The organism is Pseudomonas sp. CCI1.1, from assembly GCF_034348165.1.
In the GTDB taxonomy this organism is placed as follows: domain Bacteria; phylum Pseudomonadota; class Gammaproteobacteria; order Pseudomonadales; family Pseudomonadaceae; genus Aquipseudomonas; species Aquipseudomonas paracarnis.
Genome location: NZ_CP133780.1, coordinates 5,729,136 through 5,786,806, shown reverse-complemented (window position 1 = coordinate 5,786,806; position 57,671 = coordinate 5,729,136). Strand labels below are relative to the sequence as shown.

The following is a 57,671-nucleotide window of genomic DNA, read 5'->3' as shown; positions in this document are numbered from 1 at the left end:
GATCGGAAAGTTGTTCACCGCACGCTGTGTTTGTGCGCCATACAAAGCTTCTTGCGGCACATGCAGTTCGCCCATGCTGTCGCGTTCGATACGGGTGTTACTCATCATTAGATCCTTGCACCAAGTCAGAAACGGAAATCGAAGGCAGTAATTCGCAGCTCGCCAATTGCCAGGCAAAGGTCTGCCAGCGCTTGAGGCGGCAGGCACAGTGGGAGAGTTTTTCCAGGTCGCGCAGTGGTCGCCAGGCCTGGTCCAGGCACAGAGAGCGCCAATGCCAGGGCAAGGCGACATCAGCGGCGGTGTCGATCAACAAACGAAATGAGGTTTCAGCGATGGTCCACGGATGGGTTGCGGTGCAACACGCCAGGTACCGACCTTCGTTCAGGTAATGCTCAATCAGGCGGGGTTCATTGGGATCCAGGCCACAGCGAATCTGGCGGCTCATCCAACGCCAGCTTTCCAGATAGGGATCCTCATGCAAGACAGAACTCATGAGACACACTCATTCGGTAATGATATTTATTATTAAATGATATTGAGAATCAAAACAAGAGTAGCCCATTAATCCTGTCAAAAGAGGCGCAATAAAAAAGGCGCGCCATCTTTGCGATGGCGCGCCTTTCAGAACGTGCGGGAGGGATTAGCTGCCAGCGACCGTCATGCGTTCAATAAGCACCGAACCCGTGCGGATATTGCTGCGCAGTTCAAGGTCGTTACCCACGGCAACGATCTGCTTGAACATATCGCGCATATTGCCCGCGATGGTCACTTCCTGGACGGCGAACTGAATCTCGCCATTCTCCACCCAGAAGCCCGCCGCACCACGCGAGTAGTCACCGGTGACCATGTTCAGGCCATGGCCCATCAATTCAGTCACCAGCAACCCACGCCCCATCCGCCGCAACAACGCCGCCTGGTCTTCATCACCGTGGGTCACGAACAGGTTATGCACGCCGCCTGCGTTAGCGGTGCTTGGCAGGCCCAGCTTGCGACCGGCATAAGTGCCCAGCACATAGGACACCAGCTCACCTTGCTCGACAAACGGCTTGGCATAGGTCGCCAGGCCATCGCCGTCGAACGACGAACTGCCCATCGCGCGCATCAGATGCGGGCGCTCGTCGATGGTCAGCCACTCAGGGAACAGCTTCTGGCCGATGGCGCCTTCCAGGAACGAAGACTTGCGATACAGGTTGCCACCGGAAATCGCGCCGAGGAAGCTGCCGAATAAACCACCGGCCAGCTCTGCGGAAAACAGCACAGGCACTTCGCAGGTCGGCACCGGGCGCGCGCCCAGGCGGCTCGCAGCCCGTTGCGCCGCACGCAGGCCAATGCTTGCAGGGTCTGCCAGTAAATCGCCTTGGCGGTTTACGTCATACCAGTAATCACGCTGCATCTGCCCGTTGGCTTCGGCGATCATCACGCAACTGAGGCTGTGACGCGTGGACGCATAGCCACCGATAAAGCCATGGCTGTTGCCGTAGACGCGGCAACCCTGATGGGTACTCAAGGTGGTGCCGTCCGCATTCTTGATGCGGGCATCGGCATCGAAGGCTGCCGCTTCGCAGGTCAGCGCCAGCTCGATGGCTTGCTCAGGCGTGATATCCCAGGCGTGGAACAGGTCAAAATCCTGCACATCCTTGGCCATCAACGCCTTGTCGGCCAGGCCCGAGCTTTCATCCTCGGAGGTGTGCTTGGCAATCGCCAGTGCTGCGGCGACGGTCTCGCGAATCGCCTCAGGGCCACTGGCGGAAGTGCTGGCCGAGCCTTTGCGCTGGCCCGCATACAAGGTAATGCCAAACCCTTGGTCGCGATTGAATTCAACCGTTTCCACTTCCCGCTGGCGCACCGAAGTCGACAACCCTTGCTCCAGCGACACCGCCACTTCACAGGCGCTGGCCCCCTGGCGCTTGGCCTCGGCAAGGATCTGCTCGACTTGTTCCTGCAGGGCCGGTAACGCTTGTGGACCGACGCTTTGGGCTGCACTCATGGTTTTCTCCACTCAAATTCTGCTTTCGGTAATGGCCATCGAGCGACCGGGCCGGACAAGCGGCCCCCGACTGGTTATCATGGCGGCGTTTCTTTGCGGACTGCCACCATGGTTGATTCTTACGACGACTCCCTCGATGGGGAGAAAAGCAAAACCCAGGTCAAACGTGAGCTGCATGCTCTGGTTGACCTTGGCGAGCGCCTTACAACGCTCAAAAAGGATTTGGTCGCCAAACTGCCACTGACCGACGAAATGCGTCGGGCCCTGGCGGATGCGCCCAAGCACACCGCGAATATCGCGCGTAAACGGCACATCTCGTTTATCGGCAAACTGATGCGCGACCAAGACATTGACGCCATTCTGACTTTGCTCGATCAAACCGATGCCTCCACTCGCCAGTACAACGAACGCTTCCACAACCTGGAACGTTGGCGTGACCGCCTGATCTCGGGCGATGACGCGGTGCTGGAGAAATTCGTACTGGACTACCCGGACGCGGACCGCCAGCAATTGCGCTCCCTGATCCGTCAGGCCCAGCACGAGCTGGCGCATAACAAGGCGCCGGCCACCAGCCGTAAAATCTTCAAATACATCCGTGAGCTGGACGAGACTCAACGCGGCCTGCGCTGATCCTCTTCCCCGGGTGGCGGTCGTCGCCACCCGAAGCTTGCGTTCCTACGATCCCGTACCACCCACGGTGATCGCATCAATTTTCAAGGTTGGCTGGCCGACACCTACCGGCACCGACTGCCCATCCTTGCCGCACGTGCCCACCCCGCTGTCCAGCGACAGGTCGTTACCGACCATCGACACCTTGCTCATGGCTTCCGGGCCGTTACCAATCAGCGTCGCCCCTTTGACCGGCGCGGTAATCTTGCCGTCTTCGATCAGGTACGCCTCGCTGGTGGAGAACACGAACTTGCCGCTGGTGATGTCCACCTGGCCGCCGCCGAGGTTGGCGCAGTAGATACCGCGTTTTACCGAGGCAATGATTTCTGCCGGATCGCTTTGGCCACCGAGCATGTAGGTGTTGGTCATGCGCGGCATTGGTAGATGCGCATAGGATTCACGACGACCATTACCGGTGCGCGCCACGCCCATCAGGCGCGCGTTGAGCTTGTCTTGCATGTAGCCCTTGAGCACGCCGTTTTCGATCAGGGTGGTGCATTCGGTCGGCGTGCCTTCGTCATCGACACTCAGCGAACCACGGCGGCCGGCCAGGGTGCCGTCATCGACAATGGTGCACAGCTTGGACGCAACCATTTCGCCCATGCGCCCACTGTAGGCGGAACTGCCCTTGCGGTTGAAATCGCCTTCCAGGCCATGGCCCACGGCTTCGTGGAGCAACACGCCAGACCAACCCGAGCCCAGCACCACCGGCAAGGTGCCGGCGGGTGCCGGAATCGCTTCCAGGTTGACCAATGCCTGGCGCAGCGCCTCACGGGCATAGCCCATGGCACGGTCGTCAGCGAGGAAATAACGGTAGTCGGTGCGCCCGCCGCCGCCATGGCCACCGCGCTCGCGGCGCCCGTTCTGTTCGACGATCACACTCACATTGAAACGCACCAGCGGCCGTACATCCGCCGCCAGCCCACCGTCTGTGGACGCCACGAGGATGCGCTCCCACACGCCCGCCATGCTCACGGTCACTTGCTGGATACGCGGGTCCAAGGCGCGGGTGGCTGCGTCGATTCGCTTGAGCAGCTCGACCTTTTCCGCACGGCTGATCACTTCCAAGGGGTTATCCGGCGCATACAACTGCGCCACGTCCTGGGTACTGAACGCCTGCACCGTGCCATTCTGCCCGGCACGGGAAATCGAACGGGCGGCACGCGCCGCCAGGCCCAGGGCCTCCAGGGTGATCGCATTGCTGTAGGCAAAGCCGGTTTTCTCACCCGATTGCGCGCGAACGCCTACGCCCTGGTCAAGGTTGAAACTGCCTTCCTTGACGATCCCATCTTCCAGCGCCCAGGACTCGGAAATCTGCCCCTGGAAATACAGGTCAGCCGCATCGATACCCGGCCCGGCCAGATCGCCGAGCACGGTTTGCAGGCTTTCGATGGTCACGCCACCGGGTGCCAGGAGGTGATCACTGACTGAGGACAACAACTCGCTCATAGGTTTGGCCTTAAATTCATCGTTCTGAAGCAGGCCGCTGCGCGCCCTGCGAGAAAAAGCGCCGGTGATTGGCCACCGGCATGCGCGCCCGTATCGACGCCTGTTCACTGCTATCGCGTTCGGCCAGTAACACCGCCTCGCCTTGATCCTGTTGCGCCAGCACTCGGCCCCAAGGGTCGACAATCGCCGCGTGGCCAAAGGTTTCCCGTGGGCCTGGGTGCACACCGCCCTGGGCAGCTGCCAGCAGGTAGCACTGGGTTTCGATGGCACGTGCGCGAATCAGCACATCCCAATGCGCAGCCCCGGTCACTGCCGTGAAGGCCGAGGGCGCGGTAATCAGTTCAGCCCCCGCCGCACGTAACTCGCTGTACAGCTCGGGGAACCGCAGGTCGTAGCACACCGTTAACCCCACACGGCCCACCGGCGTATCCGCCACCACCACCTGGTTACCGAAAGCATAGTCGTCAGATTCGCGATAACGACCGCGAGCATCCGCTACGTCCACATCAAACAGGTGGAGTTTGTCGTAGCGAGCGACTATTTCACCCTGATCGTTGATCAGCAGCGAGCAAGCATTGGGTTTGGCGTGGGGCTGGTCCTTGGGTGGCAGCGGCAAGGTGCCGGCCACTATCCATAAGGTGAGGTCGCGGGCGGCCTGTTTCAACCAGGGCAGCACAGGGCCTTGCCCCAACGCCTCGGCGCGGCCAATGTCGGCCACATCGCGGCGCCCCATGGCGGCGAAATTCTCTGGCAGCACCGCGAGTTTCGCGCCATCGGCCGCCGCCTGCTCCAGCAGGCGACGCGCCTGGGCGAGGTTGGCCAGCACGTCACTCTGGCTGACCATTTGAATTACCGCAAAGGACATGGGCCGACACTCCATACAGGGCATGGGGCCATGCTACTCCACAGGCTCTCAGTTTGGCTTTTCAAATGGCTTGTCGAAGGTGATTTTTGGATCCTTCCAGGGGCCTTGCACCTTGTATTGCACACTGGCGAAGCGCGAAACCCGGTCACCGATCAGCTTGTCGATCAAAAACAGCGCACCACCAATGGCCGGCGCACCGACAATCAGCGCCGCAATCGGCAGGTTGTTGGTCACAGGCAAGGTGACCAGCAATTTGGCGTCGACGCGATCGGCAACCAGATCCAGGGTGCCGTTAAGCTCCAGATTGGTGGAAGGCCCGGTCATGGTGATGGGCTCGCGGGTCACGAACACGCCATTACTGGCGGCCAACAAGCCTTTGACCCTGTCGTAGCTCAAGCCCTTGCCGAACAAGTCGGAAAAGTCCAAACGCAAACGCCGGCCAATGGAGTTGAAGTTAAGCAGGCCAAACACTCGCAATGCCTGGGCCCCGCCCTCCACTTCAACGAACTGACCTTTACGGAACGCGGCATCCAGGCTGCCGGAAAACCGCTTGGGCCCGACCCAGGCCGGCGACCCCGGCCAGCGGCCATCCACGTCCAGATGGAAGTCTTCGCTGGTCACCGTAGGCGCAAAACCCCAGCCCTTGAGCACGTCGGCAATGTTGCGCCCATCGAGGCGGCCCTTGTACCAACTGCTGCTGGCGCCTGGCGCACCTTCCCAACCCCCAGCGCCCTTGAGCAGCATGCCCTTGAGGCCAAGGTCGAGGTTATTGAAGGCCAGGCCCTTGGCGGTCGGGCGGATTCTCAGCGACCAGGCCCCGATCAGGTCCGAGCCCTGGAACAGCTGGTCGACGGCAATATCCAGTGCCGGAATGCTTTTTGGGTCGATATCGGCCAGCGGGTCCGGCGCGTTTTCGTCCGCCTGCGCGGTCGGGTCTGGCGCAGGCAATTTCACATACTTGAGGTTGACCGCAATCGGCGCGCCTTTGGCGTCCGGCAGGTTCACCGCGCCCTTGGCTTGCTGGCTATCGAGTTGCAGGCCCCAGGCCGCTGGTTTGCGATCGAGCTGCAAGCTGACCTGGTCAAACTGGGTACCAAACCCGGTCAGCTTGCCCACTTTGAAGTCCGCACCGCTGAGCAGTTGCTTGGCGTTGCCACCTGGATCATTGCCCGCGTAGCGATCCACGAGTTTCTTCCAGGGATCGATATCCAGTTCCGACAGCACGCCACGAATGCGCAGGCCTTTGGCACCGGGCAACACGGCATCACCATCGCCGAGGAACAATTCGCCGCGGCCATCATTGAACTTGTCCGGCGGCGCAGCAAAGGTGAAGTTAGCCAGCTCGCCGTAATCAAACCAGTAACGGCGTTCAGCGCCCTGCAAAGTCATGCGGAAGGTGCTGTCACGTCCTTGGCTGGCCGGCATGCCGAACGGTGCCGGCAGGTCCACCGCGACACCCTTGAGGTTGGAATTGACCATCAACTGGCTGTCCGCGCCGTCGAGGATCACTTGCAACTGGTAGGGAATATCGCCGGAGACCGGCAACGGCTGGCTGATTTTCAACCAGTCCGTAAGGCGCTTGACGGTGACCTGGCCATTGGCAGTCACCCGCGTGCTGATATTGCCCGGTTTGCCTTCGGCAAAGATCTGCGCCGTGATGGGGCGGTCGAACGCCTGGGCCGAGATCTTCTGCCCGCTCAGGCCCTTGGCGCTGTCGAAGCGAAAATCACCCTTGAGCTGGGTCAGGTCCAGCGGCGGTTCCGCCAATTGCAGGCGCGCTTTGTCGGTCTTGAAGTCCACCACGATCTTGGGCTCAGTGCCTTTGGCCAGCGGTACGTCCAGGTCCAGGCTACCTTGCAGGTCGCCCTCGCCTTTCCAGCCAGCGAACGTAGACGCCGTGCCAATCGGCGCTTCTTGAAGGATCTTCAGGCCGTCGCCCAAACCGCCGGAAAACCCGCCTGTGAGCAGCAGATGGCTGTCGCCGCCCGCTGGGGCGTGGGGGATATTGACGTAGACATCCTTGACCTGGGTGTCGAGCAATTGGCCCTTGCTCGCCAGAATGCGTACGCCGCTCTCCTCGACAAACACTTCGCCATTGGCCTTGTTCACGTGCGGCCAGCCCGGCTGGAAGGCCAGTTCGGCATCATGCACCTTGAAGAACAGGCTGATATTGCGCGACGCGGGCAGTGCATTGTGGCTGAGCGAACCCTGGTACTGGAAGAAGCCTTCGTCCACCGCGCCCTTGAGGATCGCCGTGCGCAACCACTCATCCAGCGCCGGGCTCAACACGGCGGGCAGGTACTTGGGGGTGAAACGGCCATCGCCATCGACCATGCCGACCCGCAGGTCCATGTAGTCTTCCTGGCTGTGGTCGAAATGCAGGCGAATCAGGAAGTCCGCCGCCACCTTGCCTTCCTCGCCCAGTACCTTGATATATGGGGCGATCAGGGTGAAGCCTTGCTTGTCCAGCTTCCAGGTCAGGCGTGCATTGGCCTGGATGTACTGCCACGGCTTGGCGAAGATCGGATACAGATGCAAGGAAAAGTCCTTGCTGTCCATGCGCAACTCGCCCTGGCCCAGGTCGCCACTGATGCTGCCGGACACATTGCGTGCGGCTGGCGCGCCAAAGTAGGCATCGAAGCCGACACGTTCCAGGTTGGCGGCAAAACTGAGTTTTCGGTCGGTGGTGTCTTGCGGTCGGAAGTCCACCAGCACATTGCGTAACAGGCCAGTGGCTTTGAGGTGTTCGACGGCCTTGGCGAAACCGTCCGGCAGCGGCGCCAAGGCGTTGAGCAGCGGGGTAATGGGGGCCAGGTCGAGACGGTCGGCCTGCAATTTCCACACCTCCTGTTCTTTGTCGGTCGCCAGGTTTTGCTGCAATTGCAGGCGCGATTCCCAGCGGGTTTCGCCAATGTTCATCGCCAGGGAATCAAACAGCACCTTGAGGCCAGTGTCACTGCGTTGCAGGTAGGCGGTCAGGGCCAGGTTTTCAAGGTGCACCGGCTTACGGTCGGCGTAGCTGCCCTTCACTTGGGGCGAATTGAGGCGTACCGCCGCGCTTTGCACCGTGCCTTTGGCCCAACTGAGCCAAAACTCACCGCCGGCCTTCAATTGCGTCAGCTTCCATTGCTGGGTCAGCCTGGCGGGAATCCACTTGGCCCAGTCGCTTTGCGGCAAACTCAGGTAGGCATCGACCTCAGCGTCTTTCCACTGACTGGCGCGAATGCGGCTGCGCAGGCTGACCGCCAACGGTTGGCCATCGGGCAATGTCAGGCGAGCATCCAGACGCTGCTGGCTCATGCCGGTATGCAGGCTCAGGCCCACATAGGTCACGGTCACTGGTGCCTGGTCGAAGGGTTGCAGGGTCACCTGGCTGTCCAGCACCGACACGCGCTTGACCATTTGCATGCGCGTCAGCAGTTGTTGCGGGTCCAACGGCTGGTCGTCCTGCACCGGCAAGCCTTGCAGGGTCCAGCGGCCGTCCTGGTCCTCCTTGACACTCAGTTGCAAGCCACTGACTTGCAGATGGGCGATACGCACTTCGCGGGCCATCAGGCTGGCCCACATATCCGGCACCACTTCCACCTGGTCCAGGCGCAAGGCACTGCTGCCCTCGCCGACCATGACGTCGTGGGCCAGCAATACCGGGGCAAACCCGCTCCAACGGCCTTCAAGACTACCGATATGCAGCGGCGTATCCAGCGCAGCCTGGGCCTTGGCCTCGACTTCGGCGCGGTATTCGGCCACCAGCGGGGTGAGTTCGCGCCCCAGGCTCACATACACCGCCGCCAATACCAGCGACAACGCACACAGGCCCAGGCCCCAACGGGTCAAAGCGGCAAAAAAGCGTATCAGACGCTCCATGTCAGGCGACCCTCAAAAAACAGTTAGCGGACGGCAGATCAAGGTCTGCCGGTCTCGAAGAAAGTGCACAGTTGGGGATCAGAGCAACACCACGTCGTATTGTTCCTGGGAATACATGGTTTCGACCTGGAAGCGAATCGTGCGACCGATAAAACTTTCCAGTTCGGCGACGTTACCGGACTCTTCGTCCAGCAGGCGATCCACCACTTTCTGATTGGCAAGTACTCTATAACCTTCGGCCTGATAGGCGCGTGCCTCCCGCAGGATCTCGCGGAAAATCTCGTAGCAAACCGTTTCCGGGGTCTTCAGTTTGCCGCGCCCCTGGCAACTGCTGCACGGCTCGCACAGTACCTGTTCCAGGCTTTCGCGCGTGCGCTTGCGGGTCATCTGCACCAGGCCCAACTCGGTGATGCCGATGATGTTGGTCTTGGCGTGATCGCGCTCCAGTTGCTTCTCAAGCGTACGCAGCACCTGGCGCTGGTGCTCTTCATCTTCCATGTCGATGAAGTCGATGATGATGATGCCGCCCAGGTTGCGCAGGCGCAGTTGGCGGGCAATAGCGGTAGCCGCCTCGAGATTGGTCTTGAAGATGGTCTCTTCAAGGTTGCGATGGCCCACGAATGCGCCGGTATTGACGTCGATGGTGGTCATGGCTTCTGCCGGGTCTACCACCAGGTAGCCGCCGGACTTGAGTGGCACCTTGCGTTCCAGGGCTTTCTGGATTTCGTCTTCGACGCCATACAGGTCGAATATCGGCCGCTCGCCGGGGTAGTGTTCCAGGCGATCGGCGATTTCTGGCATCAACTCAGCGACAAATTGCGTGGTGCGCTGGAAGGTTTCCCGCGAGTCGATGCGAATTTTCTCGATCTTCGGGCTGACCAGGTCGCGCAGCGTGCGCAGCGCCAGGCCAAGGTCTTCATAGATGACGCTGGGCGCGCCGATGGTCTTGATCTGCGCGTCGATCTGATCCCACAGGCGCCGCAGGTAGCGAATATCCATGAGGATCTCGTCAGCGCCAGCGCCTTCTGCGGCGGTGCGCAGGATAAACCCACCCGCTTCCTTGATGCCCTCGGCGGCGACGCAGTCGCTGACCACCTTCTTCAGGCGCTCGCGCTCGGCTTCATCTTCGATCTTCAGGGAAATGCCCACATGGGCAGTGCGCGGCATGTACACCAGGTAGCGCGAGGGAATCGACAACTGGGTGGTCAAGCGGGCGCCCTTGGAACCGATAGGGTCCTTGGTGACTTGCACCACCAGGCTCTGGCCCTCGTGCACCAGAGCGCTGATGCTTTCCACCGCAGGGCCCTCGCGCAGGGAAATTTCCGAGGCATGGATAAACGCTGCACGGTCCAGGCCGATGTCGACGAAGGCCGCCTGCATGCCCGGCAATACACGCACCACCTTGCCTTTGTAGATATTGCCGACGATCCCGCGCTTTTGGGTGCGTTCGACATGCACTTCTTGCAGAACACCGTTCTCTACCACCGCCACGCGCGATTCCATCGGCGTGATATTGATCAGAATCTCTTCACTCATGGCTGGGTCTCGTTCAGGCGTTTTCACAATAGTGACCGGTCGCTTAAGGCTTGGCGCTGGAATACGGCGTTCAGCACACGGTAAGGTTTTGCCAACAGGGTATGCCGAATTGCGCCAGGAGTTGCGCGGTTTCGCACACAGGCAGGCCCACCACCGCGGAATAACTGCCATTGAGCCCGGCAACGAACACCGAACCCAACCCCTGGATAGCATAGCCGCCGGCCTTGTCCTGCGGTTCACCACTGTGCCAGTAGGCGGTAGCCTCCTGAACAGACACCTCGCGAAAACGTACACGACTGCTTACACATCGGGTTTCGCAACGCTGGCCGTCAGTCAGGGCAATGGCGGTGAGCACTTCATGTTCTCGACCGGAAAGTGCCATCAGCATCGCCAGCGCATCGGCCTGGTCAACGGGCTTGCCCAGGATCTGGCCATCCACGATCACAGCCGTATCGGCCCCCAATACACAGGCGCCCAGGGTTTGGCCAAGCGCAATAAAACCCGCCGTCGCCTTGCCGCGCGCAAGGCGCTCGACATAGGCAACGGCAGGCTCGTTGGCAAGAGGGGTTTCATCAATAGCGGCGCTGACCACGGTGAAGGGCACACCGATCTGGGTCAACAGCTCACGTCGCCGCGGGGAGCCCGAGGCCAGGTAAAGCGAATTCATTGCAGCCTCTCCCTGTTGAGTTCGATAACCAGGCAGAGCCTCGCAACCATTCAATTGATTTTATAGCGCCGACGCAGCCCGCGCAGGCCAAAACTGATCCAGGGCCACAACAATGCACTGACCAGCGCCGGCAAGACCAACGCCAGCGTAGGCTGACGGTTGCCGGTCAAGGCGCTCAGCCACAGTTGCACCAACTGCGCCAGGCCGAAGATCACCAGGATCACCAGGCACTGCTGCCACATCGGGAACATGCGCAGGCGCTGTTGCAACGACAGCACCAGGAAGGTAATCAGTGTCAGGATCAACGCGTTCTGGCCCAGCAAGGTGCCATACAGCACATCTTCGGCCAACCCCAGGCACATGGCCGTGACCATGCCCACCTTGTGCGGCAGGTTCAATGACCAGAACGCCAGCAACAAGGCCAGCCAGAGCGGGCGCAGGATTTCCATGAACTGCGGCAGCGGCGAAACGCTGAGCAGCAAGCCGATGGCGAAGGTCAGCCAGACGATCCAGCCATTGCGTGAATGAGTACCCGCCATTAGTCCCCCCTCTGCGGTGTGGTGGCCGGAGCGGCGGTCGGTTTAGCTGGGCGCGCGTTATGCGCGGCAGGTTTGGCCGGCGTTGCCACAGGTGCTGCCGGTGCAGGTGACGTGGCTGGCGCGGGTGCAGGCGGACCAACAAAAGCAGGTTTTGGCACCGTGGCCGGCACGATAGGCGCGGTGCCATTCTGCTGGTCCTCCGCTTCCTGGGCCTGGGCAGCGTCGTTAGCGCGCTCTTCCGGGGTGCGGTTGTCGCTGAACACCAGCAGCAGGTAACGGCTGCGGTTCAGCGCGGCAGTCGGTACCGCCCGAACGATAGCGAACGGCTGGCCGGAATCGTGGATCACCTCTTTGACCGTCGCCACCGGATAACCCGCCGGGAAGCGCTGGCCCAGGCCAGAGCTGACCAACAGGTCGCCTTCCTTGATGTCAGCGGTGTCGGCCACATGGCGCAGTTCCAGGCGTTCCGGGTTACCGGTGCCGCTGGCAATCGCGCGCAAACCGTTACGGTTGACCTGTACCGGAATGCTATGGGTCGTGTCCGTCAGCAACAGCACCCGCGAGGTGTAGGGCATCAACTCCACCACCTGGCCCATCAGGCCACGGGCGTCGAGCACCGGCTGACCAAGCACCACACCGTCGCGCTCACCCTTGTTGATGATGATGCGGTGGGTAAAGGGGTTGGGGTCCATGCCGATTAGTTCGGCCACCTCGACCTTTTCGTTGACCAGTGCGGAAGAATTGAGCAACTCGCGCAGCCGAACGTTCTGCTCGGTGAGGGCCGCCAGCTTTTGCATGCGCCCCTGCAACAGCAGGTTTTCAGTCTTGAGTTTTTCGTTCTCGGCGACCAGTTCGGTGCGGCTGCCAAATTGGCTGGACACGCCCTGGAAGAGACGTTGCGGCAGGTCGGTGATCCAGTAGGTCTGCATCAACACCAGCGACATCTGGCTGCGCACCGGCTTGAGCAGTGCAAAGCGGGCATCGACCACCATCAGCGCGACCGAAAGCACGGTCAGCACCAATAAGCGCACACCCAATGAGGGGCCTTTGGCGAAAAGCGGTTTAATAAGCCGCTCCTCCCAGGCAAATGTTCTCTTTATTCATACGGCATCAAACCGGCCTGGATGCAGATTGAAGAAGATAAACGCCAACAGGCAGCACTGCAAAGTGCTGCCTGCCGACGAAGCATGAACCATCCAGGCAATCTTATTCGCTGGAGAGCAGGTCCATGGTGTGTTTATCCATCATTTCCAGCGCACGACCACCGCCACGGGCAACGCAGGTCAACGGGTCTTCGGCGACGATCACCGGCAGGCCGGTTTCCTGGGCCAGCAACTTGTCGAGGTCGCGCAACAAGGCGCCACCACCGGTCAGTACCAGGCCACGCTCGGCGATATCGGAAGCCAGCTCCGGCGGCGATTGCTCCAAGGCACTTTTCACAGCCTGAACGATGGTGGCCAGGGACTCTTGCAGAGCCTCCAGCACTTCATTGGAGTTCAGGGTGAAGGCACGTGGAACGCCTTCGGCCAGGTTGCGACCGCGCACATCGACTTCGCGCACTTCGCCGCCTGGGTAAGCGGTGCCGATTTCCTGCTTGATGCGCTCGGCGGTGGATTCGCCGATCAGGCTGCCGTAGTTACGACGCACATAAGTGATGATCGCTTCGTCGAAGCGGTCGCCGCCCACGCGCACGGATTCGGCATACACCACACCGTTCAGGGAAATCAGGGCGATTTCGGTAGTACCACCACCGATATCCACCACCATCGAACCGCGCGCTTCTTCCACCGGCAGGCCGGCACCGATCGCAGCCGCCATCGGCTCTTCGATCAGGAATACTTCACGGGCACCGGCGCCAAGGGCCGATTCACGGATGGCGCGACGCTCCACCTGGGTGGACTTGCACGGAACGCAGATCAGCACGCGAGGGCTGGGCTGCAGAAAACTGTTTTCGTGAACTTTGTTGATGAAGTACTGCAGCATCTTTTCGCAGACGCTGAAATCGGCGATCACGCCATCCTTCATCGGACGAATGGCAGCAATATTGCCTGGTGTACGGCCGAGCATGCGCTTGGCCTCGGTGCCAACGGCAACGACACTTTTCTGATTACCATGGGTCCGAATGGCCACAACCGATGGCTCATTCAGAACGATTCCGCGCTCGCGCACGTAAATAAGGGTGTTGGCAGTGCCCAGGTCAATGGAGAGATCGCTGGAAAACATGCCACGCAGTTTCTTGAACATGGGGAAAGGACCCTAGGCAACGCGTGGGTAAAAAAGTGCGGCAAACTCTAACAACGACAGGGATTTTGGGCAAGGCGCCAATGTGCTAAATTGGCCGACTTTCTGTGCACCAACCCCCACAATCGCGGCCTTATGACCGTAGAAATGCGGTAGTGTTCCGACAATCTAACACACGGACGCCCTCCGTTCTGTTTTCCACAGGAGAATCCCATGGCGCTTGAACGCTCCGACGTGGAAAAAATCGCACATTTGGCCTCGCTTGGCCTTAATGATGCCGATCTTCCACAGACCACCGCAGCCCTGAACAGCATTCTCGGGCTGGTCGACCAAATGCAGGCCGTGAATACCGACGGCATCGAGCCCCTGGCTCACCCACTGGAAGCCAGCCAGCGCCTGCGCGCAGACGTCGTGACCGAACGCAATAATCGCGAGGCCTACCAGTCCATCGCGCCAGCGGTCGAAAACGGCCTGTACCTGGTTCCGAAAGTCATCGACTAAAGGGAAAGAGCCTTTCATGCATCACATGACTCTGGCCGAGATCGCCCGCGGTCTCGCCGACAAATCGTTTTCTTCCGAAGAGCTGACCCAGACCTTGCTGGCGCGTATCGCCGCGCTCGATCCGAAGGTCAACAGCTTCATCAGCCTCACCGAGGAGCTGGCCCTGAGCCAGGCCAAGGCCGCCGACGCCCGTCGCGCCAACGGTGAGAATGGTGCGCTGCTCGGCGCACCGATCGCCCACAAGGACCTGTTCTGCACCCAGGGCATTCGCACCAGCTGCGGCTCGAAGATGCTCGACAACTTCAAGGCGCCCTACGACGCCACTGTGGTCGCCAAGCTGGCCGCCGCCGGCGCCGTGACCCTTGGCAAGACCAACATGGACGAATTCGCCATGGGTTCGGCCAACGAGTCCAGCTACTACGGCGCGGTGAAAAACCCGTGGAACCTGGAACACGTCCCGGGTGGTTCGTCCGGTGGTTCGGCGGCGGCCGTGGCCGCGCGCTTCCTGCCGGCCGCTACCGCCACCGATACCGGCGGTTCGATCCGCCAGCCAGCCGCCTTCACCAACCTCACCGGCCTGAAGCCGACCTACGGTCGCGTTTCCCGCTGGGGCATGATCGCCTACGCCTCAAGTCTCGATCAGGGCGGCCCTCTGGCACGCACGGCTGAAGACTGCGCAATATTGTTACAAGGCATGGCAGGCTTCGATAAACAGGACTCCACCAGCATCGACGAGCCAGTGCCGGACTACAGCGCCAGCCTGAACACCTCGATCAAGGGCCTGCGCATCGGCGTGCCGAAGGAATACTTCAGCGCCGGCCTCGACCCGCGTATCGCCGAACTGGTGCAAAACAGCATCAAAGAGCTCGAAAAGCTTGGCGCCGTGATCAAGGAAATCAGCCTGCCGAACAACCAGCACGCGATTCCCGCCTACTACGTGATCGCGCCAGCAGAGGCCTCTTCCAACCTGTCGCGTTTCGACGGCGTGCGCTTCGGCTATCGCTGCGAGAACCCGAAAGACCTCACCGACCTGTACAAACGCTCCCGCGGCGAAGGCTTCGGCAGTGAAGTGCAGCGCCGGATCATGGTCGGTGCTTATGCCCTGTCCGCCGGCTACTACGACGCGTACTACCTCAAGGCGCAAAAAATCCGTCGCCTGATCAAGAACGACTTCATGGCCGCCTTTGAAGAAGTCGATGTGATCCTCGGCCCGACCGCGCCAAACCTGGCGTGGAAGATCGGCGCCAAGACCGGCGACCCGATCGCCGAGTACCTGGAAGACCTCTACACCATCACCGCCAACCTCGCGGGCTTGCCGGGCTTGTCCATGCCCGCAGGTTTCGTCGATGGCCTGCCGGTGGGCGTGCAATTGCTCGCCCCGTATTTCCAGGAAGGCCGCCTGCTCAATGTGGCGCACCAGTACCAGTTGAATACCGACTGGCACACCCGCACCCCTACCGGCTTCTGAGGAGAACACTATGCAATGGGAAGTTGTGATCGGGCTGGAGATTCATACCCAGCTCGCCACCCAATCGAAGATTTTCTCCGGTAGCGCCACCACGTTCGGCTCCGAACCCAATACCCAGGCCAGCCTGGTCGACCTGGGCATGCCCGGCGTATTGCCGGTGCTGAACCAGGAAGCGGTGCGCATGGCCGTGATGTTCGGCCTGGCGATTGACGCCGAGATCGGCCAGCACAACGTGTTTGCGCGCAAGAACTACTTCTACCCGGACCTGCCCAAGGGCTACCAGATCAGCCAGATGGAACTGCCGATTGTCGGCAAGGGCCACCTGGACATTCCCCTGGAAGACGGCACCATCAAGCGCGTCGGCGTCACCCGTGCGCACCTGGAAGAAGACGCCGGCAAAAGCCTGCACGAAGAATTCCCGGGCGCTACCGGTATCGACCTGAACCGTGCTGGCACGCCGCTGCTGGAGATCGTGTCCGAGCCGGACATGCGCAGCGCCAAGGAAGCCGTGGCCTACGTCAAGACCATCCACGCGCTGGTGCGCTACCTGGGCATCTGCGACGGCAACATGGCCGAAGGCTCGCTGCGTTGCGACTGCAACGTGTCGATCCGCCCCAAGGGCCAGGTCGAGTTCGGCACCCGCTGCGAGATCAAGAACGTCAACTCGTTCCGCTTCATCGAGAAGGCGATCAACAGCGAAGTACGTCGCCAGATCGAGCTGATCGAAGACGGCGGCAAGGTGATCCAGCAAACGCGCCTGTACGATCCGAACAAAGACGAAACCCGCGCCATGCGCAGCAAAGAGGAAGCCAACGACTACCGTTACTTCCCCGACCCGGACCTGTTGCCGGTGGTGCTGGAGGATTCCTTCCTCAATGACATCCGCGCCACCCTGCCGGAACTGCCGCAGCAAAAACGCGAGCGCTTCCAGGAGCAGTTCGGCCTGTCGGTCTACGATGCCAGCGTCCTGGCCTCCAGCCGTGAACAAGCCAACTACTTTGAAAAAGTCGTGAGCATTGCCGGCGACGCCAAGCTGGCGGCCAACTGGGTGATGGTCGAGCTGGGCAGCCTGTTGAACAAACAGGGCCTGGAAATCGACGAAGCGCCGGTCACCGCCGAACAACTGGGTGGCATGCTGCTGCGCATCAAGGACAACACCATCTCCGGCAAAATTGCCAAGACCGTGTTCGAAGCGATGGCTGCCGGTGAAGGCAATGCCGACGAGATCATCGAGAAGCGTGGCCTCAAGCAAGTCACCGACAGCGGCGCCATCTCGGCCGTGCTCGATGAGATGCTCGCGGCCAATGCCGAGCAGGTCGAGCAATACCGTGCGGCAGACGAAGCCAAGCGCGGCAAGATGTTCGGCTTCTTTGTCGGCCAGGCGATGAAAGCCTCCAAGGGCAAAGCCAACCCGCAACAGGTGAACGAACTGCTCAAAAGCAAGCTCGAAGGCTGATTGCAGTGAAATGGTCGGAGTGGAGTTTCACCTACACCCCGACCTTTTGTGGGAGCTGGCTTGCCTGCGATTCAGGCACCTCGGTGTTTCAGTTACACCGAGCCGATGCTATCGCAGGCAAGCCAGCTCCCACATTTACATCTGGGACTTCCTGACAATGAAGCGTCTACTCGGCCTCCTGGCCCTGTCCTCCCTGCTGGCCGGTTGCGCCAGCGGCCTCATCGACCCCAACGGCTACGACGAAACCGGCACCGCGTCTTATTACGGCGCCAAGCACCATGGCAAGAAAACCGCCAGCGGTGAACCTTTCAACCAGAACGCCTTGACCGCCGCCCATCGGCGCCTGCCCTTCGGCACCCAGGTCAAGGTGACCAACCTCGACAACAACCGTTCTGTCGTGGTGCGTATCACTGATCGCGGCCCGCATACCCGTGGGCGCCTGATCGACCTTTCACGCAAGGCTGCCGAGCAGTTGCGCATGCTGCGCAGCGGTACCGCACGGGTACGCGTGCAAGCCCTGAACAACTGATCGAGGCAGCCTTGAGCATTTTCGGATTGAACGCCCTCTCACCCTGGAGCCTGCTCGAACTGGTGGGCGGCCTGATCTTGCTGATCATCGGCGCTGAAATCCTGGTACGCGCCGCGGTACGCCTGGCGGCGAGCCTCAAGGTGCGGCCACTGATCATCGGCTTGAGCATCGTCGCCTTCGGCAGCAGTGCGCCACAGATGACCGTCAGTCTTCAGGCCACGCTGGCCGGCAACACGGACATTGCCGTAGGCAGCGTCATCGGCAGCAGCATCTTCAATATCCTTGTGACCCTGGGTTTGTCCGCACTGATCATTCCGCTGCGGGTCTCGCGGCAGCTGGTGCGCGTGGATATCCCGGTGATGATCGTCGCCGGCCTGCTGGTGTTTATCCTCGCCGCCAATGAAATGCTGACGCCCTTCGATGGCGCCGTGCTGCTGGTGGCGCTGGTGGCCTACCTAGGCGTATTGCACTACCAGACACGTCATTCCCGGCGCCCGCGCACTCTGGACACCGTGGCGAAGGCGCCATGGCTGAGCAGTGTGCTGCTGATGCTCGGCGGTTTGCTGGTGCTGGTGCTGGCCGGGCATTTGTTGCTCGGCGCAGCGGTGGAGGTGGCGGGCGATCTCGGATTGTCGGAGCGCGTCATCGGCCTCACGTTGATCGGCGTCGGCACCTCGCTGCCGTGCCTTGCCACGTCGCTGATCGCCGCGTTGCGTGGCGAACGGGAGATTGCCGTAGGCAACGTGATCGGCAGCAACCTGTTCAACCTGCTCGGCGTGCTGGGTTTTACCGCACTGGTGGCGCCGACACCGCTTTCGGTATCACCCAACGCCCTGGACTTCGATTTACCGGTGATGCTCGGCGCCATCATCCTGTGCCTGCCGGTGTTCTATACCGGCTATCGGGTAACACGTATCGAAGGGCTGGTGCTGCTGGGGCTGTACCTGGCGTACGGGCTGCATGTCATGGCCTTCACCACGGGCATGCCGCTGGCCAACAAGCTTGAACAATTGATGCTGTATTACGTCCTGCCAGCGTTAGTGGTTTTGCTGTTGTTCACCTCACTGCGCGCCTGGCACCGCCAACACAAGAGGGAATCGCAATGACCGATCAGAAAAAACCCGGGGTTGAAGTACGTCGCCAGGTCATGGGCGATGCGTTCGTCGACCGCGCCCTGGGTAATGCCACGGCGTTCACCCAACCGCTGCAGGACTTCGTCAATGAGCACGCGTGGGGCAGCGTCTGGAACCGCGAAGGGTTACCGCTCAAGACCCGCAGCCTGATCACCCTCGCCGCCCTCACCGCCCTCAAGTGCCCGCAGGAACTCAAGGGCCATGTGCGCGGTGCGCTGAATAATGGCTGTACGGTGGAGGAGATCCGCGAAGCGCTGCTGCATTGCGCGGTGTATGCAGGGGTGCCGGCGGCGATTGATGCGTTTCGGGCGGCGCAAGAAGTGATTGAGGCGTATCAGGCGGATCAGCAGTGACTGCCAGATAGTTATCGCAGGCAAGCCAGCTCCCACACTTGAGAGTATTCACACATCCACATGTGGGAGCTGGCTTGTCGGGTCGCCGCATCGCTGCGATGGGGCCTCAAGCTGCCCGCCTATTTCAGATCCAACCACCCGCCTGCAACACAAAAATCCCGATATTCGTGGTCACCGCCGCCATCAACGTGGTGATCACGATAATCGCGGCCGCCAACTCATGATTACCCTCCGCCGCCCTGGCCATTACAAAGCTCGCGGCGGCCGTGGGCGCGCCGAAATACAGAAACAGAATCCCCAACTCCGGCCCCCGGAACCCCAGCAACCAAGCGCCCAACGTGGCGATCACTGGTAGCCAGATCATCTTCATCAGGCTCGCGCTCAACGCCATGTTGCCGCTCTTGCGCAGCGCGGCCATGGACAAGGTGCCGCCGATGCAAATCAACGCCAACGGCAGCGTGGTGTCCGACAGGTACTGCAAGGACTTCTCCAACCAGCCGGGCACGCCGATCTGGAAGTACGCGAACGGCGTGGCGACGATCACGCTGATAATCAGCGGGTTGGCCAATACACTTTTGAAGATGCTCCACGGGTCGGACTTGATCACTGGGCTATAGACCGCCAGCACAATGGTCGACAGCGTGTTGTAAAAGAGGATCACCAGCGCGGCGAGGATCGCGCCCAGCGATATACCGTAGTCGCCGTACATACTGGCCGCCAGCGCCAGGCCGATGACCCCGTTATTGCCACGAAACGCGCCTTGGGCGTAGATGCCTCGGTCTTCGCGCTTGCAACGAAAGATTGCCCAGCCCCAGGCCATGGCAAAGCTCACCAGGGTGGCGACGCAAAAGTAGATCAGCAACCCAGGCTTGAGCGCCGAGTGCAGGTCGGCATGCAGAATGCCAAGGAACAGCAGCGCCGGCATGGCGACGTTGAACACCAGGGACGATGCGGTGTGGATAAAGTTGTCATTGATCCAGTTGATGCGCTTTAGAAACACGCCCAGGAACAGCATGGCAAACACCGGCGCGGTGATGGTGAGGGTGGTGAGGAAGATTGCCAGCATGCCGGGGAGAACCTTGGTGGGCGTCGTTAGTTGGCTAATGATAAGCCAGTCCGAGCGGGTTCGTGTGGGCAACGCCATTCAAATGTGGGAGCTGGCTTGCCTGCGATGGCGATATGTCAGCCGATGCACTCATAATTGATGCACCGCTATCGCAGGCAAGCCAGCTCCCACAGGTTAGCGCCTGGTCTCAGGTAATCGGCGCCGGGTTGAACAGCGTGATGTCGTTATGCAGCTTGTGCCGCTCTGCCCAGGTCTGCTTCTTGCCGCTGGCCACATCCAGATAGAAGTGGAACAGCTCCCAGCCCAACTCCTCGATACTCGCCCGCCCCGTGGCAATGCGCCCGGCGTCGATATCGATCAGGTCCGGCCAACGCTGGGCCAGCTCGGTGCGGGTGGAGACCTTCACCACCGGCGCCATCGCCAGCCCGTACGGCGTGCCGCGCCCGGTGGTGAACACGTGCAGGTTCATCCCCGCCGCCAGTTGCAAGGTGCCGCAGACAAAATCACTGGCCGGTGTGGCGCAAAAGATCAGGCCCTTTTCCTTGAAGCGCTCACCAGGGCCAAGCACGCCGTTGATGGCACTGCTGCCGGATTTGACGATGGAGCCCAACGACTTTTCGACAATATTCGACAGCCCGCCCTTCTTGTTACCCGGCGTGGTATTGGCGCTGCGGTCTGCCTCGCCCTTGGCCAGGTAACGGTCGTACCAGTCCATTTCCCTGACCAGATCGCGGGCGACGTCCTGGTTCTGCGCGCGTGAGGTCAGCAGGTAAATCGCATCGCGCACTTCAGTCACTTCGGAAAACATCACCGTCGCGCCGGCGCGCAGTAACAGATCCGAGGCATACCCCAGCGCCGGGTTGGCGGTGATGCCGGAAAACGCATCGCTGCCGCCGCACTGCATGCCCAGGATCAACTCGGAGGCCGGCACGGTTTCGCGGCGACGCTGGTTGAGTTTTTTCAAGCGCACGTCGGCCAGGGCCATGATCTGCTCGATCATTTCAGTAAAGCCGTGGCTGGAATCCTGCAAGCGATACAGCCATGGCTCGCTCAGGTCCACGGAGCTGTCGTTATCGTGCATCACCTGCCCTGCCTGAAGCTTTTCGCAGCCCAGGCTGATCACCAAGGCCTCGCCGCCCAGGTTGGGGTTGCGCGCCAGGTTGCGCACGGTGCGGATGGGGATATAGGCATCCGTCGCCGTAATCGCCACGCCGCAGCCGTAGCTGTGGGTCAGCGCCACCACATCATCGACATGCGGGTACTGGGGCAGCAACTCGTCCTTGATGCGCTTGACCGCATGGTCCAGCACGCCGGTAACGCATTGCACGGTGGTGGTAATGCCGAGGATATTGCGCGTGCCCACGGTGCCGTCTGCATTGCGATAGCCCTCGAAGGTAAACCCCTCCAGGGGCGCCTGGGTTTCAGGCACCTCGGTGGACAGCGGCAAGCTGTCCAGCGGCGGTGCGGTGGGCATGCGCAACTGATCCTCCTGCACCCAACTGCCGCGCGGAATCGGCGCCAGGGCATAACCGATGGTCTGGCCGTAGCGAATAATCTGGCCGCCCTCGGGGATGTCTTCCAGGGTCACCTTGTGGCTCTGCGGGATGAAATCCACGGTGACGAGGCCGTCGGGAAACTCGGTACCGGCGGGTACCCCTTGATCGTTCACCACGATCACCACATTGTCACGCTCGTGCAAACGGATCGAGCGCGGCGAGTCAGCATGTTCAATCAACTGCATCACACGAACCTCAGGAATGCGCTTGGGAAAGGTTGGTCAACTCCGGGCCTTTGGTGGGCGGCTCCTTGAGCACCACGCGCTTGATCGGGCCGACAATCACCAGGTAGCTGAATACCGCCACCAGCGCGTTGGCGCCGACGAACACCAGCGCCCATTTGAACGAGCCGGTGGTGCTGATGATGTAGCCAATCACAATCGGCGTGGTGATCGACGCCAGGTTACCGAAGGTGTTGAACAAGCCGCCACTGAGCCCGGCGATTTGTTTCGGCGAGGTGTCGGACACCACCGCCCAACCCAATGCGCCAACGCCTTTGCCGAAGAAGGCCAAGGCCATGAAGCCCACCACCATCCATTCGATGTCCACGTAATTGCACGCCACGATGCTGCTGGAAATCAGCAGGCCACCGATGATCGGCGCCTTGCGTGCGAAGGTCAGCGAATGGCCTTTGCGCAGCAGGTAGTCGGAAATCACCCCGCCGAGCACCCCGCCGATAAAGCCGCAGATCGCCGGTAACGAGGCAATGAAGCCGGCTTTGAGGATGGTCATGCCACGCTCCTGCACCAGGTACACCGGAAACCAGGTCAGGAAGAAGTAGGTGATACCGTTGATGCAATACTGGCCCAGGTAGACGCCAAGCATCATGCGGTTGGTCAGAAGCTGGCGGATGTAATCCCACTTGGGCCCGTCGGTTTTCTTACCCTTGCCCTTGTCCTGATCCATATCGACCATCGCGCCATTGGCGGCGATGTGATTGAACTCGGCCTCGTTGATCATCGGATGCTGGCGCGGGCTGTGGATAACTTTCAGCCAGATCAGCGAGAAAACAATGCCGATCACGCCCATCACGATAAACACGTGCTGCCAGCCAAAGCGATAGACGATCCAGCCCATCAACGGCGCGAACAACACCGTGGCGAAATACTGGGCCGAGTTGAAGATCGCCGACGCAGTGCCGCGTTCCGCCGTAGGAAACCACGCCGCAACAATACGGGCATTTCCCGGAAACGACGGCGCCTCGGCCAAGCCCACCATAAAGCGCAGCATGAACAGCGCGACCACCGCAGTGGAGACGCCAAACTCACCGACATAGCCTTGCAGCACGGTGAACAGCGACCAGGTGAAGATGCTCAGGGCATAGACTTTTTTCGAGCCGAAACGGTCGAGCAGCCAGCCACCGGGAATTTGCCCGGCCACGTAGGCCCAACCGAATGCAGAGAAGATATAACCGAGGGTGACCGCGTCGATGCCGAGGTCTTTTTGCAGGCTGGAGCCGGCGATAGCGATGGTGGCCCGGTCGGCGTAGTTGATCGTGGTCACCAGGAACAGCATGAGCAGGATCAAATAGCGAACGTGGGTCGGCTTGGTCGCTTGCATGTAGAAGTACTCCCACTAATTATTTTTTTTGCGGGTAATCATTTTTTTTGCCGTGGAAACCGCACTATGTGGGAGCCGGGCTTGCCCGCGATGCAGGCACCTCGGTGTGTCAGCGAGACCGAGGTGAGGCTATCGCAGGCAAGCCAGCTCCCACCTGGAGCCGGTGCCACGGGGTGCTGCGTGTTACGAACCGATGTAGCTGGTTTTCACCACGGTGTAGAACTCTTGAGCATAGCGACCTTGCTCACGCGAACCGTAGGATGAGCCCTTACGGCCACCAAATGGAACGTGGTAGTCCACCCCCGCCGTCGGCAGGTTGACCATCACCATTCCAGCCTGGGAGTGGCGCTTGAAGTGGTTGGCATATTTGAGCGAGGTAGTGGCGATGCCGGCCGACAAGCCGAACTCGGTATCATTGGCCATGGCCAGCGCCGCCTCGTAGTCCGCCACGCGCACCACGTTGGCCACCGGGCCGAAGATCTCTTCACGGCTGATGCGCATCGCCGCTTCACTGTCGGCAAACAGTGTGGGCGCCAGGTAATAGCCTTCGGTGTCGCAGGTGACCAGGCCGCCACCGCTCACCAGCCGGGCGCCTTCGCTCTGGCCGATGTCGATGTATTTCATGTCCTGATCCAACTGGGCCTGGGACACCACCGGGCCAATGTCGGTACCACTATGCAAAGCGTGGCCGACCTTGATCGACTTCATGCGCTCGGCCATGGCGGCGACAAACTGGTCGTGGATCCCCGCGGTGACAATCAAGCGGCTCGAGGCGGTGCAACGCTGGCCGGTGGAGTAGAACGCACTCTGTACCGACAGCTCGACAGCCTGCTTGAGGTCGGCATCGTCGAGAATGATCTGCGGGTTCTTGCCGCCCATTTCCAACTGCACCTTGGCCTGGCGCGATACACAGCTGACGGCGATCTGACGCCCAACACCCACAGACCCGGTGAAACTGATGCCATCGACTTTCGGGCTGTTGACCAGCACGTCGCCGACCACACGGCCACTGCCCATCACCAGGTTGAACACACCGGCAGGGAAGCCGGCGCGGGAGATGATTTCGGCCAAGGCCCAGGCACAGCCCGGCACCAGTTCGGCAGGCTTGATCACCACGCAGTTGCCGTAGGCCAGGGCCGGAGCGATTTTCCACGCGGGGATGGCGATCGGGAAATTCCACGGGGTGATCAGGCCCACCACACCGAGGGCTTCGCGGGTCACTTCAACGTTGACGCCCGGGCGCACAGAAGGCACGTAATCGCCCGACAGGCGCAGGCACTCACCGGCGAAGAATTTGAAAATATTGCCGGCGCGGGTCACTTCACCAATGGCTTCGGGGAGGGTCTTGCCCTCTTCCCGGGCCAGCAGGGTGCCGAGTTCTTCACGACGGGCGAGAATCTCGCTGCCGACTTTATCCAGCGCATCGTGACGCGCCTGGATACCGGAGGTGGACCACGCCGGGAACGCGGCGCGGGCAGCGTCGATGGCCGCGTTGACTTGGGCCACGTCGGCTTTGGCATATTCGCCAATGGCGTCGGACACATCCGAGGGGTTGATGTTGGTGCAGTAGTCGGCGCCGGTTACCCATTGGCCATTGATGTAGTTCTCAAAACGCTTTGCTTGGGACACGAATCTTCTCCTGACGCAAAAGGCCGCTGATTGCTCAGCGGCCTTGTGGATAATTTATTGCGCGCCTTGCTTGTCAATCAGCGCGGCGAGGGCTTCGTACTCTTCCGGCAGCAGGTCGGTCAGTGGCGTGCGCACGGGGCCGGCGTCATAACCGACGATTTTCGCACCGGCCTTGACGATGCTCACCGCGTAACCGGCCTTGCGATTACGGATATCCAGGTACGGCAGGAAGAAGTCGTCGATGATCTTGCCGACGGTGGCGTGATCTTCGCGGGCAATGGCGTGATAGAAATCCATCGCCGTCTTGGGGATGAAGTTGAACACCGCCGAGGAGTACACCGGCACGCCCAGGGCCTTGTAGGCTGCGGCGTAAACCTCTGCGGTCGGCAAGCCACCGAGGTAGCTGAAACGGTCGCCCAGGCGACGGCGGATCGACACCATCAACTCGATATCGCCCAGGCCATCCTTGTAGCCGATCAGGTTCGGGCAGCGCTCGGCCAGGCGCTCCAACAGCGGTGCGGTCAGGCGGCAGACATTGCGGTTGTACACCACCACGCCGATCTTGACCGACTTGCACACGGCTTCAACGTGGGCGGCAACCCCGTCCTGGCTGGCTTCGGTGAGGTAGTGCGGCAGCAGCAGCAACCCTTTGGCGCCGAGGCGTTCGGCCTCTTGGGCGTACTCGATGGCTTGGCGGGTAGCACCGCCCACACCGGCCAGGATCGGCACGCTGGACGCGCAGGTATCCACGGCGGTTTTCACCACCTGGGAATATTCGCTGGCCGCCAGGGAGAAAAACTCACCTGTGCCGCCTGCGGCGAACAAGGCGCTGGCGCCATAAGGGGCCAGCCATTCCAGGCGCTTGATGTAACCCGCCTGGTGGAAATCACCCTGGGCGTTGAAATCGGTCACCGGGAAAGACAGCAGACCGTGGGAGAGGATGGACTTCAGTTCTTGTGGATTCATTATTCGAACACCCTGGGCGAAAACTTTCTAACGAAAGGTTGTTGTTGGTTTTGATGATGTCGTACGTCATCGTACAACTATAAATAAATTCGTCAACTGCAATTCATCCGGCGTACTCCTGCGAAGGCCTAAGACGCGGCTCTTGACGTAGGAATTTTCTCACCTATGATTTAGATAACTGTATATATATACAGTTATCACGGAAGAATCCTACGACATAGCAAGGAGCTAACATGTCAGGTCTTGAACTCGCAGCACCCGAAAAAAACCCGCCTACCCTGCGTTTCGAAGGCGGTGAACACACCGCCATCGGCGATGACACCCTGCTTCGCTTCAGCAAGGACGCCCCGGCCATCCCTGCGCGCCAAGTCGAACTGCACCTGCCCAACGGGCTCGCGCTGACCTATGGTCAAGTAATCGCCCTGGGCGGCGACTTCTATGGCATCCCCGGCCAACCGATCAGCGATGGCAACTCCCCGTCCGAGCGCGTGCAACGCTTCACCGCCGCTTTCAACTCTCTCGCCGTGTTGCCCGCTTCACGGCAAGAAGCGCAGAAGATCCTGGCGGTGATGCAAAAGGAGATCAACGCCGTCAACCAGGCGATCAAGGACGGCAAACAGCCGCACGAAGCCTACGACGCCCTGGGTGATACGTTGTCCGAGGAGTGGAACCGCATCACCGGCGGCGGCAGCGCTGTTTCGGCCCTCGTGCCACTGGGCCGCTACTTGAAACTGGCAGCCGACAACGCCGACCACTTCGGTGAGTGGGCCTTGTCGGCCTACATGGCCGGCCATACGGCAGCACTGCAACAGGCAGTGGTGGCCCATCAGACCGGCACCGACCAGGCCCTGGAATTGGCTTACGCCATGAACAGCTTTGCCGATCACTTTTTGACCGATCTGTTTTCCGCCGGCCACCTGCGGGTACCGCGCAAACAACTGGCAGCGGTGGTGACGCCTGGAGAACTCGGCTCGCTGATCAGCCGCTTCATGCACGATGAAGACAGTAAATTCGGGCTCAAGGTGCGCAATGCCATGGGCGCTCAGTGGCATGCCTACGGCGACAAGCGCTACTTCGACAGCATTGACGCCGACAATCGCGTGCAGGTCAAACGGGCGGTACAGGCCTCGGCAGATGAAATCTTCGAAACCTTCATCAGCGGCATCGCGCCCTCCCCGGCTGAGTTCAAGGCACCGCTGTATGTGCCCGACCTGAACGCCGCGCAGAACCCGGCGAATAACTTCTCGCCGCTGTTCAAGATGGAGGGGGACAAGGTGCTGCGGCGCAAGGACGTCAACGATTTGAACGACAAGCACTGGACCAATGATTGGTGGGGATGGAGTACGTACTTATTGCTTAAGGACTACAAGCCAAACCAACCCGCCAACTAACGGCTGGCATGATCGTTCCCACGCTCTGCGTGGGAATACAGCCTATGACGCTCCGCGTCACCCTGCGAGGGCTTGAGAAATTCACGCGCATCGGGACGCGGAGCGTCCATAGAGGCGTTACCACGCAGAGCGTGGGAACGATCAGCCCCGCTGCGCCTCTGCCTCTTCATGGGCATGGCGCAGTCGCTCGCGACTGTTGGTCAAATGCAAGCGCATCGCCGCCCGTGCCGCATCCGAATCCTGGCGGGCAATCGCCTCGTAGATCTCTTCGTGTTCGCGGCTCAAGCGGCTCATGTAGTGCTGTTGGTCATCATGGGCCAGGCGCGCCGAATTCAGGCGGGTACGCGGAATGATGCTGGTGCCCAGGTGGGTCATGATGTCGGTGAAGTAGCGGTTGCCGGTAGACAGCGCAATTTCCAGGTGGAAGGCAAAGTCCGACGCCACCGCATCGCCGGCGTGGGCCGCACTTTCATTCAAGGCATCGAGGGCCGCACGCATGGCCGCCAGTTGCTCATCGCTGCGACGCAGCGCCGCGAGGCCCGCAGACTCCACTTCCAGGCTGATACGCAACTCCAGAATCGCCAGCACATCACGCAAGGTCACCACCGTGGCCGGGTCTATGCGAAAACCGCTGGGGCTTGGCGTGTCCAGCACGAAGGTGCCGATACCATGGCGAGTCTCGACCTGCCCCGCCGCCTGCAGGCGCGAGATGGCTTCACGCACCACCGTCCGGCTGACGCCATGGGCGTCCATGATCGCCGACTCGGTGGGCAACTTGTCGCCGCGTTTGAGCTGGCCATCGCGGATCTGCTCGGACAACACCGTGACCAATTCCTGGGCAAGGCTGCGGCGCTTGCGGGGAAGACGTGGGGCGGCGCTGGCGTTTTCCATGATGAACCATCTTTCTCGACGAACTAAAGACCGCATCATAGCCCATGGTGGTTGTACGATCACCGTTCTGGCGCGACTTTCATCCATATCCTTCACGCAAAAAAAATGCCCCGACAGACGTCGGGGCATTTTTCAGATGGGTCTGTAAGCGAAATCCGCCTACTTCACCACTTTCAAGCTTGGCCGACCGCTAGGGCGCGGCGGCTCGGTATCCGGTGGCGGTACATCATCACCGTCTTCGCCTTCGATCGTTTCGTCATCCTCTAAAGGCGACTCCAGATCGAACACCATGCCCTGGCCATTTTCCCGGGCGTAGATCCCGAGGATGGCGCCGATGGGCACGAACAGCGTATGGGGCACACCGCCGAAACGCCCTTCGAAGCTCACCGCTTCGTTGTCCATGTGAAGGTGGCGCACGGCACTGGGCGATACGTTCAGCACAATTTGCCCGTCACTGGCAAAACCCTGGGGTACCTGAACCGCAGGAAATTCGGAATTGACCAGCATGTGCGGGGTGCAATCGTTGTCCACAATCCACTCATAGAGCGCGCGGACCAGGTAAGGTCGACTGGAGTTCATCAACGGCTCCTTAAGCCTTAGCGCATATCGCGTTCGGCACCAGACAGACTTGCCTGGAAAGCCTCACGCGCAAACTGGCGCTCCATGTAATCAAGCAACGGCTTGGCCGGCCGTGGCAGTTCAATGCCCAGAATCGGCAAGCGCCAGAGTATGGGTAATAGGCAGCAATCCACCAAGCTTTGTTCCTCACTGAGGAAAAAAGGTTTATCGGCGAACAACGGCGAAACGCCGGTGAGGCTCTCGCGCAATTCCTTGCGCGCCTGCACACGAGCGGCTTCTTTGGAACGCGAATCCAGGATCACATCCACCAACCCGCACCAGTCACGCTGGATCCGATGGATCAGCAGGCGGCTGTTGGCACGCGCCACCGGGTACACCGGCAGCAAAGGCGGATGAGGGTAACGCTCATCCAAGTATTCCATCACCACGGTCGACTCCCACAACGCCAGGTCACGATCGACCAGGGTGGGCAAGCTGCCGTAAGGGTTCACTTCGATCAGCTTCGGCGGCTGACGGCCCGCCTCCACACTGATGATCTCGGCGCTGACACCCTTCTCTGCGAGCACGATACGTACTCGGTGGGAATAGTGGTCGGCGGGGTCGGAGTAACAGGCCAACCGGTTGGTCACGCCCATGGCGGTCCTCCTCGCTTGTTGAAATTATCGAAAGCTCAAAAACGAGCGCGCCCAGAAAGCATCCCTGTAACGACCGGTTCAAACCGGCGCTACGTGTTCAGAGATGCCGCTGGGCGCGCAAGATTAACAGCAATTGCTTACGGTTGGATCAATGCACATCCTTCCAGTATTCACGCTTGAGCAAATAAGCGAATACGAAGAAGAAAGCCAGGTACAGCAAGACGTAGGTACCGATGCGCTGATGCTGCAGTTTGACCGGGTTGGCCGAGTAGGCCAGGAAGGTCACCAGGTTCTTGACCTTCTCGTCGAACTGCTCTTCGTTCAGCGTACCGGTCTTGGGCACGATGGTCAGTTGATCGCACGCTTCATGGGTCAGCGGCGTGCCGGTCAACGGATCATATTGCTTCTTGCCGTCTTCAACGACCTGAACCTGCTTGCATCCTACCACTTGGCGCCCCTGCAGGCCGACCAGAACGTTCGGCATGCCGACGTTCGGGAAGACTTTGTTGTTCACGCCATAGGGGCGCGCAGGGTCTTCGTAGAAGGACTTGAGGTAACCGTAGAGCCAGTCGGTACCGCGTACACGGGCCACCAGGGTAAGGTCGGGCGGTGCGGCGCCGAACCAGGTCTTGGCGTCGGCCGGTTGCATGCCGATGTTCATGTGGTCGCCGATCTTGGCACCCGTGAACACCGCGTGGCTGAGCATCACTTCATGGGGAATGCCCAGGTCATCGGCAACGCGCTCGTACCGTTGGAACTTGGCGCTGTGGCACCCCATGCAGTAGTTGGTGAATGTACGCAGCCCATCCTGCATGGCGGCTTTGTCAGACACATCGATATCGACTTTTTCCAGCTGCGCACCATGTTCGGCAGCGAAGGACAGTAGCGGCAGTGCCGCAAGCACGAATGCAACGAGTAATTTTTTCATCAGCCAGTCACCCTTTCCGGAACCGGTTTGGTCTTCTCGAGCCGGGTATAGAACGGCATCAGAATAAAGTAGGCGAAGTACAGGAAGGTGCAGACCTGCGACAGCAACGTCCGCTCAGGGGTGGGCGCCAATACACCCAACACACCCAGGATCACGAACGAAATGCAGAACACCCACAGCCAGATCTTGCTCAGCCAGCCTTTGTAGCGCATTGACTTGACCGGGCTACGGTCGAGCCACGGCAGCACGAACAGCACCGCGATGGCCGCGCCCATGGCGATCACGCCCATGAGTTTGTCGGGGATCGCGCGCAAGATCGCGTAGAACGGCGTGAAGTACCAGACCGGGGCAATGTGCTCAGGTGTCTTGAAGGCGTTGGCCTGTTCGAAGTTAGGCTTCTCCAGGAAATAACCGCCCATCTCCGGGAAAAAGAACACGATCGAGCAGAACACAAACAGGAACACGACCACGCCGACAATGTCTTTCACGGTGTAGTACGGGTGGAACGGAATGCCATCCAGCGGGATGCCGTTCTCGTCCTTGTGCTTCTTGATGTCCACGCCATCCGGGTTGTTGGAACCCACTTCGTGCAGCGCCAGGATATGCAAGACCACCAGGCCCAGGATCACGATCGGCAAGGCCACCACGTGCAAGGCGAAGAAGCGGTTCAAGGTGATGCCGGAGATCAGGTAGTCACCACGAATCCACTGGGTCAGGTCGTTGCCGATCACCGGGATTGCGCCGAACAGCGAGATGATCACCTGGGCGCCCCAGTACGACATCTGGCCCCAAGGTAGCAGGTAGCCCATAAAGGCTTCGGCCATCAGTGCCAGATAGATCAACATGCCGAAGACCCACACCAGCTCACGGGGCTTCTGGTACGAGCCGTAGAGCAGGCCGCGGAACATGTGCAGGTAGACGACGATAAAGAACGCCGACGCACCGGTGGAGTGCAACAGGCGCAGGATCGAGCCGTACTCGACATCACGCATGATGTATTCGACAGAGGCAAACGCCTCTTCCGCCGACGGCGTGTAGCTCATCGTCAACCACACGCCAGTGACGATCTGGTTGACCAGCACCAACAGCGCCAGGGAGCCGAAGAAGTAGAAGAAGTTGAAGTTTTTCGGCGCGTAATATTTGCTGAGATGGTCTTCCCACATTTTAGTGGCGGGGAAGCGCGCATCCACCCAATCCATGAACTTGCTCATCACGCGTTCTCCTTGTCGAGGCCAATGACAATGATGTCGTCAGATTCGTAATTGTGAGGAGGAACCGGCAGGTTCAGGGGCGCAGGCTGGGATTTGTAGACGCGGCCGGCGAGGTCATAGTGGGAACCGTGGCACGGGCAGAAATAACCGCCGACCCAGTCTTTGCCCAAGTCGACAGGCGCCACTTCCGGGCGGAAGGTAGGTGAACAACCCAAGTGGGTACACAGACCAACCAGCAGCAGAATTTCTGGCTTGATCGAACGCGCTTCGTTCTTGGCGTAGGCGGGCTGGTCGGACTTTTCGGATGTCGGGTCAGACAGCTGGCCTTCGATCTTCTTCAGATTCCCCAGGATTTCCTCGGTACGACGAACAATGAAAACCGGCTGGCCGCGCCACTCAGCAATCATCTGCTGGCCTGGCTCGATCTTGCTGACATTCACCTTCACCGGTGCACCTGCGGCTTTCGCCTTGGCACTGGGAAACCATGACCCCACGAACGGGACCGCAGCCCCCACCGCTCCTGCAGCACCCACCACGGATGTGGCTGCTACCAAGAAGCGACGCCGGCCTGCATTCACGCCGTCATTGCTCATTCAGTCCTCTCCCATCAGCTTTTTGGCCTGTTAAATCAGGCGTCTACTAAGTGTTGAATCTTTACTTATAAAAATTTTGACGGATGGTAATGAAAAGCCCCACGTATGACAAGGGAATTGCCCGGGGCTCCGCCTCCAGGCCTTGTAGTATAGGGGGTCTACGGATGTGGCAAGTTGTCACGGCGAAAAATGTGCATAAATCGCAGGCAATAAAAAACGCCCAGCTCCGTGAGGAGGCTGGGCGTTTTTGTGGAACGTAAAGCGAATTAACGCTTCGAGTACTGCGGACGCTTACGCGCTTTACGCAGACCGACTTTCTTACGTTCAACTTCACGAGCATCGCGAGTCACGAAGCCAGCTTTGCGCAGAGCGCCACGCAGGGTTTCGTCGTACTGCATCAGAGCGCGAGTGATACCGTGGCGGATTGCGCCAGCTTGACCACTTACACCGCCACCGATAACGGTGACGTAGATGTCGAACTTTTCAACGGTCTCGGTCAATTCCAGCGGCTGACGAACTACCATGCGGGCAGTTTCGCGACCGAAGAAGTTGTCCAGGGAGCGGTTGTTGATCGAGATGTTACCAGTGCCCGGACGCAGGAAAACGCGTGCGGTTGCGGTTTTGCGACGGCCAGTGCCGTAATTTTGAGTCGCCGACATAATGAACTATTCCGTTAAAACTTCAGTTCTTGGGGCTGCTGAGCAGCATGAGGGTGTACAGCGCCCGCATAGACTTTCAGCTTGCGAAACATATCGCGACCCAGTGGGCCCTTAGGCAGCATGCCTTTGACCGCGATTTCGATCGGGGCTTCAGGCTTCTTGGCAATCAGGCCTTCGAAGTTGGAAGACTTGATACCGCCTGGGAAACCGGAGTGACGGTAGTACATTTTGTCGCTTGCTTTGTTGCCGGTTACACGAACCTGCTCAGCGTTGATGATGACGATGTAGTCGCCGGTATCAACGTGCGGGGTGTATTCAGGCTTGTGCTTGCCACGCAGACGGCTGGCGACTTCAGTGGCCAGACGACCCAGGGTCTGACCAGCGGCGTCGACGACAAACCAGTCGCGCTGAACTGTTTCCGGTTTTGCAGTAAAAGTTGTCATTCTTTAATAGCCTCAGGGGCCGCCTGTAAATTTAGACGGCGGATCTTACTGAATAGTGCGTACTTTGACAAGGTCAAAGGCAGCCGGATACAGACGCTATCGGGGGCTCGGGTCGGCGCGTCCGTTCAACGGCAAGATTCTTCGGCAGGCGGCGCATCACTTCCACTGCAGAAAGAGGTGGGCAATTATGCAGATTGCGAAAAAAAATTCAACCTGCTTTTATGATTGTTTTACCCCGAAGGAGTACCCGATGGATTACCGACAGCTGGGCCGCACCGATCTGAATGTCAGCGCGATCGCGTTGGGCACCATGACCTGGGGCGAGCAGAACAGCGAGGCAGAGGCCTTCGCGCAGATCGAACGGGCCAAGGCCGCGGGGATCAACTTCCTCGACACCGCAGAAATGTACCCGGTGCCGCCCAAGGCCGACACCTACGCCACCACCGAGCGCTACATCGGCAACTACTTCAAAAGCCGTGGCGACCGCGCCGACTGGATTCTCGCCAGCAAGATCGCCGGCCCCGGCAACACCATCGACTACATCCGCGATGGCCACCTGCGCCACAACCGCAAGCACATCGCCGCAGCCCTGGACGCCAGCCTCAAGCGCCTGCAGACCGAGTGGATCGACCTCTACCAACTGCATTGGCCGGAGCGCAGCACCAACTTCTTCGGCCAGTTGAGCTACAAGCACAAGGACGAAGACGACCTCACGCCACTGGAGGAAACGCTCGAAGCCCTGGATGAACAGGTAAAGGCCGGCAAGATCCGCCACATTGGCCTGTCCAACGAAACGCCGTGGGGCACCATGAAGTTCCTCGCCCTGGCCGAAGCCCGCGGCTGGCCACGTGCAGTGTCAATCCAGAACCCCTACAACCTGCTTAACCGCAGCTTTGAAGTGGGCCTGGCGGAGGTTGCCATTCGTGAGCAGTGCGGCTTGCTGGCCTATTCGCCTTTGGCGTTCGGCATGCTCAGTGGCAAGTACGAAAATGGCGCTCGCCCGGCCAAGGCGCGCCTGACCGAGTACAGCCGCTTCAGCCGCTACTTCAACCCGCAATCGGAAGCGGCGTGCAGCCGGTATGTGGCTCTTGCGCGGGAACATGGCCTGGACCCGGCGCAGATGGCGCTGGCGTTTGTGACGCAGCAACCGTTTGTGACCAGCAATATTATTGGGGCCACATCGCTGGAACAACTGGACAGCAACATCGCCAGTGCCGACATGAAATTATCGAAAGAAGTGTTGGAAGGGATTGAGGCGATTCAGAAGGATCATCCAAACCCAGCACCTTGATTGATCCGCACTGATCGTTCCCACGCTCTGCGTGGGAATGCCGCCTTGGACGCTCTGCGTCCGCTTTCAGAGTCGTGACGCGGAGCGTCACATGAGGCGTTCCCACGCGGAGCGTGGGAACGATCAATCAAGAGCACCTAACAATCAAAGTGCCCGCGCAATGATCTCCTTCATGATCTCATTGGTCCCCGCATAAATGCGCTGCACCCGCGCATCCGCCCAGGCCCGGGCAATCGGGTATTCCCACATGAAGCCGTAGCCGCCATGCAACTGCACGCACTCATCGAGCACCTTGCACTGCAGGTCGGTGGCCCAGTACTTGGCCATCGCCGCCGTGGGCACGTCCAGCTTGCCTTCCAGATGCAAGGCCATGCACTGGTCGACAAACACACGGCCAATCTGAATCTCGGTGGCCATCTCCGCCAGCTTGAACCGGGTGTTCTGGAAGTCGGCGATCGCCTTGCCGAACGCCTTGCGCTCACGGGTGTAGTCCAGGGTCCACTGCAACGCCGCTTCGGCTGAGGACAGCGCGCCAATCGCCACGGTCAGGCGTTCTTGCGGCAACTCTTGCATCAGGTAGGCAAAGCCCATGCCCGCCTGGCCCAGCAGATTTTCCTTGGGCACGCGCACATCCTGGAAGAACAGCTCCGAGGTGTCCTGGGCCTTCATGCCAACTTTCTCCAGGCGCTTACCTTTGTCGAAGCCCGGCGTGTCGGCTTCCACCAGGAACAGACTGGTACCCTTGGCGCCAGCCTTGGGGTCGGTCTTGGCGACGACAATCACCAGATCGGCCAGGTAACCGTTGGTGATAAAGGTCTTGGAGCCGTTGATCACATACTCGTCACCGTCCAGCACTGCGCTGGTCTTGACCCCTTGCAGGTCGGAACCGGCGCCCGGCTCGGTCATGGCAATGGCTGTGACCCTCTCTCCGGAGATCAACTGGGGCAGGTACTTGTGCTTCAGCGCTTCACTGCCGTAATGCAGGATGTAGGGCGCGACGATATCCGAATGCAGGGAAAAACCGATGCCGGTCAAACCCAGGCGGCTGACTTCTTCGATCACCACCGCGCTATAGAGAAAGTCCGCGCCCAGCCCGCCATACTCCTCTGGCAGGTGGGAACACAACATGCCCGCCTCCCCCGCCTGGTTCCACAAGTTACGGTCGATATAGCCCTGCTTTTCCCATTGCCCATGGAAGGGCACGGCATGCTTTTCGAGGAAAGTGCGTACGCTCTCACGGAAGAGTTCGTGCTCCGAGCTGAACAAGGTTCTGGGGATCATGGGTCACCTGCGTGGATTGTCGGACAAGGACGAGCCCACAGAGCCTATGCCCCGAAGGCGTCACGGGACACTGGACACATGCGACAAAAAATAAGACGATCCAGCCGTCTGGTGACCACTTTCCCCTATAAGAATAAATGAAATTATGTCTAACCAAATCTCCACGCCGTTGCGGCGCGTCAGCATTTTGGCCATTGATCGGGTATTCGCTTCAACCCTCATGCAAGCCAAGGATTTCTTCCATCTCGCCAGCCTGCGCCATGGCAAACAGCAAGGGCTGGGCCTGACCCCAGGGTTCGAAACGCGCCTGGTAAGCCCCGACGGCCAGTCCGTGCGCAGCTTCAGCGATGTGATCATGCCAGTGGACGGCGGCCTCGAAGACGCCGACATCATTGTGCTGCCGGCCTTCTGGGACGACTTCGATGCCCTGTGCTCCCGCTACCCGCAGGTGCTGCCGTGGCTGCGCGACCAGCACGCCCGCGGCGCCGTTCTCTGCGGCGAGGCCACCGGGGTGTTCTGGCTGGCCGAAGCCGGGCTGCTCGATGGCAAGGAGGCGACCACCTACTGGCGCTTCTTCAATGCCTTCACAGAGCGCTTCCCCAAGGTGCAGCTCAACCAGGACAAGCACCTCACGGATGCCGATAACCTGTATTGCGCCGGCGGCACCACGTCGGCCTGCGACCTTTATATCTACCTGATCGAACGCTTCTGCGGCGCCAACATCGCCCAGGCGGTGGCCCGCGACATTCTCTATGAGGTGCAGCGCAACTATTCACCGGGGCGGATCGGGTTTGGCGGGCAGAAGCTGCATCAGGACGTGATCATCCTGCAGATCCAGCACTGGCTTGAAGAGCACTTTGCCGACAAATTCCGCTTTGAAGACGTCGCCCGGGAACACGGCATGAGCATCCGCAACTTCATGCGCCGATTCCAGACCGCCACCGGTGACAAGCCGCTGCATTACCTGCAGCGCCTACGCATCGAAACGGCCAAGGGCTTGCTCTCGGGCAGCCGCAAGAGCATCAAGACCATCAGCTACGAGGTGGGTTACGACGATGCGAGTTTCTTTGCGCGGTTGTTCAGGCAGCACACGGAGTTGTCGCCCAACCAGTATCGCCAGCAATTTCAGCAGGCCGCCTGACTCCAGGCCAACACAAGCCATTGTGGGAGCTGGCTTGCCTGCGATGACGGTGTATCACCCAACCTATAATTGACTGATACACCGCCATCGCGGGCAAGCCCGGCTCCCACATTAGCTCTCCATTGAGCCGGAGATTGCTTAAGGCTTGTGGCCGCGCGACAGGAACTCGTGGGACTGCATTTCCAGCAGGCGACTCAAGGTGCGCTGGAATTCGAAGTTCAAGCGGCCGCCGGTATAGAGGTCCTTGAGTTCGACTTCCGCCGAGATGATCAGCTTGACGTTACGGTCGTAGAACTCATCGACCATGTTGATGAACCGTCGGGCGATATCGTCGGTAGTCACGCCCATCTGTTCCACACCACTCAAGATCACGGCGTGAAAGATCTTGCCCAGCTCGATGTAATCGTTCTGGCTGCGTGGCCCATCGCACAGTTGGCGGAACTCGAACCAGGCCACGTCATCGCAGGTGCGCAGCGCGATGATTTCGCGGTTCTCGATCATCAGCTTGTCGTTTTCCACCGCTTGCGTGCATTCCGGCGTCAGCGCACGGAAGCTTTTCTTCAGGCTTTCGTGCGCCGCTTCGTTGAGCGGGAAGTGGAACAGCTCGGCTTGCTCCAGATGACGCAAGCGGTAGTCGACGCCGCTGTCGACGTTGACGATATCGGTGTTCTGCTTGATCAGCGCAATGGCCGGCAGGAAGCGCGCACGTTGCAGGCCGTCCTTGTACAGGCCATCGGGCACGATGTTCGACGTGGCCACCAGGGTCACACCGTTCTTGAATAGTTCTTCCATCAGGGTGCCAAGGATCATGGCGTCGGTGATGTCGGAGACGAAAAATTCATCGAAGCAGATCACCCGGGCCTCTTGGGCGAAACGCTTGGCGATGATGGTCAGCGGGTTTTTCTCGCCCGGCAGGGTCTTCATCTCTTCGTGCACGCGCTTCATGAAGCGGTGGAAGTGCGTACGCACTTTTTCCTTGAACGGCAGCGCTTCAAAGAAGGTGTCTACCAGGTAAGTCTTGCCCCGACCCACGCCGCCCCAGAAATACAGGCCCTTGACCGGCGTGTGGTCTTTCTTGCCAAACAGCTTGCTGAACATCCCTGGCTTGCTTTGCGACGCGGCCACGAGGTCCTCGTACAGGCGCTGCAAATGACGCACGGCATTTTCCTGGGCCGCGTCGTGGAAGAACTCGGGGCGTTTCAGATCAGCTTGATATCGTTCTAGGGGCGTCATAATTTCGTTAGCAAGGCAACAAAAACGGGCCGACACTGTAACGACGGCCCCGGATAATGGCAATCAACCCTTGGTCGGGTTAATCCTCGATTGGGGTCAACGCAGCGCGCAAAGCGGCGATGGCGGCATCGCGAGATGAAATCTCTTCGAAGAAAGGCCCATCTGCGATGCAGTAGCCTTCCAGCCAGACGCTGAAGGTGGTTCCTTCTTCGCGAATATCCAGTGTCTTACCCGACTGAAGATCTTTAGTTGCAGCGCCTGCCAACTTACCATCAGAAAATTTGCGTGAAACCAGAAGCTGTTCACCGTTAGGCGCCAGCAGGCGGAAGCGGAAGCTGCCATCGTCTTCACGGAAGCTCACAAACCGCGCAGCCTTTGCCGCTTTTTTCTTGGTGGCGACCGGCGCCGCCGCCTGGTTGACGAACGAACGCAGGCCCACCGCTTCACGCAGCTCGGCCAGGAACGGTGCCGCCACAGCGCGGGCCTTCTTGGCGCCGACCTGCAGCAGGTCTTCCATGTCCGATGGGCGCGACATCAGTTGGTGGTAACGCTCGCGCGCTTCGCCGAGCTGGCCGTCGAGCAGTTGGAATAGACGGTTCTTCGCCTCGCCCCAGCCCAGGCCTTCTAGTAGCTCGCCACGGAATTGTGCTTCCTGGGCCTTGGTCGCGAACGCCTGGTACAGGGTGAACAGGTGCGAATTGTCCGGGTCCTTGGCTTCGCCTGGCGCGCGGGAGTCGGTGACGATCCGCGAGATCGCGTCCTTCATGTCCTTGGCGCTGGTGAACAACGGGATGGTGTTGTCGTAGCTCTTGGACATCTTGCGACCATCCAGGCCTGGCAAGGTGGCCACGCTTTCTTCGATCAACGCCTCGGGCATGGTGAAGAATTCTTTACCGTTGCCGAACAGGTGGTTGAAACGCTGGCCGATGTCGCGGGCCATTTCCACGTGCTGGATCTGATCGCGGCCCACCGGCACCTTGTGCGCGTTGAACATCAGGATGTCCGCGGCCATCAGCACCGGGTAGCTGTACAGGCCCATGCTGATGCCCGCATCTGGGTCTTCGCCGTTCTCCACGTTCTTGTCCACCGAGGCCTTGTAGGCATGGGCGCGGTTGAGCAGGCCCTTGGCGGCAACGCAGGTCAGCAGCCAGGTCAGCTCGGGAATTTCCGGGATGTCCGACTGGCGGTAGAAGGTCACCCGGTTCACATCCAGGCCACCGGCCAGCCAGGTCGCGGCGATTTCCATACGCGAGCGCTGGATGCGCTGCGGGTCATCGCATTTGATCAGGGCGTGGTAGTCGGCCAGGAAGTAGAAGGAATCGGCATTCGCGTCTTCGCTGGCGAGGATCGCCGGGCGAATCGCACCGGCGTAGTTGCCCAGGTGCGGCGTGCCGGTGGTGGTGATGCCGGTGAGGATACGGGTACGGGTCGTCATGGGTGATCGCTTGTCATCAATTCGAAAGGCGTGGCAGCACCAGATCCTTGAGATCGGTCAGCTTGCCGTGAAAAAAGTGTCCGCATTCTGCCACTTTCAGCAACTCATGGGGGCGTTTGAGGGCGGCGGACCAGTCGTACACCAGCTGCGGGTCAACCACTTCGTCGCTTTCCGGTTGGATCAGGGTCAACGGGCAGCCCAGCGGTAACGCGTCGGTATCGCGCAGGCGCATCACCGCAGCGGCGATCATGAACAGGTGTGCGAGCTTTTCACCTTTGGCTTCCAGGCGGCCGCCGAGGCTGGCGGCCACATATCCACCGAAAGAAAAACCGAGCAAGGTGATTGGCAGGTCCGGGTGCTTTTCCCGCAGCCAGGTGGCGGCCGCTTCAGCATCGTCGACCTCACCGGTGGCCATATCGTGAGTACCGGCACTGGCACCCACACCACGGTAATTGAAACGCAAAGTAATCAAACCCGCATCGCGGGCAGTGCGTTGCAGGGTCGAGACGACTTTATTGAGCATGGTGCCACCCTGCACCGGGTTAGGGTGGCAAACCAGCGCCAGGCCACGTGGTTCGGGGTGATCCAGGTACAGGGCTTCCAATTGGCCCGCCGGGCCATCGATCAAAACGGGGGTTTCACGCATGAGCAAGGATGAACTCCGTGACCTCTCAAGGGGTCGACTCGTCTAGCTAAAAGTCTGTGCATGGCATCATTGCGAGCTTAATCGCGGTATACAGCGCAGGTTTGAGCCGTTAACGTAAAGCAAAGCCGTTTATAGAGGAAGGACTCGTGGAACACTCGCTCTTAGTTTGGTTGTTGCCGACTCTTGCCCTGGTTGCCGGTGTCGCCATTGGTTTCCTGGTTGCCCGCCTGCTGCCGAATGCCGCGCCTAACCGCACGCAGCGTCAGCTGGATGACATTCAGGAACGTTTTGACAGTTATCAGAACGAGGTTGTTACCCACTTCAACAGCACCGCGACCCTGGTCAAGAAGCTCACCCAGAGCTACCAGGAAGTACAGGATCACCTCGCCGATGGCGCTAACCGCCTGGCCCTCGACGACATCACCCGCCAGCGCCTGCTGGCCGCGCTGCATTCCGATGCACCGCAAACCCCACGGGAACGCCTGACCCCGCCTCGGGAAAACCAGGAGCCACCACGGGACTACGCGCCAAAGACGCCGAACGCTCCAGGCATGTTGGATGAGCATTACGGCTTGAAGAAGTAAGTCATCTTCGGGCAATAAAAAAGCCCGGCTGATCGATGATCAGCCGGGCTTTTTATTAGGTGCCTGAATCATCAGACAACACCGCCTCCTGTGGGAGCTGGATTGCCTGCGATAGCGGCGTGCCCGTTGACACACCTGCCTCAGACACTCCGCCATCGCGGGCAAGCCCGGCTCCCACATCGAGCGCGCACGCGTTCAGGTCGGTTGTTGTTCCTGCAACCGCCCACCGTCGATGCGCACATGCCGCCCATGGAAACGCTTGAGGCTGCTGCGGTGGCCGACGCTGACGATGCTCAACCCCGGCAACTCATCGATCAACGCCTGGTACAAGGTTGCTTCGTCTTCTTCATCCATGGCCGAGGTTGCCTCATCCATGTATAGCCATCGCGGTGCAAACAACAGCGCACGGGCAAAGGCCAGGCGCTGTTGCTCACCCGGCGAGAGCATGCGTTGCCAGTGGTTGGCTTCATCCAGGCGATTGACCAGGTGCGGCAGGCGGCAAGTCTCCAGGACCTGTGCATAACGTTCTGCCGGATAGACGCTGTCGTCCTGTGGATAACTCAACACGGCCTTGAGCGTACCAATCGGCAAGTAAGGCTTCTGTGGCAGGAACAGATAGCGCGTCGCCGGTAAGCGAATGCTGCCATGACCGGCGGGCCACAGATGCCCCATCGCCCGCAGCAAAGTGCTCTTGCCGCTGCCGGAACGCCCGCTGAGCATGACGCGCTCGCCAGGCTCCACGGTCATGTCGGCATCAGTGAGCAGGTGACGGCCGTCGGCCAGGTCCATGCCCAGGTCCTTGATCACCAGGCGCTCGCCTTCAGGGCGCACGTCGATCGCCGGCGTACGCTGCTCGTTGTCGCTCATGGCTTGCTGGAAACTCAGCAGACGGTCGCTGGTGGCGCGCCAGGTTGCCAGTTCCGAATAGGCGTTGATAAACCAGCTGAAGTTCTCTTGCACGTTGCCGAACGCCGAGTTGATTTGCATCAGCTCGCCCAGCTCGATCTTGCCGGTGAAATAGCGCGGCGCGGCGACGATAAAGGGGAAGATGATTGCGATCTGGCTGTAGCCGGCGGTGAAAAAGGTCAGGCGCTTGGACACTTTCATGATGTCCCAGAAGTTCTGCCAGACTTTGCCGAAGCGGGTGCTCAGGCGCTGCCTTTCATTCGGCTCGCCGTTGTACAGGGCGATACTTTCGGCATTCTCACGCACCCGCACCATGGAAAAACGCAGGTCCGCTTCAAAGCGTTGTTGCTGGTTGCTCAGGCCAATCAAGCGCCGGCCGATCAGGTGCGTCAGCCAACTGCCCACGGCGGCGTACAGCAACGCACACCAGAACATGTAGCCGGGAATGGTGATGCCGAACACTTCGATGCTGCCCGAGACACCCCACAGGATGATCGAGAATGACACCAGGCTGACCACGTTACGCAGCAACCCAAGGCCCAGGCTCAAGGTGCCGGACGTAAAGTTGTTGAGGTCTTCGGAAATCCGCTGGTCCGGGTTATCGGTGTAGCCGCCCTGCTCCAGCTGGTAGTAATTCTTGTGGGCCAGCCAACGGCTGAAGTGTTTTTCGGTGAGCCAGGCGCGCCAGCGGATAGTCAGCATCTGGGTCAGGTAAAGGCGGTACACCGCGCCGAGTATCGCCACCGCCGCGATCCCGCCGAAATAGCCGATCAACTGCCAGAAGGCCGCGGTGTCCTTCTTCTCCAGGGCGTTGTAGAAGTCTTTGTACCAGTGGTTGATCCACACGGAGATCGCCACGCTGAACAGCGACAGGCCAATCACTGCGGCCAGCAGCAGCCAAGCCCTGCCCTTCTCTTCACTGCGCCAATAGGGTGTGATCATCGCCCAGGTTCGGCGGAAGAATTGCCCACGCACCGCGTCGTTGACCGCGCGATATTCAGCATTCTGATTCATCGTTCAGGCTCGGTAGGAAAAAGTCACAGGCGTTTGAACCGATCATAGGGGATCGGTTCGTGCGTCCGTGCAGCCTGAAGCGAGTTGTTCAGTCGCCGTTCAGCGTCGTACCGGGCGCTTCTGCAACTTGCGCTGCAAGGTACGCCGATGCATGCCCAAAGCGCGGGCGGTGGCGGAGATATTGCCTTCGTGCTCGGTCAGCACGCGCTGGATGTGTTCCCACTGCAGGCGGTCCACCGACATCGGGTTTTCCGGCACCAGGGTGTCGAGGTCGGCATGCTCGGACAGCAAGGCGGCCAGCACGTCGTCGGCATCCGCGGGTTTGCACAGGTAATTGCAAGCGCCGCGCTTGATCGCCTCGACGGCGGTGGCAATGCTGGAGTAACCGGTGAGGATCACCACGCGCATTTCCGGGTCGAGTTCCAGCAGCTTGGGCAGCAGTACCAGGCCCGAGTCGCCGTCCATTTTAAGGTCGAGGGCGGCGTAGTCCGGCAGGTCGGCCTGGGCGATGGTCAGGCCCTCTTCGGCAGAGCCTGCAGTGCTGACGCGAAAACCGCGCCGGCTCATGGCGCGCGCCATCACGCGGGTAAAGGTCGCGTCGTCATCTACCAGCAACAGGTGCGGCAGTTCTTCGCCTTCGACTTGGATCTCGTCACTCATCGATATCTCCTCGTGCGACACGGGGCAGGCGCAGCTCGGTGAGCGTGCCACCTTCCTCATGACTATAGAGCTTCACTGAGCCGCCCGCGCGGGTCACGCTGGCCTTGCTCAAAAACAGGCCCAGGCCGAAGCCTTTGCCCTTGGTGGTAAAGAAGGGTTTGCCGATCTGCTCGGCAATGGCCAACGGCACGCCCGCGCCGTGGTCACGAATGCTGATGGTGACGTTTTCCGCGTCCCAGTCCAACTGCACGCCGAGGCCTTCAGGGCAAGCGTCGGCTGCATTGTTCAGCAAGTTGAGCAGCGCCTGGGTCAGGTCCGGCGGTGGCGCCATGCGCGGCACGCTGCCTTGGCCCAGCAGGTTGAAACGGTAACTGGCTTCGGGACGCATCAGGTGCCAGCGGTTGAGCGCCTCATCGAGCCACTGGGTGACGTCCTGCATTTCGACCGCCAGACGGCGATTGGCTTCAGCGGCGCGCACCAGTTGCTGCAACGTCAGCTTGCACTGCTTGACCTGTTCCTGCAGCACGCTCAAATCGTCCTGCAGGGCCGGGTCGTGATGGTCCTGGGTCATTTCCTTGAGCAGCACGCTCATGGTCGCCAGCGGCGTGCCCAACTCATGGGCAGCGCCTGCGGCCTGGGTGGCGACAGCCAGCAACTGCTGGTCACGCAGGCCTTCTTCACGGCGAATGGCGCGCAGTTCTTCCTGGCGGCGCAGTTCTTCGGCCATGCGCGCGGCAAAGAAGGTGATGACTGCCGCAGACAGGGCGAAGCTCAACCACATTCCGTAGATCTGCAGGTTTTCCCGGGCGATGGGGAACGTCTGCAAGGGGTAGAACTGCGCCAACAGCAGGGTGTACAGCGTCAGCGCAATCCCCGACAGCACCACCGAATAGCGCCACGGCAGGGTGACGGCAGCGATGGTCAAAGGCACCAGGTAGTAGGAGACGAAGGGGTTGGTGGACCCACCGGAGAAGTACAGCAACACGCTGTGGATAAACAGGTCACAGGCCAGTTGCAGAGCATATTCCAACTCGGTCACCGGCCAAGTGGTACGCAATCGAATGGCGGTGAACACACACAATACGGTGGAAAAACCCAGGGTCACGGCCAGTTGCAGCCAGGGCAGCGGCAGCAGGTCGAACCAATAGGCAAGCCCGACGGAACCAGCCTGTGCGGCCAATACCAGGGTGCGAATGAACGTCAGGCGCCAAAGGTTCTGGCGAGTGGCGGAAGTCAGTTTTACGGCGGCGAGCATGAGCTCTCCCGTTGAGCGCTGCAGGCGGATCGGCACGAGTATAAACGAAGCAGACCTGCTGGCACGGCGTGTGTGGCTCTTTGACGCAGGCCGGGTAAATGACCGTTCGTCGGCGCCGGCATAACTTGTAGGTAATGTGTAAACCCGAAGAACCCAGTGCCAACGTCTACAGTCATACCGAGCACGACTATCTCAAGGAGCTTCCATGTCTCGTTTCATTCGCAGTGCAGCCATCATTACCCTCAGCGCCAGCGCCCTGGCCAGCCTGCCGGCCATGGCCGCCGATGCATTGCATTACAACCAGATCTCCCTGCGCGCCGAAGCCAGCCAGGAAGTGGCCCGCGACAAGATGATCGTCACCCTTTACACCGAATCGCAAAACGCCGACCCGGCCAAGCTCGCGGCCGAAATCACCACCACCCTGAACCAGGCCCTGGGCCAGGCGCGCGAAGTCAAAGGCGTGACCTTGCGCCAGGGCAGCCGCAACAGCTACCCGATCTACGACAGCAAGAACCAGAAGATCACCGGCTGGCGTGAACGCGCCGAGCTGCGCCTGGAAAGCGCGGACTTCCCGGCGCTGTCCAAGCTCACCGGCGAGCTGTTGAACACGTTGAAAATGGACAGCATGGACTTCGCCATCGCCGATGCCACGCGCAAGGCCAGCGAAGATGCGCTGCTCAAAGACGCCGTGGCTGCATTCAAGGCGCGCGCACAATTGGCGACCGATGCACTCGGTGGCAAGGGCTACAAGATCGTCAACCTGAACTTCAACACCAATGGCTACCCGATGCCCTACGCCCGCAATGGCGGCATGATGATGAAAGCCGCGATGGCCGATTCAGCACCGACGCCGGAAGTGGAAGCAGGTACCAGCCAGGTCAGCATGAGTGCCGATGGTGTGATCGAAGTTTTACAGTAACTTTTTAGACAGAACAAAGGCGCAGCCCCACGGGATTGCGCTTTTTTTGCGCGCACGCGCGCCGTCATATACGGCAGCACATCTCGTAGGAATCAAGTGTCCGGTTTTCACGACTCATTACTGCCATAGCTACCAGGGAGGGCTGTGCTGGCATTTATTCATACAATGAGAGCCGAATTCATGTCCCTATCACTCGATCCAACACCCTCGTTATCGCTGCCCCTCGCCGTCGCTACTGCGACATCCAACACTCAAGCTCAGGCGACGCCGGCATCGTCACCGCCCACGCCAAAGGCTGTCCAACCCGATGAAACAGCACTGCTCAAGGCCTACCTCGAGGCCGTACAACGCAAGGTGTTGCACGGCAATGCCGGGCTGATAACCGTGCCGCCCCAAAGCACTCTGGGCCAATGGCTCGGGCTGTATCGCATGCATGTGGAAAACGCCGTGGTACAGGGCTGGCTGCACGAACAACACTTCGCCCCGGACACCTTGCTTTCAATCAACCCGTCTACAGGTACCTTGTCCGCCGAGATCGAGGGCAAAACGAAAACCTTCCATCTCTCGGATACATCAGGCTGGGGACAAATTTCAGGCCCCTTGCTGGAGACCGCAAAAGTTATCGCCCCTGGCAATAACGGTGATTTGCGTGTGAGGCTGGGTAAGGACTCCATACAGGTCAGTGCAAAAGTGGTGGCCAACTTTGAAGGCGTGTCCCTTCCCCAAACGCTGTCCCAGGCTCGAACACAAATAAGGTATCTGGAACATAAAGACAGCTTCGACCCTATCCCCGCCAATGACCGCCTGCGCCCTGCCAGCAGCCGCTCTTCACAAGCGCTGCAAGTGCAAAAACACAATGCCGCCAATTACTACAGCACCGCACCACAGGCGTTGGCTTACAAGCGTTTGGCGGTTGACGTCGCCAACAACCTGCCCAATACGCGGGCAGAGGCCAAAAAGTGGGCGGATGACCTGCTGCTCAAACTCACGGGCAAACCTATCGACTCCGACACCGTGTACCTGAACCGTTTCAAAGGTGGCGAAAGTGCAGACACGGCGACCGGCTGGGAACACACATTCCAAGAGCCCTGGTCTTCGCTGCGCCTGCCCGACGCCCTGCTGAAAAACTTCTCCGAGCACGATTGGGTGCCCGGCAACCTGGACCTGGAAGCGGGGCTGTATACCCAACCTGCTGGGCAAAGCGAAAAAGGCGGCTACGGCAAGCACAACCAGATCGACCTCAAACCGTCGCAAGTGATGCATGAAAGCTGGAAGACTGACTTCCAGAGCCAAATGACCCAGAAGATCGACAACTTCTGGAACTCTCATTCCGATAGCTACCAGACGGCGATCAAAGGCGAGTTCACCTTCCAGGCCCGCAAACAATTCAAGACAGCTCAAGCATGGCCTGCAGTTGAACGTGCGCTGCAAGCACCCGAACACCAATTCACTCGTGACGACTACAAGATGGTGATGGCAGCAGTACCCGACCTGCCCCTGGATGAAAATGCACCGATCAGCGTCGACCAACTCAAAGCCAAAACACCGATAAAAGCCCCTGTACAGGCGAATGCCTTGAGCATCCACGGTTTTACCTCCAGCGACATTGTGCGATTCAGCGCGGGCGACGGTGGCCGGCAAGTGCTTTACATCCCAGGCGCCGAGCCGGCGTTTCTCAGGTTCGACTCTGCGCAAAAGCTGGAACAATGGCTGATTGATCAGGCAAAAGATCCGAAAAAAAGTGAGGCCTTGGCGAGTCACTTCCCGATGATTTATCGCCAGGACCAAACCGCCGGTTTTGCCGCCAGAGCGGCGAAAGTACTTATGCCCCTCCTGTGGTTCACCCACGTAGGCGAAACGAAAGATGGCTTGGATACACACCTGAAGAAAATGGCCAGCGGCGAACTGAAGGGACCGGCAATCGATGCAAGCCACTCGAAAATTACCGGCGACTTATTTACTACCCTGGCGACCACCACCCAGGAGCGCATGAAAAGCGATGCTGACGTGGTCATCAAGTCAAACAGCGAAGAGACTCGAGACACCTGGCTCAACGACATTACCGTGGCGGCTGGCTTATTGGCCAAACTTGCGCCGATTGCCGCACCCGTGGCCGCGGTAGCCGTCGTGACAGGATTGACCGAATTGGCGCTGGGCGCAGAAAAAACCTCGTCTGGCGACACAGTGCAAGAGCGTGACGAGGGTGCCTCCAAGGCGTTCGATGGCTTACTGAACACACTCTTCTCGGTCGGAGCCAGCTCAGTCCCCGAAGACCCTTTTGCATTGCCTCCCGAAAAAGAATTACCACTGGGTGAACCGATTACCCCAACCCCCGCCAATGAAGTCGCGGAACCACAACCGGGACCGTCCGAGGGTACGCGCGCTGGCAAACCTGCTCCACAGCCCCTGCCTGACTCCCGGTCACTCATCCCGCTGGCCAAATATGCGGTCCCTGAGGGTGAGGCATTGATAAAAAATGCCACCCGAGATGCACTGGGGGTTTATCGAATGACTGACGACACCGGGGCGTTCCGCCAATTCGTACGCCTTACTGATGAAACAGGGACGAGCAAGGTCTTTGAAATATCCGGGCGCTACAGGACCGGCGACTCATTTGCCAAAATTATTGACCCGGATACTCGCGCAGGGCTGACGGTAATAACACCCGGGCGCGATGGCGAATGGGCTCGCGCGCCCGGCGACGGGGCTGGGTTGTTTGCATGGCTACGTCGTCCAGTTTCGCCAACGCCGAGTGATGACCTGAAGTCCCCACCCACTTTTGCCGATGAATTTGTCGATATCGATGCCTGAATTCAACACATAAGTGCAACGCTCACCCCTGTATGCACTTCGTACGGCGTCTTCCAGCCCAAGCGCTTGCGCGGGCGTAGATTGATCCTCGCTACTGTCCGATTGACGGCTTCGACGGTCAGCTTGCTGAAGTCGCTGCCCTTGGGGAAATACTGGCGGAGCAGACCGTTGGTGTTTTCATTGGTGCCACGTTGCCAGGATGAATAGGGGTCTGCAAAAAAGACCTGGCACTGGCTCCGTAGCGCGATGCGTTCATGCCCGGCAAACTCCCTTCCGTTATCCAGCGTCAGCGTGTGAGCGGCATGGCCCTGAAGCATCAGATTGATCGCCCGCGTTACCTGCCGGCGCGTTCTGCGCTTGACCGGATAGGCGCTCAGATAGCCGCTTTTGCGATCAACCAGGGTCACCAGGTTACCGCCCAGTCCATGTACCGTATCGCCCTCCCAGTCCCCCAGGCGCTCGCGGCTTTCGACCTCGGCTGGGCGTTCACTGATTGACACGCGATTACGCAGCTGCCCGCGCCGATCGTGGCTTCCATAGCGTTTCCGGTAGCGCTTTCGGCGATGTCGCAGATAGGTATAAAGCTCACCACCGGCGCGCTGTTCGGCGGCAATGAACCGATAAATCCACTCATGGCTGACCGCCCGGCTTGGCTGCTCCTGCTTCAACCGCTGGGCGATCTGCTCCGGACTCATGCCATGCTTGAGCCACACCGGGAGATGATGGCTGAGCCATGTCGCCGGCTTGCAAAACTTGCGCGCACCCGCTCGACGAGCATCACTTTCATGGGCCGCAGAAACAGCCTTGTAGATATTCTGGGTGCTGTTGCGGCGAACCTCGCGACTGATCGTCGAGGGATGCACGCCGACCCGCTTTGCAATGCTCGCCTGGCTCTCTGCGGCGCTCAAGCCAGCCTCAATCTGGTAACGTTGTCCCTGAGTCAGCTGCCGGTAATGCGTAGTCATCTGCGCTTGAATCCTTCGGTGTGAGAGCCTGGATTCTACCGGTGGCTGGCTCTCTGCCTCTCGTTTCAAGCGTTGCGCTTATTCTATGAATTCAGGATGGAAAAAAAATAGCCGGTGCCGAACAGTTCGATGAAATCTTGAAGAACAAAGCGGGAACCAACTACGAGTTCTCTTTCAGTCACATCGAGGAAGAAGGAATAATTAAAAAAAAGCTCATCACCTCGTGGACCCTTGAAGAACCGAATTTTACCTTGTTGCCGGAAGAGATAGCACACACCACGGAATACGGTGCCAGCGAGTATTCGCCCGCCTTCGTCAAGGATATCGATCGTAATCCTTACACTGTCACCACTACCGAAAACGCCTTGTCAGTGACTACTGAGCTGAACGCAACAGCAGACACGACGGCGGGTGCCAAGCAAGCAAGGATTGCGCAGTTCGAAGCGGCAATTCCCAATGCCGATCTGCGGGCTCGCATCTCCGAAGTGGCTCATCAAGGCTCTGCCGGGCCCGCTATCGTTGACCTACACGAACTTGACCTGAACAAAGAAGAGGTGACTCTGCAGAAGGGCTATTTTTTTAAGGCTGACAATACCCAGTTTCAGATTGAATACGATCCCTCGAACAACCTGGCCAAGGTCCATATGACTTCTGAAGGACACTTCTCTAACGCCGATAAAAATATCCAAAATGCTCCGGGTGTAAAGTTAACAATCAACAGAACCTTCACGATACGGGAGAGTAACGAGTTGGACGGTGCCTATGCGATCGATAAAGATGCTCCTACCAAGGTCGAGGTCACCTACATAGTAAATGCATAAACCGGCTAATGGCCCCTTACCTGAAACACCTGAACGGCGGTAACCTCGGTAACCGCCGTTTTTGTTTGGGCAGCCTAATATGCTTGCCATTTCAGGGGTCTCCATGGAAAGAATCGCCTTCAAACCACTATTGATCGCCGCAAGCCTGCTGGCCTGTATGCCCATGGCCCAGGCCGCCACCACCCTGGTCTATTGCTCCGAAGCCAGTCCCGCCGGCTTCGACCCCAGCCAATACACCAGCGGCACCGATTTTGATGCCTCCGCCGAAACCGTGTTCAACCGCCTGACCCAGTTCAAGCGTGGCGGCACCGAGGTAGAACCTGGTCTGGCGACAAGCTGGGATGTATCGAAGGACGGCCTGACGTACACCTTCCACCTGCGTGACGGGGTCAAGTTCCACACCACCGACTACTTCATCCCGACCCGCAATTTCAACGCCGATGACGTGCTGTTCACCTTCAATCGCTTGCTCGATGCCGACAGCCCGTTTCGCAAGGCCTACCCGTCCGAATCGCCCTACTTCACCGACATGGGTTTGAACACCACGATCAAAAGCGTCGAAAAACTCGACGAGCACACTGTGCGGTTCAACTTGAACACTGTCGATGCTTCGTTCGTGCAAAACCTGGCCATGAGCTTTGCCTCTGTTCAATCGGCCGAATACGCCGCCCAGTTGTTGAAACAAGGCAAGGCCGAGCAGATCAACCAGCAACCGGTCGGTACCGGGCCGTTTGTGTTCAAGCGTTATCAGAAGGACTCGCAGATCCGTTATGTGGCCAATAAACAGTATTGGAAACCCGAGGATGTGAAGCTCGACAACCTGATATTCGCCATCACCCCGGACGCCGCCGCGCGCCTGCAGAAACTCAAGGCAGGCGAATGCCAGGTCAGCGGTTACCCGCGCCCTGCCGATATCGAAATGATGAAGCAAGACCCCAACCTGCGCGTATTGCAACAAGCAGGCTTCAACCTGGGCTTCCTGGCCTATAACGTGACTCACCCGCCGCTGGATCAACTCAAGGTTCGTCAGGCACTGGACATGGCCATCGACAAGCCCGCCATCATCAAGGCCGTTTACCAGGGCGCCGGACAATTGGCGCAGAACGCACTGCCTCCCGCGCAGTGGTCTTATGACCCCACGATACACGATGCGCCCTACGACCCGACCAAGGCCCGGTTGCTACTAAAAGAAGCAGGGGTTGCACCAGGTACCACCATTAACCTGTGGGCGATGACCGTACAACGCGCCTCGAATCCTAATGCACGGATGTCCGCGCAGATGATTCAACAGGATTGGGCCAAGGTCGGTATCAAGGCCAACATCGTCAGCTATGAGTGGGGCGAGTACATCAAGCGCGCCAAAAACGGCGAGCACGATGCAATGATTTATGGCTGGACCGGCGACAACGGCGACCCCGATAACTGGCTAGGCGTGCTCTACAGTTGTGCCGCGGTCAAGGGCAGCAACTATGCCAAATGGTGTAACCCGGCCTACGACAAGTTGGTGCAACAAGCCAAGGTCAGCAGCGACCGCGAGCAGCGCATCAAGTGGTATCAACAGGCCCAGAAAATCCTTAAGGAACAAGTACCTATAACGCCCATTGCAAACTCGACGGTTTTCCAGCCTATGCGCAAGCAAGTGCAGGATTTCAAGATCAGTCCGTTTGGACTGACGCCCTTCTACGGCGTGGGTCTAGATAAGTAACATTAATGCCCCAACCGAGTGCGCTAGACGCCTCGGATGGGCATTTTTGGTGCGCCATTTGCACCGAAAAAACCCTCCAAATAAGCACTTTTGTGTCGAAACTTTCATAATTGCGACATTCCTGTACGTTCGTACCACAGTTTTCCCTTTGCAACCGCTCTGCATCTTGCATTGGGTATGGCGCCTGCATAAGTATCCGCAGGCCGACTCACGAGGTCGCCCTCACCACCAAAAATGACAACAAATCATGAGGCCAACATGCTTAAACACGCAGTCCTTCCGTTATTAGTGAGCGCTGGCCTTATGGCCGCTGCCCCCGTAGCCCTTGCGGCAACTAACCTGGTGTTCTGCTCCGAAGGGAGCCCGGCCGGTTTCGACCCAGGCCAGTACACCACCGGAACAGACTTCGATGCCTCGGCCGAAACCATGTTCAACCGCCTGAGCCAGTTCGAACGTGGCGGCACCGCCGTCGTTCCTGGCCTGGCCACCAGCTGGGACGTTTCCCCGGATGGCCTGACGTACACCTTCCACCTTCGCGAAGGCGTCAAGTTCCATACCACCCCGTACTTCAAGCCTACTCGTGAATTTTCGGCTGACGACGTACTGTTCACCTTCAACCGAATGATCAATAAAGACGATCCGTTCCGTAAGGCCTACCCTACCGAGTTCCCGTACTTCTCGGACATGGAGATGGATAAGAACATCAAGAACATCGAGAAAGTCGATGACCACACCGTCAAGTTCACCCTTGGCACCGTGGACGCGGCGTTTATCCAGAACCTCGCGATGAGCTTTGCATCGATCCAGTCGGCCGAATATGCCGCCCAACTGTTGAAGGAAGGCAAGGCCGCCGACATCAACCAGAAGCCGATCGGCACTGGCCCGTTCGTGTTCAAGAGCTACCAGAAAGACTCCAACATTCGCTTCACCGGCAACAAGGAATACTGGAAGCCTGAAGACGTCAAGATCGATAACCTGATCTTCGCAATCTCCACGGACCCTTCAGTACGCATCCAGAAACTGAAAAAGAACGAGTGCCAGATCACAGCCTATCCTCGCCCGGCCGATATCAAGCCGCTGGAAGCGGACAAGGACATGAAGATGCCGCACCAGGCCGGCTTCAACCTGGGCTACATCGCCTACAACGTGATGCCTGTGCTCAAGGGCCAGACGACGCCAAACCCGCTGGCTGACCTGCGGGTTCGCCAGGCTTTGGACATGTCGGTGAACAAGCAGCAGATCATCGACTCCGTGTACCAGGGCGCTGGGCAATTGGCCGTCAATGCCATGCCACCCACCCAATGGTCGTACGACACTACGATCAAGGACGCCAAGTACGACCCTGCCAAAGCCAAGGAACTGCTCAAGGAGGCTGGCATCAAGGAAGGCACCGAGATCACTCTTTGGGCCATGCCGGTTCAGCGTCCGTACAACCCGAACGCCAAGCTGATGGCCGAGATGCTGCAGAGCGACTGGAAACAGATCGGCCTGAAGGTCAACATCGTCAGCTACGAGTGGGGCGAGTACATCAAGCGTTCCAAAGGTGGCGAGAACCAGGCGATGATCATCGGCTGGAGCGGTGACAATGGTGACCCTGACAACTGGCTGGGCACCCTGTTTTCGTCCCCGGCGTTGAACGGTAACAACTTCTCCAAGTTCGTTAATAAACAGTATGACGACCTGATCAGCCAGGCCAAATCGACCACGGATGTCGCCAAGCGCACCGAACTGTACAAACAGGCGCAACAGCTGCTTAAACGCGAATTGCCTTACACACCTATCGCGCACTCGACGGTGTATCAACCCATGCGTAATACCGTGCAGGACTTCAAGATCAGCCCGTTTGGCTTGAATTCCTTCTACGGCGTTAGCGTCAGCGGCAAGTAAGGACCAATAACGGCGACGTTTCATAACGTCGCCGTTATTCCATCCGCCTGGACCTTAGGAAACAGACTACGTTTGCAAGCGTTGCCGTCTTACAGCAATGAACTGCGACCCGTGCCTCCGTTGCCTACAAGGTCAGTCAGAATTGACGCATTTACTGCAAGGTCAACGCCCCATAAGGTCGTAGGACAGCAGAGGCATCACTCTGGGAAGGGCACTTGCTGTGTGTGGGATCAGTGAGGTCTGCCTGGCTGCACGCCAGCAGGTAGGCTCGCTGTTGATAACTACAAACAAGGACCGGGATCGTCATGCGCCATACCACCGTTGTATCCGCTCTGTTTGCCACCAGCCTGCTGGCCATGGCCACCATGGGCCAAGCCGCCGAGAAAAAGAGCCTGGTGTTCTGCTCCGAAGGCAGCCCGGCAGGGTTTGACACTGCGCAATACACCACCGCTACCGACAACGATGCGGCGGAGCCTTTGTATAACCGTTTGGTGGAGTTCGAAAAAGGCGCGACCGACGTCGTCCCTGGGCTGGCAACCAAGTGGGATATTTCCCCTGATGGCCTGACCTACACCTTCCACCTGCGTGAAGGGGTGAAGTTCCACAGCAACAAGGAATTCAAGCCGACGCGAGACTTCAACGCCGACGACGTGCTGTTCACCTTCAATCGCATGCTTGACCCCGAACACCCGTTCCGTAAGGCCTACCCCACCGAGTTTCCGTACTTCAACGGGATGAGCCTGAACAAGAACATCGCCAAGGTCGAGAAAACCGACCCGTACACCGTGGTGATGACCCTGAACACGGTCGACGCCGCGTTCGTGCAGAATATCGCCATGAGCTTTGCCGCGATCCTTTCGGCGGAATACGCCGAGCAGTTGCTCAAGCAAGGCCGGCCCAGCGACATCAACCAGAAGCCGATCGGCACTGGCCCGTTCGTGTTCCAGCGTTACCAGAAAGACTCGCAGATCCGCTACGTGGGCAACAAACAGTACTGGGACCCGAGCCGCGTCAAGCTGGACCAACTGATCTTCGCCATCAACACCGACGCCTCGGTGCGCGTGCAGAAGCTCAAGGCCGGCGAATGCCAGGTGACCCTGCATCCACGCCCCGCCGACGTCGAAGCCCTCAAGACCGACCCGAACCTGCAACTGCTGACCAAGCCGGGCTTTAACCTCGGCTATATCTCCTACAACGTGCGCCACAAGCCGTTCGATCAGTTGGAAGTACGCCAGGCGCTGGACATGGCGGTGAACAAGCAGAGCATCCTCAATGCTGTGTACCAAGGCGCCGGGCAACTGGCGGTCAATGGTATGCCGCCGACGCAGTGGTCCTACGACGACAGCATCAAGGACGCCGCCTACGACCCGGAAAAAGCCAAGCAGTTGCTCAAGGCCGCTGGCGTCAAGGAAGGCACCGAGATCACCCTGTGGGCCATGCCGGTGCAACGCCCGTACAACCCCAACGCCAAGCTGATGGCGGAAATGCTGCAGAACGACTGGGCCAAGATCGGTCTCAAGGTCAAGATCGTCAGCTATGAATGGGGCGAGTACATCAAACGCACCAAGAACGGTGAGCACGATGTCAGCCTGATCGGCTGGACCGGCGACAACGGTGACCCGGACAACTGGCTCGGCACCCTCTACAGCTGCGACGCCATCGGCGGGAACAACTACTCCATGTGGTGCGACCCGGCGTACGACAAGCTGATCAAGCAAGCCAAGGTCGTGACCGACCGTGAACAAAGGACTGTTCTGTACAAACAGGCGCAGCAACTGCTCAAGCAGCAGGTGCCGATCACGCCCATCGCCCACTCGACGGTCAACCAGCCGTTAAGCGCCAAAGTCGAAGGCTTCAAGGTAAGCCCCTTCGGCCGCAACGTGTTCTCGGGCGTCAGCATCAACCCATAAGAAAATAACCGGATGGCGGGGAGCGAAATCAGCTCCCCGGCAAACGTGCAGGCTTTTGTTGGGAATTTTCCTACGCCAAACGTTTGCAATAGCTTGAACAAGTTCCACACCCAATAGCCGGATCACCCAAAAAGACCGGCATTAAAAAAGAGAACCAAAGGAGCTTCACCCATGAAACTGAGCAGCAAAGCGCTTCTGGCCTTGGCCATCAGCAGCATCACGGCCACCGCCTACGCTGAAACGCAAAGCCAGGACTTCGTTCCTACCACCCTGGCCGGCACCAGCGCCCAAAGCGAGGCCAAAGGCTTTATCGAAGATTTCAGCCTGGGCGGCACCACGCGTAACTGGTACTCCCATGAAAGCAAATACCGCGGGGGCACCTTCTCGTACCAGAAACACGGCCAGACCCTGACCGATCGCAACCGTACCAACTGGGTCCAAGGCACCATCCTCAACGCCAGCTCGGGTTTCACCCAGGGCACCGTTGGGGTCAAGACTGAAGTGGCGGTGTACAACGCCCTGGTACTGGACCGCAGCAAGCGTGATATCAAAGGCGGCTCCAACCGTACCCTGGCCGACTCCAACGGTGACGCCGTAGACCAGTGGAGCAAACTGGGCCTGGCCAACGTGCAATTCCGTGTGTCCAACACCACACTGACCGCCGGTCGCCAGAACTTCAGCAGCGGCATCGTCGACACCATCGGCAACCGTGCTCTGCCTTCGAGCTTCCAGGGCGTGAGCTTCAACAGCGAAGAGTTCAGCAACCTGTCGTTCCAGGGCGGCGTGTTCGACCGCGTTTCCCCACGTAGCGAGCAGAGCCTGTCGAAATTCCGTACCGAATACGGCAATGGCGCAGAAACCGACAAAGTGTCGACCCTGGGTGTGAACTACCAGCCGCTGAAAAGCCTGAAGACCAGCTTCTTCGCCGCTAACGTGAAGGACTTCTGGAACCAGTACTACTTCGGCGCCACCCACGAGCTGGGCGACGCGCAGCAGTTGGGCCTGACCACCGGCTTCAACTACTACAAGACTGTCGATGAAGGCAAAAAAGAGATGGGGGAAATCGACAACGATACCTTCTCCCTCTCCCTGGGCCTGACTCACCAGGCACACAGCCTGACCTTTGGCTACCAGCAAGTGAACGGTAACGAGTACTTCGACTACCTGCACGAAACCAACGGTATCTACCTGGCCAACTCCCTGACGTCTGACTTCAACGGCCCGAACGAGAAATCCTTCCAGATCGCCTATGCCATCAACATGGCTGAATACGGCGTACCTGGCCTTAAGTTCAACGCCTACTCGGCACGCGGCTGGGGCATCGACGGCACCCACTACACCGGCAACAATGGCCGGGCCAAGTTTGCCTATGACGGCATCCAGTCCCAGGACGGCGAGAAGCACCAGGAATACGGTGTAGGCGCCTCTTACGCGCTGCAGAGCGGCCCGCTCAAAGCCACCACCGTGCGCGCAACCTATGTTGAGCACCGTGGCAGCGAGTTCCAGTCCGACGGCAGCATCAAAGAGTTCCGTCTGGTTACCACCATCCCGTTCAACATCCTTTAATTAGTGCCAAGCAGGCGGCGAGCTCAGGACGAGCTTGCCGCCTACGCTTTTCTGGTTCCATCGATTGCAGAGGGCTCTGAATGAAAATGCTCCCACTACAAGCCGCCATGGCCGCTGCGCTGTTGAGCGTGGCGATCGGCGTTTCGGCCAAACCGCTGGTGGTCTGCACCGAAGCCAGCCCGGAAGGTTTCGACCCGGTCCTGTACACCACTGCCGTGACCGCTGACGCCGCCGCTGAAACCATGTTCAACCGCCTGGTGGACTTCAAGCCCGGCAC

At 59.5% G+C, this 57,671-nt stretch carries 51 protein-coding genes (2 of these 51 cut by a window edge); 19 read left to right on the top strand and 32 right to left on the bottom strand.

What is annotated here, in order from left to right:
• From RHM69_RS26165 to pmbA, 3 genes are all read right to left on the bottom strand, one after another.
• Window positions 1–105, bottom strand: partial view of a class II fumarate hydratase gene (locus RHM69_RS26165; protein WP_019816958.1) — the 5' portion only. 1,272 nt of this gene lie to the left of the window's left edge; 105 of the gene's 1,377 nt are visible here — the first part of the coding sequence; its start codon is at window positions 103–105; its stop codon lies off the left edge, out of view.
• Entirely contained in the window at window positions 98–493 is a 396-nt protein-coding gene (locus RHM69_RS26160) for a hypothetical protein (RefSeq protein WP_003188570.1), read from the bottom strand. Before RHM69_RS26160 ends, RHM69_RS26165 begins: the two co-directional genes overlap by 8 nt.
• 147 nt (window positions 494–640) lie before the next feature.
• Window positions 641–1,987: a metalloprotease PmbA gene (gene pmbA / locus RHM69_RS26155; protein ID WP_014716925.1), complete on the bottom strand. Its 1,347-nt coding sequence runs from the start codon at window positions 1,985–1,987 to the stop codon at window positions 641–643.
• A 108-nt stretch (window positions 1,988–2,095) separates the two neighbouring features.
• Here pmbA and yjgA point away from each other — a divergent pair, with 108 nt between their 5' ends.
• A complete protein-coding gene (yjgA, locus tag RHM69_RS26150) occupies window positions 2,096–2,617 on the top strand; it encodes a ribosome biogenesis factor YjgA (RefSeq protein ID WP_003188568.1) in 522 nt (173 codons plus the stop codon).
• Between the two features lie 45 nt (window positions 2,618–2,662).
• Here yjgA and tldD read toward each other — a convergent pair whose 3' ends face one another.
• From tldD to mreB, 8 genes are all read right to left on the bottom strand, one after another.
• Window positions 2,663–4,105: a metalloprotease TldD gene (gene tldD, locus RHM69_RS26145; protein ID WP_003188566.1), complete on the bottom strand. Its 1,443-nt coding sequence runs from the start codon at window positions 4,103–4,105 to the stop codon at window positions 2,663–2,665.
• Between the two features lie 16 nt (window positions 4,106–4,121).
• Window positions 4,122–4,970: a carbon-nitrogen hydrolase family protein gene (locus RHM69_RS26140; RefSeq protein ID WP_014716924.1), complete on the bottom strand. Its 849-nt coding sequence runs from the start codon at window positions 4,968–4,970 to the stop codon at window positions 4,122–4,124.
• A 48-nt stretch (window positions 4,971–5,018) separates the two neighbouring features.
• Window positions 5,019–8,834: a YhdP family protein gene (locus tag RHM69_RS26135; protein WP_200599249.1), complete on the bottom strand. Its 3,816-nt coding sequence runs from the start codon at window positions 8,832–8,834 to the stop codon at window positions 5,019–5,021.
• A 78-nt stretch (window positions 8,835–8,912) separates the two neighbouring features.
• Entirely contained in the window at window positions 8,913–10,370 is a 1,458-nt protein-coding gene (gene rng, locus RHM69_RS26130) for a ribonuclease G (protein WP_003188562.1), read from the bottom strand.
• 70 nt (window positions 10,371–10,440) lie between these two features.
• Window positions 10,441–11,037: a Maf family protein gene (locus tag RHM69_RS26125; protein ID WP_020301268.1), complete on the bottom strand. Its 597-nt coding sequence runs from the start codon at window positions 11,035–11,037 to the stop codon at window positions 10,441–10,443.
• A 50-nt stretch (window positions 11,038–11,087) separates the two neighbouring features.
• Window positions 11,088–11,576 (bottom strand): rod shape-determining protein MreD, encoded by a 489-nt coding sequence (mreD, locus tag RHM69_RS26120; protein WP_003188558.1) that lies wholly within the window; start codon window positions 11,574–11,576, stop codon window positions 11,088–11,090.
• Window positions 11,576–12,643, bottom strand: coding sequence for a rod shape-determining protein MreC (gene mreC / locus RHM69_RS26115; protein ID WP_073451631.1), 1,068 nt, complete (start codon window positions 12,641–12,643; stop codon window positions 11,576–11,578). Before mreC ends, mreD begins: the two co-directional genes overlap by 1 nt.
• Before the next feature lie 139 nt (window positions 12,644–12,782).
• Window positions 12,783–13,820, bottom strand: a complete 1,038-nt coding sequence (gene mreB / locus RHM69_RS26110; protein WP_002555108.1) for a rod shape-determining protein MreB — start codon at window positions 13,818–13,820, stop codon at window positions 12,783–12,785.
• 210 nt (window positions 13,821–14,030) lie between these two features.
• On the opposite strand from mreB, the gene gatC reads away from it, so the two are divergent.
• From gatC to RHM69_RS26080, 6 genes are all read left to right on the top strand, one after another.
• Window positions 14,031–14,318: an Asp-tRNA(Asn)/Glu-tRNA(Gln) amidotransferase subunit GatC gene (gene gatC / locus RHM69_RS26105; protein WP_003188556.1), complete on the top strand. Its 288-nt coding sequence runs from the start codon at window positions 14,031–14,033 to the stop codon at window positions 14,316–14,318.
• Between the two features lie 16 nt (window positions 14,319–14,334).
• Entirely contained in the window at window positions 14,335–15,786 is a 1,452-nt protein-coding gene (gatA, locus tag RHM69_RS26100; RefSeq protein ID WP_014716920.1) for an Asp-tRNA(Asn)/Glu-tRNA(Gln) amidotransferase subunit GatA, read from the top strand.
• A gap of 10 nt (window positions 15,787–15,796) precedes the next feature.
• Window positions 15,797–17,242: an Asp-tRNA(Asn)/Glu-tRNA(Gln) amidotransferase subunit GatB gene (gene gatB / locus RHM69_RS26095; protein ID WP_005784800.1), complete on the top strand. Its 1,446-nt coding sequence runs from the start codon at window positions 15,797–15,799 to the stop codon at window positions 17,240–17,242.
• Between the two features lie 157 nt (window positions 17,243–17,399).
• A complete protein-coding gene (locus RHM69_RS26090) occupies window positions 17,400–17,771 on the top strand; it encodes a septal ring lytic transglycosylase RlpA family protein (RefSeq protein WP_014716919.1) in 372 nt (123 codons plus the stop codon).
• A gap of 26 nt (window positions 17,772–17,797) precedes the next feature.
• On the top strand, window positions 17,798–18,877 hold the full coding sequence (locus RHM69_RS26085; RefSeq protein ID WP_014716918.1) for a calcium/sodium antiporter: 1,080 nt from the start codon (window positions 17,798–17,800) through the stop codon (window positions 18,875–18,877).
• On the top strand, window positions 18,874–19,257 hold the full coding sequence (locus RHM69_RS26080) for a carboxymuconolactone decarboxylase family protein (protein ID WP_014716917.1): 384 nt from the start codon (window positions 18,874–18,876) through the stop codon (window positions 19,255–19,257). Before RHM69_RS26085 ends, RHM69_RS26080 begins: the two co-directional genes overlap by 4 nt.
• A 124-nt stretch (window positions 19,258–19,381) precedes the next feature.
• Here RHM69_RS26080 and RHM69_RS26075 read toward each other — a convergent pair whose 3' ends face one another.
• The 5 genes from RHM69_RS26075 to kdgD all read right to left on the bottom strand — a co-directional run bounded on the left by RHM69_RS26075 (window position 19,382) and on the right by kdgD (window position 26,034).
• A complete protein-coding gene (locus RHM69_RS26075) occupies window positions 19,382–20,323 on the bottom strand; it encodes an AEC family transporter (RefSeq protein WP_003188544.1) in 942 nt (313 codons plus the stop codon).
• Between the two features lie 187 nt (window positions 20,324–20,510).
• The gene (gene garD, locus RHM69_RS26070; protein WP_014716916.1) at window positions 20,511–22,064 is read right to left on the bottom strand and encodes a galactarate dehydratase; all 1,554 of its coding nucleotides are present in this window, start codon (window positions 22,062–22,064) and stop codon (window positions 20,511–20,513) included.
• A 10-nt stretch (window positions 22,065–22,074) separates the two neighbouring features.
• Entirely contained in the window at window positions 22,075–23,439 is a 1,365-nt protein-coding gene (locus tag RHM69_RS26065; RefSeq protein WP_014716915.1) for an MFS transporter, read from the bottom strand.
• 183 nt (window positions 23,440–23,622) lie between these two features.
• A complete protein-coding gene (locus RHM69_RS26060) occupies window positions 23,623–25,068 on the bottom strand; it encodes an aldehyde dehydrogenase family protein (protein WP_014716914.1) in 1,446 nt (481 codons plus the stop codon).
• 54 nt (window positions 25,069–25,122) lie between these two features.
• Entirely contained in the window at window positions 25,123–26,034 is a 912-nt protein-coding gene (kdgD, locus tag RHM69_RS26055; RefSeq protein ID WP_003188537.1) for a 5-dehydro-4-deoxyglucarate dehydratase, read from the bottom strand.
• A 233-nt stretch (window positions 26,035–26,267) separates the two neighbouring features.
• On the opposite strand from kdgD, the gene RHM69_RS26050 reads away from it, so the two are divergent.
• Complete coding sequence (locus RHM69_RS26050) at window positions 26,268–27,425, top strand: hypothetical protein (protein ID WP_014716913.1); 1,158 nt, start codon at window positions 26,268–26,270, stop codon at window positions 27,423–27,425.
• Between the two features lie 141 nt (window positions 27,426–27,566).
• On the opposite strand, the gene RHM69_RS26045 is transcribed toward RHM69_RS26050, so the two are convergent.
• From RHM69_RS26045 to rplM, 8 genes are all read right to left on the bottom strand, one after another.
• The gene (locus RHM69_RS26045) at window positions 27,567–28,316 is read right to left on the bottom strand and encodes a FadR/GntR family transcriptional regulator (RefSeq protein WP_003188534.1); all 750 of its coding nucleotides are present in this window, start codon (window positions 28,314–28,316) and stop codon (window positions 27,567–27,569) included.
• A gap of 159 nt (window positions 28,317–28,475) precedes the next feature.
• Window positions 28,476–28,895 (bottom strand): ClpXP protease specificity-enhancing factor, encoded by a 420-nt coding sequence (locus RHM69_RS26040; RefSeq protein WP_014716912.1) that lies wholly within the window; start codon window positions 28,893–28,895, stop codon window positions 28,476–28,478.
• 17 nt (window positions 28,896–28,912) lie between these two features.
• A complete protein-coding gene (locus RHM69_RS26035) occupies window positions 28,913–29,530 on the bottom strand; it encodes a glutathione S-transferase N-terminal domain-containing protein (protein ID WP_003188529.1) in 618 nt (205 codons plus the stop codon).
• A gap of 148 nt (window positions 29,531–29,678) precedes the next feature.
• Window positions 29,679–30,458: a cytochrome c1 gene (locus RHM69_RS26030; protein ID WP_014716911.1), complete on the bottom strand. Its 780-nt coding sequence runs from the start codon at window positions 30,456–30,458 to the stop codon at window positions 29,679–29,681.
• Window positions 30,458–31,669, bottom strand: a complete 1,212-nt coding sequence (locus RHM69_RS26025; protein ID WP_003188526.1) for a cytochrome b — start codon at window positions 31,667–31,669, stop codon at window positions 30,458–30,460. The genes RHM69_RS26030 and RHM69_RS26025 overlap by 1 nt, the downstream gene beginning before the upstream one ends.
• A complete protein-coding gene (petA, locus tag RHM69_RS26020) occupies window positions 31,669–32,262 on the bottom strand; it encodes a ubiquinol-cytochrome c reductase iron-sulfur subunit (RefSeq protein WP_003188524.1) in 594 nt (197 codons plus the stop codon). The genes RHM69_RS26025 and petA overlap by 1 nt, the downstream gene beginning before the upstream one ends.
• Before the next feature lie 266 nt (window positions 32,263–32,528).
• On the bottom strand, window positions 32,529–32,921 hold the full coding sequence (rpsI, locus tag RHM69_RS26015) for a 30S ribosomal protein S9 (protein ID WP_002555064.1): 393 nt from the start codon (window positions 32,919–32,921) through the stop codon (window positions 32,529–32,531).
• Between the two features lie 14 nt (window positions 32,922–32,935).
• Window positions 32,936–33,364: a 50S ribosomal protein L13 gene (gene rplM / locus RHM69_RS26010; RefSeq protein ID WP_003188508.1), complete on the bottom strand. Its 429-nt coding sequence runs from the start codon at window positions 33,362–33,364 to the stop codon at window positions 32,936–32,938.
• Window positions 33,365–33,614: 250 nt separating this feature from the next.
• On the opposite strand from rplM, the gene RHM69_RS26005 reads away from it, so the two are divergent.
• A complete protein-coding gene (locus RHM69_RS26005) occupies window positions 33,615–34,655 on the top strand; it encodes an NADP(H)-dependent aldo-keto reductase (protein WP_058409862.1) in 1,041 nt (346 codons plus the stop codon).
• Window positions 34,656–34,799: 144 nt separating this feature from the next.
• On the opposite strand, the gene RHM69_RS26000 is transcribed toward RHM69_RS26005, so the two are convergent.
• Window positions 34,800–35,936, bottom strand: a complete 1,137-nt coding sequence (locus RHM69_RS26000; RefSeq protein WP_019816964.1) for an acyl-CoA dehydrogenase family protein — start codon at window positions 35,934–35,936, stop codon at window positions 34,800–34,802.
• A gap of 220 nt (window positions 35,937–36,156) precedes the next feature.
• Between RHM69_RS26000 and RHM69_RS25995 the strand changes: the two genes are divergently transcribed.
• The gene (locus tag RHM69_RS25995) at window positions 36,157–37,077 is read left to right on the top strand and encodes a GlxA family transcriptional regulator (RefSeq protein ID WP_172832691.1); all 921 of its coding nucleotides are present in this window, start codon (window positions 36,157–36,159) and stop codon (window positions 37,075–37,077) included.
• A gap of 138 nt (window positions 37,078–37,215) precedes the next feature.
• Here the strand turns inward: RHM69_RS25995 and zapE are convergent, their stop codons facing one another.
• From zapE to RHM69_RS25980, 3 genes are all read right to left on the bottom strand, one after another.
• On the bottom strand, window positions 37,216–38,310 hold the full coding sequence (gene zapE / locus RHM69_RS25990; RefSeq protein ID WP_014716907.1) for a cell division protein ZapE: 1,095 nt from the start codon (window positions 38,308–38,310) through the stop codon (window positions 37,216–37,218).
• 79 nt (window positions 38,311–38,389) lie between these two features.
• Entirely contained in the window at window positions 38,390–39,745 is a 1,356-nt protein-coding gene (locus tag RHM69_RS25985) for a tryptophan--tRNA ligase (RefSeq protein WP_038448915.1), read from the bottom strand.
• 16 nt (window positions 39,746–39,761) lie between these two features.
• The gene (locus RHM69_RS25980; RefSeq protein ID WP_032903380.1) at window positions 39,762–40,391 is read right to left on the bottom strand and encodes an alpha/beta hydrolase; all 630 of its coding nucleotides are present in this window, start codon (window positions 40,389–40,391) and stop codon (window positions 39,762–39,764) included.
• A 146-nt stretch (window positions 40,392–40,537) separates the two neighbouring features.
• On the opposite strand from RHM69_RS25980, the gene RHM69_RS25975 reads away from it, so the two are divergent.
• Window positions 40,538–40,975 carry a YhcB family protein gene (locus RHM69_RS25975; protein ID WP_003171734.1) on the top strand — a complete coding sequence of 146 codons (438 nt, stop codon included), beginning with the start codon at window positions 40,538–40,540 and terminating at the stop codon, window positions 40,973–40,975.
• 195 nt (window positions 40,976–41,170) lie between these two features.
• On the opposite strand, the gene RHM69_RS25970 is transcribed toward RHM69_RS25975, so the two are convergent.
• From RHM69_RS25970 to RHM69_RS25960, 3 genes are all read right to left on the bottom strand, one after another.
• A complete protein-coding gene (locus RHM69_RS25970) occupies window positions 41,171–42,895 on the bottom strand; it encodes an ABC transporter ATP-binding protein/permease (protein WP_058409861.1) in 1,725 nt (574 codons plus the stop codon).
• A gap of 99 nt (window positions 42,896–42,994) precedes the next feature.
• Complete coding sequence (locus tag RHM69_RS25965; protein ID WP_003171731.1) at window positions 42,995–43,555, bottom strand: response regulator transcription factor; 561 nt, start codon at window positions 43,553–43,555, stop codon at window positions 42,995–42,997.
• Window positions 43,548–44,810: an ATP-binding protein gene (locus tag RHM69_RS25960; RefSeq protein ID WP_003188495.1), complete on the bottom strand. Its 1,263-nt coding sequence runs from the start codon at window positions 44,808–44,810 to the stop codon at window positions 43,548–43,550. The genes RHM69_RS25965 and RHM69_RS25960 overlap by 8 nt, the downstream gene beginning before the upstream one ends.
• A gap of 205 nt (window positions 44,811–45,015) precedes the next feature.
• Between RHM69_RS25960 and RHM69_RS25955 the strand changes: the two genes are divergently transcribed.
• Together RHM69_RS25955 and RHM69_RS25950 are read left to right on the top strand one after the other, a co-directional pair.
• Entirely contained in the window at window positions 45,016–45,729 is a 714-nt protein-coding gene (locus RHM69_RS25955) for an SIMPL domain-containing protein (protein WP_014716903.1), read from the top strand.
• Window positions 45,730–45,909: 180 nt separating this feature from the next.
• Window positions 45,910–48,540, top strand: a complete 2,631-nt coding sequence (locus RHM69_RS25950; protein WP_322255324.1) for a dermonecrotic toxin domain-containing protein — start codon at window positions 45,910–45,912, stop codon at window positions 48,538–48,540.
• A gap of 2 nt (window positions 48,541–48,542) precedes the next feature.
• On the opposite strand, the gene RHM69_RS25945 is transcribed toward RHM69_RS25950, so the two are convergent.
• Window positions 48,543–49,505 (bottom strand): IS30-like element ISPpu17 family transposase, encoded by a 963-nt coding sequence (locus RHM69_RS25945; protein ID WP_004577240.1) that lies wholly within the window; start codon window positions 49,503–49,505, stop codon window positions 48,543–48,545.
• A 137-nt stretch (window positions 49,506–49,642) separates the two neighbouring features.
• Here RHM69_RS25945 and RHM69_RS25940 point away from each other — a divergent pair, with 137 nt between their 5' ends.
• The 6 genes from RHM69_RS25940 to RHM69_RS25915 all read left to right on the top strand — a co-directional run.
• Window positions 49,643–50,326, top strand: coding sequence for a hypothetical protein (locus RHM69_RS25940; protein WP_322255323.1), 684 nt, complete (start codon window positions 49,643–49,645; stop codon window positions 50,324–50,326).
• Window positions 50,327–50,429: 103 nt separating this feature from the next.
• Window positions 50,430–52,031, top strand: coding sequence for an ABC transporter substrate-binding protein (locus RHM69_RS25935; protein ID WP_014716901.1), 1,602 nt, complete (start codon window positions 50,430–50,432; stop codon window positions 52,029–52,031).
• A gap of 258 nt (window positions 52,032–52,289) precedes the next feature.
• Complete coding sequence (locus tag RHM69_RS25930) at window positions 52,290–53,918, top strand: ABC transporter substrate-binding protein (protein ID WP_014716900.1); 1,629 nt, start codon at window positions 52,290–52,292, stop codon at window positions 53,916–53,918.
• A 356-nt stretch (window positions 53,919–54,274) separates the two neighbouring features.
• Window positions 54,275–55,828 carry an ABC transporter substrate-binding protein gene (locus RHM69_RS25925; RefSeq protein ID WP_416151979.1) on the top strand — a complete coding sequence of 518 codons (1,554 nt, stop codon included), beginning with the start codon at window positions 54,275–54,277 and terminating at the stop codon, window positions 55,826–55,828.
• Window positions 55,829–55,999: 171 nt separating this feature from the next.
• The gene (locus RHM69_RS25920; protein WP_014716898.1) at window positions 56,000–57,394 is read left to right on the top strand and encodes an OprD family outer membrane porin; all 1,395 of its coding nucleotides are present in this window, start codon (window positions 56,000–56,002) and stop codon (window positions 57,392–57,394) included.
• Window positions 57,395–57,474: 80 nt separating this feature from the next.
• Window positions 57,475–57,671, top strand: partial view of an ABC transporter substrate-binding protein gene (locus RHM69_RS25915; RefSeq protein ID WP_014716897.1) — the beginning only. Its footprint extends 1,402 nt past the window's final position; only the first 197 of its 1,599 coding nucleotides appear in the window; its start codon is at window positions 57,475–57,477; its stop codon lies off the right edge, out of view.

Coding starts and splice junctions, on each gene's coding strand:
- RHM69_RS26160 (WP_003188570.1), bottom strand. CDS start 493: ATGAGTTCTGTCTTGCATGAGGATCCCTATCTGGAAAGCTGGCGTTGG.
- pmbA (WP_014716925.1), bottom strand. CDS start 1,987: ATGAGTGCAGCCCAAAGCGTCGGTCCACAAGCGTTACCGGCCCTGCAG.
- yjgA (WP_003188568.1), top strand. CDS start 2,096: ATGGTTGATTCTTACGACGACTCCCTCGATGGGGAGAAAAGCAAAACC.
- tldD (WP_003188566.1), bottom strand. CDS start 4,105: ATGAGCGAGTTGTTGTCCTCAGTCAGTGATCACCTCCTGGCACCCGGT.
- RHM69_RS26140 (WP_014716924.1), bottom strand. CDS start 4,970: ATGTCCTTTGCGGTAATTCAAATGGTCAGCCAGAGTGACGTGCTGGCC.
- RHM69_RS26135 (WP_200599249.1), bottom strand. CDS start 8,834: ATGGAGCGTCTGATACGCTTTTTTGCCGCTTTGACCCGTTGGGGCCTG.
- rng (WP_003188562.1), bottom strand. CDS start 10,370: ATGAGTGAAGAGATTCTGATCAATATCACGCCGATGGAATCGCGCGTG.
- RHM69_RS26125 (WP_020301268.1), bottom strand. CDS start 11,037: ATGAATTCGCTTTACCTGGCCTCGGGCTCCCCGCGGCGACGTGAGCTG.
- mreD (WP_003188558.1), bottom strand. CDS start 11,576: ATGGCGGGTACTCATTCACGCAATGGCTGGATCGTCTGGCTGACCTTC.
- mreB (WP_002555108.1), bottom strand. CDS start 13,820: ATGTTCAAGAAACTGCGTGGCATGTTTTCCAGCGATCTCTCCATTGAC.
- gatC (WP_003188556.1), top strand. CDS start 14,031: ATGGCGCTTGAACGCTCCGACGTGGAAAAAATCGCACATTTGGCCTCG.
- gatA (WP_014716920.1), top strand. CDS start 14,335: ATGCATCACATGACTCTGGCCGAGATCGCCCGCGGTCTCGCCGACAAA.
- gatB (WP_005784800.1), top strand. CDS start 15,797: ATGCAATGGGAAGTTGTGATCGGGCTGGAGATTCATACCCAGCTCGCC.
- RHM69_RS26090 (WP_014716919.1), top strand. CDS start 17,400: ATGAAGCGTCTACTCGGCCTCCTGGCCCTGTCCTCCCTGCTGGCCGGT.
- RHM69_RS26080 (WP_014716917.1), top strand. CDS start 18,874: ATGACCGATCAGAAAAAACCCGGGGTTGAAGTACGTCGCCAGGTCATG.
- RHM69_RS26075 (WP_003188544.1), bottom strand. CDS start 20,323: ATGCTGGCAATCTTCCTCACCACCCTCACCATCACCGCGCCGGTGTTT.
- garD (WP_014716916.1), bottom strand. CDS start 22,064: ATGCAGTTGATTGAACATGCTGACTCGCCGCGCTCGATCCGTTTGCAC.
- RHM69_RS26065 (WP_014716915.1), bottom strand. CDS start 23,439: ATGCAAGCGACCAAGCCGACCCACGTTCGCTATTTGATCCTGCTCATG.
- kdgD (WP_003188537.1), bottom strand. CDS start 26,034: ATGAATCCACAAGAACTGAAGTCCATCCTCTCCCACGGTCTGCTGTCT.
- RHM69_RS26050 (WP_014716913.1), top strand. CDS start 26,268: ATGTCAGGTCTTGAACTCGCAGCACCCGAAAAAAACCCGCCTACCCTG.
- RHM69_RS26045 (WP_003188534.1), bottom strand. CDS start 28,316: ATGGAAAACGCCAGCGCCGCCCCACGTCTTCCCCGCAAGCGCCGCAGC.
- RHM69_RS26040 (WP_014716912.1), bottom strand. CDS start 28,895: ATGAACTCCAGTCGACCTTACCTGGTCCGCGCGCTCTATGAGTGGATT.
- RHM69_RS26035 (WP_003188529.1), bottom strand. CDS start 29,530: ATGGGCGTGACCAACCGGTTGGCCTGTTACTCCGACCCCGCCGACCAC.
- RHM69_RS26030 (WP_014716911.1), bottom strand. CDS start 30,458: ATGAAAAAATTACTCGTTGCATTCGTGCTTGCGGCACTGCCGCTACTG.
- RHM69_RS26025 (WP_003188526.1), bottom strand. CDS start 31,669: ATGAGCAAGTTCATGGATTGGGTGGATGCGCGCTTCCCCGCCACTAAA.
- petA (WP_003188524.1), bottom strand. CDS start 32,262: ATGAGCAATGACGGCGTGAATGCAGGCCGGCGTCGCTTCTTGGTAGCA.
- rpsI (WP_002555064.1), bottom strand. CDS start 32,921: ATGTCGGCGACTCAAAATTACGGCACTGGCCGTCGCAAAACCGCAACC.
- rplM (WP_003188508.1), bottom strand. CDS start 33,364: ATGACAACTTTTACTGCAAAACCGGAAACAGTTCAGCGCGACTGGTTT.
- RHM69_RS26005 (WP_058409862.1), top strand. CDS start 33,615: ATGGATTACCGACAGCTGGGCCGCACCGATCTGAATGTCAGCGCGATC.
- RHM69_RS26000 (WP_019816964.1), bottom strand. CDS start 35,936: ATGATCCCCAGAACCTTGTTCAGCTCGGAGCACGAACTCTTCCGTGAG.
- RHM69_RS25995 (WP_172832691.1), top strand. CDS start 36,157: ATGCAAGCCAAGGATTTCTTCCATCTCGCCAGCCTGCGCCATGGCAAA.
- zapE (WP_014716907.1), bottom strand. CDS start 38,310: ATGACGCCCCTAGAACGATATCAAGCTGATCTGAAACGCCCCGAGTTC.
- RHM69_RS25985 (WP_038448915.1), bottom strand. CDS start 39,745: ATGACGACCCGTACCCGTATCCTCACCGGCATCACCACCACCGGCACG.
- RHM69_RS25980 (WP_032903380.1), bottom strand. CDS start 40,391: ATGCGTGAAACCCCCGTTTTGATCGATGGCCCGGCGGGCCAATTGGAA.
- RHM69_RS25970 (WP_058409861.1), bottom strand. CDS start 42,895: ATGAATCAGAATGCTGAATATCGCGCGGTCAACGACGCGGTGCGTGGG.
- RHM69_RS25965 (WP_003171731.1), bottom strand. CDS start 43,555: ATGAGTGACGAGATCCAAGTCGAAGGCGAAGAACTGCCGCACCTGTTG.
- RHM69_RS25960 (WP_003188495.1), bottom strand. CDS start 44,810: ATGCTCGCCGCCGTAAAACTGACTTCCGCCACTCGCCAGAACCTTTGG.
- RHM69_RS25955 (WP_014716903.1), top strand. CDS start 45,016: ATGTCTCGTTTCATTCGCAGTGCAGCCATCATTACCCTCAGCGCCAGC.
- RHM69_RS25950 (WP_322255324.1), top strand. CDS start 45,910: ATGTCCCTATCACTCGATCCAACACCCTCGTTATCGCTGCCCCTCGCC.
- RHM69_RS25945 (WP_004577240.1), bottom strand. CDS start 49,505: ATGACTACGCATTACCGGCAGCTGACTCAGGGACAACGTTACCAGATT.
- RHM69_RS25935 (WP_014716901.1), top strand. CDS start 50,430: ATGGAAAGAATCGCCTTCAAACCACTATTGATCGCCGCAAGCCTGCTG.
- RHM69_RS25930 (WP_014716900.1), top strand. CDS start 52,290: ATGCTTAAACACGCAGTCCTTCCGTTATTAGTGAGCGCTGGCCTTATG.
- RHM69_RS25925 (WP_416151979.1), top strand. CDS start 54,275: ATGGCCACCATGGGCCAAGCCGCCGAGAAAAAGAGCCTGGTGTTCTGC.
- RHM69_RS25920 (WP_014716898.1), top strand. CDS start 56,000: ATGAAACTGAGCAGCAAAGCGCTTCTGGCCTTGGCCATCAGCAGCATC.